Here is a 55,385-nt window from a genome sequence, read left to right as displayed (position 1 = left end):
TGCCGCCCGCAAATACGACGTTCCCGCCGACGAGCTCGCCGGCTTGAGGCAGCGCTTCGAGGAGGACGTGGCGGCCATCGACGCCGGCGAGGAGAGGCTCATCGGCCTGGAGGCCACCCTGAAGGAGGCCGACAAGGCTTATGTGGCGGCCGCCAGGACTCTGTCCGCCGGCCGCAAGAAGGCCGCCAAGGCTCTCGACGCCGCGGTCCAGGCCGAGCTGCCGCCCCTCAAGCTGGAGCGGGCGCGCTTCATCACCGAAATCACCGCCGACGAGGAGAGCCGCGACCCGAGCGGCTTCGAGCGCGTCGAGTTCTGGGCCCAGACCAACCCCGGCACCCGGGGCGGCCCGCTCATGAAGGTGGCGTCCGGCGGCGAGCTCTCCCGCTTCATGCTGGCCCTCAAGGTGGTGCTCGCCGACAAGGGCTCGGCGCCGACCCTCGTGTTCGACGAAATCGACACCGGCGTGGGCGGCGCGGTGGCGGACGCCATCGGCCAGCGCCTCGCGCGCCTGGCCCGGCGGGTTCAGGTGATGGCCGTCACCCACGCGCCGCAGGTGGCCGCCAGGGCCGAGAGCCACTTCCTCATCGCCAAGGAGGGCGTGCGCGGCGCCGAGGACCGGGTTGCGACCCGGGTCATCCCCCTCGACGAGGCGCCCCGGCGCGAGGAGATCGCCCGCATGCTGGCCGGCGCCACCATCACCGAAGAGGCGCGCGCCGCCGCCAAGCGCCTGCTGGAAGCGGCGGCGCATTAGGATCGCCGCCGTCTGGCCTGCTGCTCATTCAAGCGGACGGGCTCGGGACATCATGTCTCGCAGCCGACTTCGCATGCCAGCTTGTGCTCCGTCGTTCCGGCCTGGGGTACCACAAGGGGCTTTGCCGGGAGCGCCGCGAGGTCCCGGGGCGGATTGGCGGAATCGCCGCTTATCTCAAGTCCCGCGGGGGCCGACGAGGCCGAACAGGGCGCCTTGCGGATCGCCGGCGACGACGATGTGGACGCCGCCGGGCACCTCGGCCGGGCCGAAATGGATTGCGCCGCCGTTGCCGGTGACAACTTGCGCGGCATGGTCGATGTCCGCGACGCCGAAATAGAAGGTCCATGCGGCCGGCGGCCCGTCGGGCATCCGGTTCATCACCGCGCCGAGCATTCCGCCGTGGTGGTTGATGAACCGGTAGTCGCCCATCTCGCCCATCGGCATGGCGTCGCCCTGCTCCCAGCCGAACAGGCCGGTGTAGAAGACCAGGGCCGCCGCTTGGTCGCTGGTGGCAAGCTCGTTCCAGTGGCAGTGGCCGGTTTGCGCGGGCGAGAAGGAGGTGCTCGCCCCATCCATCGCGCCGCGCATCACGTAGAACGGCACCCCTTGCGGATCCGTGACCATGGCAAGACGGCCGACCCCGGGAATGTCCGTGGGCGGCATGTGTTGCGCGCCGCCCGCCCGGACGATCCTGGCCACGGCCGCATCCACATCGCGCACGCCGATATAGCCCAGCCAGCGCGGACGCATCCCTGCGCGCTCGGCATCCGGCGGGATCCGCATGAAGCCGGCAATGTCCGTGCCGCCGGTTCCGAAGAGCCCATAGCCCGGAACCGACCCTTCGGCGTCACGGGCCCGCCAGCCGACGACTGCGCCGTAGAAACGGGCGGCCGCGTCGGTGTCGGCGGTCATAAGCTCATACCAGATGAAATCGCCATGCTGGTTGGCCATGCGGCACCTCCTTGCGCGTTGCGCAGAACAGTGAACCCGGATGTCCGGGGCCGACGATGCACCGGAGCTGGTCCCACTTGCGCGAAATCAGCTCTCCTTGCTTTGCCGAAAGATGATCTAGACGTCGAGGATGGGCGCGAAGCCGCCGAAGATCATGCGCTTGCCGTCGAAGGGCATCTGCTCGCCCATGGCCTGCATGCGCGGATCGGCCATGATCTTCTGGTTGGCAGCGTCGCGCACCTCCTTGGATGGATACTCGATCCAGCTGAACACCACGACTTCACCGTCCTGCGCCTTCACGGCGCCCCTGAAGTCCGTGAGCTTGCCGTCCGGAACATCGTCGCCCCAGCACTCCACCATGCGGATCGCCCCGAACTCCATGAACAGGGGAGCGGCCTCGGCGGCATGCATGCGATAGACTTCCTTCTTGTCGGCCGGCACAGCCAGCACGAAACCGTCCACATAGGTCATCGAGCATCTCCCCTGGCCGGCCCGGAGGGCCCTGCCGTGTTCGTCTTGACAATTATGTTGATATCAACGTAAATGGGCCATGTCAATCGCCCGGAACGTTCCCTTCGAGACAACCCTTCAGGTGCGGGATACCTGCCTGTGCCTGCATACCCAGCGCGCCGCACGGGCGCTCGCGCGGCGCTTCGACGAGGCGCTGCGGCCCGTTGGGCTGACCTCCGGGCAGTTCTCGCTGCTGAACGCCCTCAACCGGCCCGAGCCGCCGTCGATCGGGGCGGTGGCGCAACTGCTCGCCATGGACCGGACGACGCTTACCGCAGCCTTGAAGCCCCTCGAGCGGGAGGGGCTCGTGGCCGTAGCGGCCGATCCCGGCGATCGGCGCAGCCGTCTTCTTCGCCTGACCGGCAGGGGCCAGGAGGTGCTGGCCTCCGCCGTGCCGATCTGGCGCGATCTTCATGCGGCCATCGAGGCCGGGCTGCCGGCGTCCGGGCCTGACAATCTGCGTGGCGCGCTGGCGGCTCTGTCGCAGCCTGCGCTTCGATAAGGCCCACCAGAGGACCGCCGCTGGGGCATCCCGGAACGGCCGGTGCCTCCGCCATTGCAGCCGCCGCTACAGGCAGGAATGACAGGGCTGCCGTCCTGCGGTGATCCATAAGCTTGGCAGGGGCGCCTTAGCACCGTGGCGGCTCCTTGAGGCGTGAATGGCCGCATAGGGTCCGGCTATGACGGGGCGGGTGTCATCCCCGGCGAGCGCAGCGAGGGAAGGGGATCCACTCCACGCTTGACGCTGATAGATTCCCTTCCCCTCCGCTTCGCTGCGGCCGGGAATGACACCGAGGGGAGCACCACAAGGCCAGCGCCACGCTGTCATCCCCGGCGAGCCGCAGGCGATGGAAGGGGATCCAGAACCGCTGACGCTGCAGAACAGGCACCTCCAATGGCGCCGGGTGGCTCCTGCCGCAAACGTTGGGGCGTCTCCCCGCCTGCACGGGATCGCCTGCGGTCGCGTTCTGCTTTTGTTCTTGACTTTATGCCTAACCTTGGCTATGGGTATGCGGGTCCGGTCTCACGAGGGACGCGCCCGAGGCGTCAGTTGTGGGGGCGGGATGCGGTTCTGGCCGCTGTGGGACAAGACGCTGGTTCCGCATGCCAGGGCTCTGAGTGGAGGCACGAGACGGCAGGCCTGTTCGGGCAGGCTGGCGTCGTCGATCTCCCAAGCCTCGCCGGCACCGGCGCACCCGGGGCTGCGCGACATGACGCGCCGCAAAGCTCTCTGAGGGTTTGTCCCTGATGGGCTGAAGCGCGAGGCTCAGGGTCGAAAAGCCGTGCGCGGGAGGCAGGGTGCTTCCCGTCCGGGCGGAACTCCCGTCCCGACCCGATCTTCGCCCGCTCCACCGGAGTGAAGCGAAGCAGCCTTGCCTCCCGCGCTTCCCTCGCCCCACGAGACAAGCCAGGACCAAGCCGAAAGCCCTTCGCGCCAAAAGCGCGAAGCTGCCGGAGCATGGCCGAGGAGCCCATAATACGGAATCCGGCGAGGCATCCGTAACTCTTCCCTGGAGACTCCCGACCGGAGCACTATGGTTCAAGCACCTCACACGCGATTCGATCATGCCCCCACACAGCACGTCCTCCCAGAAGCCCGTCGACCACCTGACGCCCGATGAGGCGCGTGCCGAGCACGATGCCCTCGGGGTCGAGATCGCGGAGCACGACAGGCGCTATTACGAAGAGGATGCGCCCACCGTCTCGGACGCGGAATACGACGCCCTGCGCAAGCGCTACGAGGCGCTGGAGGAGCAGTATCCCGCGTTGAAGACGCCCGAGAGCCTCACCCAGAAGGTGGGCTCCAAGGTGTCGGAAAGGTTCGGCAAGATCCGGCACCGGGCGCCGATGCTGTCGCTGGCCAACGGCTTTGCGGACGAGGAGGTGGAGGAGTTCGTCGAGCGCATTCGCCGCTTCCTCAACTGGGCCGCCGATGCGCCGCTCGCCTTTACGGCCGAGCCCAAGATCGACGGCCTGTCCTTGAGCCTGCGCTACGAGAACGGCAGGCTCGCTAACGCCGCCACACGCGGGGACGGCGCGGTCGGCGAGGACGTGACCAACAACGCCCGCACGGTTGGTGACATCCCCCATGCCCTGAAGGGCTCGGGCATTCCCGATGTGCTGGAGGTGCGCGGCGAGGTTTATCTCTCGCACGAGGATTTTGCCGCCATCAACGAGCGCCAGGCGGCGGCGGGCAAGCCGCTTTTCGCCAACCCGCGCAACGCGGCGGCCGGCAGCCTGCGCCAGCTCGATGCGGGCATCACCGCATCGCGGCCCCTTCGCTTCTTCGCCTATGCCTGGGGCGAGGTGAGCGCCATGCCGGCTGCGACGCAGCACGGCATGATGGATTGCTTCAGGAGCTTCGGCTTCACGGTCAATCCGCTCACCCGTCTGTGCACGAGCATCGCCGAGATGCTGGAGCATTACCACGCCATCGAGGCCGACCGGGCCAATCTCGGCTACGACATCGACGGGGTCGTCTACAAGGTCGATTCCTTGAGCCTGCAGCAGCGCCTCGGCTTCGTCTCGCGCTCGCCGCGCTGGGCGCTGGCGCACAAGTTCCCGGCGCAGCAGGCGATGACCGTGCTGGAGGACATCGAGATCAATGTGGGCCGCACGGGTTCGCTCAATCCGATCGCCCGCCTGAAGCCCGTCACCGTGGGCGGCGTCGTCGTATCCAACGCGACCCTGCACAACGAGGACTACATCAAGGGCATCGGCGGCAACGGCGAGAAGATCCGGGGCGGCGTCGATGTGCGCATCGGCGACACGGTGATCATCAACCGCGCCGGCGACGTGATCCCGAAGGTGCTCGACGTGGTGCTGGAGAAGCGCCCGGCCGAGGCAAAGCCTTACGCGTTTCCCACCGTATGCCCGGCCTGCGGCAGCCATGCGGTGCGCGAGGTCAATCCGCGCACCGGCAAGGAGGATGCGGTGCGCCGCTGCACCGGCGGCCTCATCTGCCCGGCGCAGGCCCGCGAGCGCCTGAAGCATTTCGTGTCGCGCAACGCCTTCGACATCGAGGGCATGGGCGAGCAGCGCATCGACGAGTTCTATGCCGAAGGCTTGGTTCAGCGTCCGCAAGACATCTTCACGCTCGAGGCGCGCAACGCGCGCAGCCTCAAGCGGCTCGAGAATCGGGAAGGGTGGGGCGAGACGAGCACCAAGAACCTGTTCGCCGCAATCCAGGCGCGCCGCTCCATCTCGCTGAACCGCTTCATCTTCGCCCTCGGCATCCCGCATATCGGCGAAACCTCCGCGCGGCTGCTGGCGCGCCACTTCGGCACCTTCGAGCACCTGCGGGAGACCGCCAAGGCCGCGGCCGATCCGGCATCGGAAGCCCATGCGGAGCTCACCGCCATCGGTGGCATCGGGCCCGTGGTGGCCGAGGCCGTGGTCGAGTTCTTCAAGGAGGGCCACAACGAAGAGATGCTCGATGCGCTCCTCGCCCAGGTGTCCATCGAGCCCATGGAGATGCCGGCTGCCGCGAGTTCCCCCGTCGCGGGCAAGACCGTGGTGTTCACCGGCTCCCTCGAGCAGATGACCCGGGAAGAGGCCAAAGCCATGGCCGAGCGGCTCGGCGCCAAGGTGGCGGGCTCCGTCTCAAAGAAGACGGACATCGTGGTGGCCGGCCCCGGCGCGGGCTCCAAACTCGCCAAGGCAGCCGAACTCGGGCTCCAGGTGATGGACGAGGACGGGTGGTTCGCCCTTGTCGGGCGGGGGTGAGACTCCTGTCCAAGACTTGGCAGGCGCGATATGGCATGGTGCGCCCATGACGGTGATCACCCCTGAGGTCTCGCTCGATCCTGCCCAGGTTGGAGCGGGCGACGTGACGCATTTCTGGCGGGTGCCGCGCTATCGCGGCCTCGACTGCCTGCGCGCGACCTTCCGCCGTCACGCCTATGCCCGCCACAGCCACGACACCTATGCCATCGCGGCGGTGCTGGCGGGCTGCGAGACGTTCTTCCACCGGGGCGAGCAGCATTATGTGCCGGCAGGCTGCGTGGCCGTCGTCTGCCCCGACGAGATCCACGACGGCGAGCCCTATGGCGGCGGATTCGAGTATCGCACCTTCTATCCGTCGTCCGAGCTGATGCAGGAGATTGCCGGGGATGTGGCCGGAAGGCCATTGTCCCGTCCGCCCTGGTTCCGGCATTCCGTCATCCGCGATCCCGAGCTTTTTCAGGCTCAGGTCAGGCTCCATGCCTGTCTCTGCCAGGAGGACAGCTTGGCCTCCGAGATGGAGCAGGACACCCGGCTCATCGACTTCCTGAGCCGTCTGATCGCCCGCTGGGCCGATCTCGATGCCCTGCCAAGTGTCCGCTACGGATCGAGGAGCATCCTGCAGGTGCGTGATTATCTCGACGCGCATATCGGCGAGGAGGCGGACCTCGCGGGCCTCGCCAGCCTGGCGGGCCTGTCGCGCAGCCATTTCATCCGCGCCTTTGCCAAGGAGACCGGGCTGACGCCTCATGCCTACCTTCTCGATCGCCGCTTCCGCGCCGCCACACGACTCCTGGGCCAGGGCGAGGCGCCGGGGGACGTGGCGGCGGCTTGCGGGTTCTTCGATCAAAGCCACCTCAACCGGGTGTTCAAGGCCCGCATGGGCGTGACGCCGGGCGCCTACCGCACGGCGTGAAACAGCACTTTCATCCAAGACCAAGGGCTGCTCCTGGTCCATAAGGCTGCGAAACGAGCACCGCCATGGATCAAGCAAACCCACTTCCCACCTATCGCCGCGAGATGCGCGCCGGCCTGCGCGACATCGCGCCCATCGTAGTCGCTGCCATTCCCATCGGCCTTCTCTTCGGTGCGGTCGCAGCCGCGAAGGGCATGTCCACGCTCGAAGTCATGCTGATGTCGGCTCTGGTCTTCGCCGGCGGAGCGCAGTTCGCAGCCATCGAGACGTGGATCCATCCCGCGCCCATCGCGACGCTGGCTTTTGCAACCTTGCTGATCAATGCGCGCCACGTGCTGATGGGAGCATCGCTCACGCCCAAGATCCGGATGTCGCGGGTCCAGACCTTCCTCGGCTTCTTCTTTCTGACCGACGAGGCCTGGGCCCTGTCGGAGCGCCGGGCCATGGAGCGGCCCGTCACGGGAGCTTATTGGTTCGTCATGGCCGTGGTGCTGTGGGCGAACTGGACCCTGTCCTCGACCTTGGGCGCCGTCCTCGGCTTATTCCTCGGTGACCCGGAGCGGATCGGTGCGGACTTTGCCTTCACGGCCCTGTTCATCGGCCTCGTGGCGGGCTTCGGCCGCAGCCGGGTGACGCTGGTGACGGTGGCCGTGAGCGCGGGGGTCGCGGCCCTCGTGCATCTCTTCATCGGGGCCCCCTGGCACGTGGCCTCGGGCGCGCTCGCCGGCATCGCCGCTGCCTATCTTGCCGCTCCCAAGGAGGCGCGCTCATGAGCCTCGACACCACAACCCTGCTCGCCATCCTGGCCATGGCCGTGGTGACCTACATCACGCGCATCGCGGGTCTCTTCGTGGCGGACCGGCTGGTGCTCACGGGCCGCGCGAAAGCCGCCTTCGATGCGATCCCGCCGGCGGTGCTCGTTTCCGTGATCGCCCCGACGGCTCTGACCACCGGATGGCCGGAGGCCATCGCGGCGGCCATCACGGCGGTTGCGGCGTTCAGGCTGCCGCTGCTCGGCACGGTCGCGGTTGGTGTGGCCTGCGTGGTGGTGCTGCGCAACCTGATCTGATCAGGCTTCTCCCTGCCGCTCCGGGCTGGGCTCCTGCGGGCCGCCCGGAACGACAGTGCGGGGCTAACCGATCATCCGCGTTGCTGCCTCGAGCCAGGCACGCGTTTCCGCATCCAGGCTCGGGCCGATCTTTTCGCGCACGGCCGCATGATACGCATTGAGCCATGCGATCTCGTCCGCAGTCATGATCGCAGGTTCCACCAGGCGCAGGTCGATGGGCGTGAAGGTGAGCGTCTCGAAGCCCAGCATCTCGCGGTCGCCGCCGGGAATCGTGCGGGGCTCCACGAGGATGAGGTTCTCGATGCGGATGCCGTAGGCGCCGGGCTTGTAGAAGCCGGGCTCGTTGGACAGCATCATGCCCGCCTCCAGCGGGGTGTGACCCGTCTTGGCGATGCGCTGCGGGCCTTCGTGCACGGACAGATAGCTGCCGATGCCATGGCCGGTGCCATGGTCGAAATCGAGCCCCGCCTCCCAGAGCGGCTTTCGGGCAAAGGCGTCGATCTGCGCACCTGTCGTGCCTTTCGGGAAGACGGCCTGGGCAATGGCGATATGGCCCTTCAGCACCCGGGTGAAGCGGTCCTTCATCTCCGCCGTCGGCTCTCCCACGATGACCGTGCGTGTGATGTCCGTGGTGCCGTCCTCGTACTGCGCCCCGGAATCGATCAGGAAGATCTGGTTGGGCTCAAGGGTGCGGTTGCTCGAACTCGTGACGCGGTAGTGAGGCAGGGCGGCATTCGGGCCTGCGCCCGAGATGCTGGGGAAGGAGATGTTCCTGAGCGCGCCCGTCTCGACCCGGAAGGCCTCCAGCGCCTCGACCACGTCGATCTCCGTCAGCTTGCCCGACGGAGCCTCGCGGTCGAGCCACGCCAGGAACCGGGCAACCGCCACGCCGTCGCGCAGGTGGGCGGCATGGGAGCCTGCAATCTCCGCCGGATTCTTCACGGCCTTCATCAGGGCGATCGGGTCGGCGCCCACATCCACCGTTGCGCCCGCGGCTTCGAGGCGACGGATCAGGGCAACGGCGCCGGTCGCGGCGTCGATGCGGATCTTGCCGCCAGCGCGCCCCAGGCTGTCGAGGGCACTCTGGAAGGTACCGATCGGAACGAAATCGGCGAGATCCCCAACGGCGTGTCCGGCCTCGTTCGTGACCTTCACAGGGTCGAAGAACAGGCTCGCGCGGCCCTCCCTCGGCAGAACCGCATAGCCGAGCGGCAGGGGTGTATGTCCCACGTCGCCGCCCCTCAGGTTGAACGCCCAGGCAAGATTATGCGGGTCCGAGATGACAAGAGCATCGATCTTGGCGTCCGCCATTCTCTTGCGGATGCGCTCCAGCTTGGCTGGCGCCGCCTCGCCGGCGTACTCGGACGGATGCGGCCGCACGGGGGCTTGCGGCGGGGCGGGGCGGTCGATCCAGATGACGTCGACGAGGTTGATGTCGACAGGGCAAAGTTTCCCGCCCGCCCGGCCCACGGCCTGCTCCAGGCGCTTCAAGCCGTCGCTCGTGAGGAGCCAAGGGTCGTAGGCGAGCGTGCCCCCCGCCGGGAGGTGTTCGGCAATCCACTCCTCGGGCGTGAAGTCGGCGAGCTGAACCGGGGTGATGACGGAGGTGTCCACCTGCTCGGCAGCCTGGACTGTGTAGCGTCCATCGACCACGAGAGCGGCCTCGTTGCGCAGAATGACCGCGGTGCCGGCCGAGCCCGTGAAGCCGGTGAGCCAAGCCAGGCGCTCGGCGCTCCTCGGCACATACTCTCCCTGGTGCTCGTCCGCTCGGGGCACAATGAAGCCGTCGAAGCCGCGGCGAGCCATCTCGGCGCGCAGCTTGGCGATATGGGCGGGACCTTGGGCGGGGGATGTCGTGTCGTCGAAGAATTGGAACTGAGCCATGCGAAGCAGCACCGGGATCGGGAATGGAGAGGGCGACACGCTAGGCCGGAGCGGCAGCGGCTGCAACCGTCGTGCTTTCAGGGGATGCGCTTACCTCTGGAGCACAATGCCCGGCAGCATGCACTCAATGCCTAAAGGTTAATCTTTGCTGATTGTGAATTGCAACGATCGCATGGCTCGCATGTGATCCTATGACTACTACTAAAGTCGGGAGGACCTTATATTCCTGACAGCAAGAACAGAGGAACGCTGAAGGGTCTCAGCGCCGATCTGTTGGAGATGAGATCATGACCACAGCCGTTTTTTCCTCCGCCTTCACCCGTGACGTTCAAGCACCGTCGCGGTTCTCCGTGATCGCCGTGCGTGTCATCAATGCTCTCATCGAGAGCCGCACCAAAACGGCTGAGCGGGAATTGCGCCGTCACGAAGCTCTTATGGCGGACCTCGGCCGCAGGCAGGATCATTCAGGCCTGTTTCACGAGCAGTCCAGCCTTCTGCCTTTTAAGATCTAACCATTCCATTCATAAGCGAGACATCACCATGATTATCATTGCCGCCATGAAGGCCGTTCGCGAGATCTGGGCCAATACCCTCAAGCTTCGCCGCGAGCTTGCCAAGCGCTACCCGGGCATCCTGGCCGAGTAACCTTGCAGACTGCGGGGCTGCGGACGAGCGCTGCCCCGCTTCAACACCAGCGCGGCCCAACCCTCCAGGTCGTAGCGGCGCTGGAGGTGCCAGCCCTGATACGCGTAAGCGGAGAGAACGCCCGGCACGTCGCGGTAGAGAAGCCCGGACAGAATGATCGTTCCATCGCTGCTTGCCACCCGCGCCAGGGCCGGGGACAGCATCCGCAGGGGCTTTGCCAGGATGTTGGCAAAGACCAGATCGAAGTGCCCAGGGCGGTTCGCATCCGCGTGGCGGATCCCTGGACCTACATAGAGCTTCATCCAAGCCCCGATCCCGTTGAGCCGGGCATTCTCCCGTGCCACGCGCACCGCTTCCGGATCGATATCGCCTGCAACAACGGGCCGCTTCAGGATCTTCGCCGCCGCAAAGGCCAGGATGCCCGTGCCGGTGCCCACATCGAGCACGTGGCGTGGCGTGCGCATCTTCAGTTCATCCACGAAAGCGAGCAGGCAGCCCTTGGTGGTGCCGTGATGGCCTGTGCCGAAGGCGAGGCCGGCCTCGATCTCGATCGGGAGATCGCTCGGCCGCCGCTGCTCACGGTCGTGGGAACCGTGAACGAAGATGCGCCCCGCCCGAACGGGCTTTAAGCCCTCCAGCGAAGCCTTCACCCAGTCCTTCTGCTCGATGGGGAGGAAAACGCCTTTATCCGCCTCCGCACCGACGAAGGGGCGCAGCAGGCTGCGGATCGCCGCCTCGTCCGGCGGATGCGCGAAATAGGCTTCCAGCATCCAGGGGCCGCCGTCCTCCGTCTCGAACGATGCGACCGCCGTCTCGGCGGGATCGAAGATCTCGCCGATCATGTCGGTCATGGCGCGCGCGGAGCGCTCGTCCGTGGTGATGCGGAACAGGTGAGTGGGGCGGTTGGGGTGCAGACCTTCAAGCATGCCGTCGCTTTAGAGCATCGGACCCGAAAGTGGAATGCACTTTTGAGAGCGTCCGGCCAAAGGCACGCTGCCGGCGCAGCACTCTCACGGTGGCTTGAAGCGCAAGGATGACGAAACGCGGGCTTGAGGGAAGCTTGGCGGGCAGGTGCGGTTTTATGGCAAAACCGTGGAACCTATGTGCCACCCTCCGGTTAAGGGCATGAAAATAGTCCGCCTCAGGGCTTGCTGCTCTTTGCCATGAAAGCCATAGGAGGGAACCATGGTAGACCATCCCGCGACGCCTCGAAATCTAGGCGATAAAGACGCGCCGCACATGTCTCCCGTCACTCCGGCCGAAGATGCGCGTACTATCATGCTGAACCGCATCTCCTGGGGCGCGGTGCTTGCCGGCGTGGTCACCGCTTTGGTGACCCAACTCATCCTCAACATGCTCGGCATCGGCATCGGCGTTGCAACGCTCGATCCGGCGACGGGAGACAACCCGCAGGCCTCGACCTTCTCCATTGCCGCAGGCATCTGGTGGACGCTCTCGGGCATTATCGCCTCCTTCGCAGGCGGCTATCTGGCCGGCCGGCTCTCGGGACGACCCAAGGAATCGACGGCGGGCTTCCACGGCCTGATCGCTTGGGCTGCAACGACCCTGGTCATCTTCTACCTGCTGACCTCGACGCTCGGGAGCCTCCTTGGCGGCGCCTACAACACGCTGTCCAGCGCCGTGGGCGGCCTTGGCCGCACGGCGGTGCAGACCGCAGCGCCCGCTCTGGCGCAAAACCCCGATCCGTTCTCGGCGATCGAGCAGCAGGTGCGCAGTGCAGCAGGCGGAACGGACCCCGCGCAACTGCGGGACACGGCCATCACGAGCCTGCGCGCCATGCTGACCGGCGACCAGGCGCAGGCCCAGCAGGCACGTGACCGCGCGACCGATGCTCTTGCCCGTGCACAGAACATCCCGCCGGAAGAAGCCCGCAACCGCATTACGCAGTACGAGCAGCAATATCGCCAGGCTGTGGATCAGGCGAAGCAGGCGGCCGACACTGCGGCCACGGGTGTCTCGACCGCTGCGCTTCTCGGCGCACTCGGTCTGATCCTCGGGGCGCTCGCCGGCTGGTTCGGCGGTCGCTCCGGTGCTGTCGATCCGACGATCACCTCGCGGCACCTCGCGGGCGAACGGCGCTGAACGACAACTGAAAAGAACCTGACGCCGGTCCTCAAGCCGGCGTCAGTTCCCTTGCGCCTTCTAGCACCTTGAGACGCTCTGCTTCCTTGAGCTTGTACTCGCGCTGCACATCCGTGATGTAGTCGCGCACGATGGGCGCGGCATCGCGCTTGCGCGCCAGCTGCATGTGGAACACAAGCTGGCTCCCGGTCGTGAACATGGTCTCCGCGCTGATCAGATAAAACTCGAACATCCTGCAGAAGCGCTCGTCGTACATGGCGGCGATCTTCTCGCGGTTTGCCTCGAAGCGCCGGTGCCAGTGATTGAGCGTCTTTGCATAGTGAAGGCGCAGGAACTCGAGATCCGTGACCCATAGCTGGTTCTGCTCGACCACCGGAAAAACCTCGGACAGGGCAGGGGAGTAGGCGCCGGGGAAGATGTATTTGCGCAGCCACGGGCTTGCGGTGCCGGGCGGGCTCATCTTGCCGATGGAGTGCAGCACCATGAGGCCGTCATCGTCGAGCAGTGCGTTGACCTTCGCAAAAAACTCGCCGTAATGATGCACGCCCACATGCTCGAACATGCCGACCGATACGATGCGGTCGAAGCGTTTCTCAACTTTGCGATAGTCGAGCAACTCGAAGCGTACGCGATGGGAGAGGCCCGCGCGCCGCGCCTTCTCGTTGGAGAGTTCGTGCTGCTCCTTGGAGAGCGTCACGCCCGTCACGTCCACCTCTTCCATTGCTGCGAGATAGAGTGCGAGATCGCCCCAGCCGCTGCCGATGTCGAGAACCTTCATGCCGGGCTTCAGCTGGAGCTTCGAGGCGATGAGACGAAGCTTGTTCTGCTGCGCCTCTTCCAGCGTGTCGTCATCGTCGGCGAAGTAGGCGCAGGAATACTGCATGCCCTTGTCGAGGAAGAGCTTGTAGAAGTCGTTTCCGAGATCGTAGTGGTGCGCCACGTTCTGCTGCGCCTTGCCGACAGGGTTCGCCTGCTGGAACCGCTTCACGCCGCGCGAGATGCGCTTCAACACGTTCTGCAGCGGGTAGTTGGCTAATGTCGAACGGTTCATCGAGAAGAGATTGAGGAAGTCCCGCAGGCCCGAACCGTCCTCGAAGCTCATGCGTCCGTCCATATAGGCTTCGCCTGCATGAAGCTCTGGATTGAGGAAGAGCTTGTGGTAGAGGGAACGGTCCGTAAGCCTCATGGTGACATTCGGCCCAGGCTTGTCCCCTCCGAACAGGTGCACGCCGCCCTCCGCATCGATCACCTTCAGGGTGCCGCTGCGCACGAATGACTTCAGCATGTGGGACAGAGGGAACATCAAAGCCTCGTCGAAGGATGTGGTTGCGGCGGATGGTTCCACAGTTGCAGGCAGGTGGCTAGAGGAAAAACCTGCAGATCAGAACTGATCTAAAGTACAGGAAATCCAGCCTAATTTGGGAACAACCAGGAGTCGCTCCGGTTGGAAGGCAGACTCTTGTGGGGCTGAGAGTCGCCACTCGATCCATCGAACAGGAGCAGCCGATGTTCTTCCGTCAGAAGCAGATGGCGTATCATGCCAAGCCCGAGAAACCCGATCCGAACTTCGCCAAGATGCTGCAGGAGCCCCTTGGCGGGCAATGGGGCGAGATCAGCGTGATGATGACCTATCTGTTCCAGGGCTGGAACTGCCGGGGTCCGCAGAAATACCGCGACATGCTCATGGATATCGGCACCGAGGAGATCGGCCATGTGGAGATGCTGGCCACCATGATCGCCAGGCTCCTTGAGACATCTCCGGTGGAAACCCAGGAGGATGCGGCCCAGAACTCCCTTGTCGGCGCCATCATGGGCGGCGCCCGCGTCGAGGACGCCATCATGGCCGGCATGAACCCTCAGCACGTGATCGTCGCCGGCTCCGGTTCCCGTCCGGTCGACAGCTCCGGCAATCTCTGGAATGCAGGCTTCATGACGGCAAGCGGCAATCTTCTCGCCGATTTCCGCTTCAATCTGACGGCGGAAAGCCAAGGCCGCCTGCAGGTCGCCCGCCTCTATAACCTGACGAACGACACCGGGGTGCGGGACATGCTGTCGTTCCTTATCGCACGCGACACCATGCACCAGAACCAGTGGCTGGCGGCCATTCGGGAACTGGAGGAGGACGGGCTCGAGATGACGCCCGTGCCGTCCAACTTCCCGCAGGAACTCGAGAAGAGCGAGGTCGCCTATCAGTTCCTCAATCACTCCGAAGGCACGGAGAGTCAGCAGGGACGCTGGGCCCAGGGGCCTGCGCCGGACGGCAAGGGAACGTTCACTTACGTGGATCGCCCGCCGGCCTACACGGAAGACGAGGGCCTGCTCAACCCGGTCGACCCGCGGATGTACGGCACGCCGCCGGCACCGGTCCCGCCTGCTGCTGCGGAATAAACTTTACTTGGAGCTGTACTGCGTCATGCCCGGCCTCAGCGCCGGGCATCTACGTTCTCCGGCCTTATCCCATCGCCTTGACGAAGCTGTCCAGCACCATCTTGCGCCCGGCCTTGTCGAACTCGACCGTGAGCTTGTTGCCGTCCACCGCCTCGATGGTGCCGGGGCCGAACTTGGTGTGCAGGACGCGCCCGCCGACCGCAAACCCCGATCCGCCGCTGGATTTCGCCACCAGCTCGCCTTCGATCAGCACCGGACCGCGCCGGTCGCCGGAGCGGCGGGCGGAATAGCCCCCATCGTCGGTGCTGGCGCGGTGCGCCTGGGCGCGCTGCCAGCCGGGGGTTTGGTAGGAGGAGCCGCTGAAGGGCTGCATCCGGTCGAAGCGCGAGCCGCCGTAGGAGAAGTTGGCGGGAGCCTCCAGGATCTCCACGTTCGTTTCCGGCAGATCGTCCACGAAGCGGCTCGGGACGGTCGAGTTCCATAGACCGTGGATGCGCCGGTTGGACGCGAAAAAGATCTTGGCCCGGCGCCGGGCGCGGGTGAGGCCCACATGGGCAAGCCGGCGCTCCTCCTCCAGGCCCGCGCGCCCGCTCTCGTCAAGCGCCCGCTGGTTCGGGAAGAGGCCTTCCTCCCAGCCGGGCAGGAACACCGTGTCGAACTCGAGGCCCTTGGCGGCGTGGAGCGTCATCAGGCTCACGCGCTCGGTTGTATCGGACTCGTTGGCCTCCATGACGAGGGACACGTGCTCCAGGAAGCTTTGCAGGTCCGGGAACTCCTCCATGGAGCGCACGAGCTCCTTGAGGTTTTCCAGGCGTCCAGCCGCATCCGCCGACTTGTCCTTCTGCCACATGTCCGTGTAGCCGGATTCCTCCAGCACGGTCTGGGCGACCTCCGACTGCGATAGGGTCTCGGAGAGCTTGGCCCAGCGGCCGAAGGAGATGAGGAGATCGCGGAGCGTAGCCCTGGGCTTGGGCTTCAGCTCGTCCGTCTCGACGATGAAGCGGGCCGCCTCCACGAGCGGCACACGGGCCGCGCGGGCATGGTTGTGCAGCACCTGGATCGTGGCATCGCCCAAGCCGCGCTTCGGTACGTTGACGATGCGCTCGAAGGCCAGATCATCGGCGGGCTGGTTCACGACGCGAAGATAGGCCAGGGCATCGCGGATTTCGGCTCGCTCGTAGAAGCGCGGGCCGCCGATGACCCGATAGGGGACGCCGAGCGTCACGAGCCGGTCTTCGATCTCGCGCATCTGTGCCGAGATGCGGACCAGGATCGCGATCTCGGAGAGCGGGTGCTTCTTAGCGTGAAGCGCCTCGATCTCCTCGCCGATGAGCCGGGCCTCGTCCTCGGAGTCCCAGGCCCCGGTGATGGACACCTTCTCGCCCGGCTCGTCTTCGGTGCGCAGGGTCTTGCCCAGGCGGCCCTGGTTCTTGGCGATCAGGCCTGAGGCGGCCGACAGGATGTGGCCCGTCGAGCGGTAGTTACGCTCCAGCCGGATCACGGTCGCGCCGGGAAAATCGTGCTCGAAGCGCAGGATGTTGTCGACCTCGGCCCCGCGCCAGCCATAGATCGACTGGTCGTCGTCGCCGACGCAGCACAGGTTCTTGCGCGCCTGGGCGAGGAGCCGCAGCCAGAGATACTGGGCGACGTTGGTGTCCTGGTATTCGTCCACGAGCATGTAGCGGAAGCGGTTCTGGTACTGCTCCAGAATGTCCGGGTGCTCGCGCCACAGGCGAAGGCATTCGAGCAGGAGATCGCCGAAATCGACGGCGTTCAGGGTCTTGAGGCGATCCTGGTAGGCCCGGTAGAGCCGCCCGCCTTTCCCGTTGGCGAAGGCACCGGCCTCTCCGGCCGCAACCTGGTCGGGGCCGAGGCCTCGGTTCTTCCAGCCGTCGATATGGCCTGCAAGCTGGCGAGCCGGCCAGCGCTTCTCGTCGATGCCTTCGGCCTCGATCACCTGCTTCATCAGGCGAAGCTGGTCGTCCGTGCCCAGAATCGTGAAGTCGGAGCGCAGGCCCACCAGCTCCGCATGGCGGCGCAGAACCTTGGTGCCGATGGAGTGGAAGGTCCCGAGCCACTGCATGCCCTCGGCCACGGGGCCGATGACGGAGGTGATGCGCTCGCGCATCTCCCGCGCGGCCTTGTTGGTGAAGGTCACGGCCAGGATCTGGGACGGGTAGGCCTTGCCGGTGGCGATCAGGTGGGCGATCCGGGTGGTCAGAACCCGGGTCTTGCCGGTCCCGGCGCCTGCCAGCACGAGAACGGGACCCTCGGTGGCCTCGACGGCAGCGCGCTGCTCTGGATTCAGGCCATTCAGGTAAGGCGATTGCGGCGCAACCGCCGCGCGGGCGCGGGCGCTCAAGGAGCCGGATGCCGGCTCATGGGCAAGGCTGTCCTGCGGATCGGGTCTTTGTTCGGATTGATTCATCGGCGGGACCATGGATCAAAAGGCGAACGGCGTCGAGCCCGTAATGCCTGTCGATCCTGCCGCAGGCCTCAACTTCCGGGGCCATACAGCGTTGTCCCGGAAGGCCTCGATGGCCATATGGGCATAAGGGGCCCAAATAGGATTGTCTCATGCGTTTCATGGTGGCGATTGCCGTCGTCTCGAGCCTTCTCCTGCCGCTCGCCGGTCCTGCCGACGCCCAGACGCGCCTGCCCCGCACGAGCCCTGCGGAAAGGCAGACGAAGGAGATCAACCGGCGGATCCAGCAGGAGCAGCGGCTCCTGAACCTTGAGCAGCAGATCCAGAACGAAAACAATCATCTGCGGCGCAGGATCGACCGGCAACGGCTGTTCTCCAACCCGTCGCCGTCTGTGCGGGTCGGACGGTGCCCTCCAGGGGCGATCCGGTGCTAGTGCCGGGTGCCGGAGGCCGATAGGGCCTCTTGGATTTCGGCCTTGGGCGGAATGCCGATGACGCGGCCCAGGTTCTGCGGCTTGGTCAGGCGGGCATGGGTTGTCTTCATCACCGCGAGGTTGGCCGCGATATCCTCCGGGAAGGGGCAGACCTTCCGGGTTTCCATGTCCACATGGAGGGACAGCCCTTCCATGGTGGCAGCGACCCATCCCTCTCCGGCATGGCGGATTTCCATGTAGTAGTGGATGCGCTTCTCGTCATGGTCGACGAGCTGGAGCGTGACGCGCACCCGGTCGTGCATCCTCAGCTCGCGCTGGTAGAGGGTGTGGATCTCCGCCGCGAAGAAGGACGCCTTGCGGCTTTCGAGATAATCCTGGCCGAGGCCCACAAGGCTGAAGCCCTCCTCCACCGCCCGGTCGAAGAGGACATGATAGTAGGCCATGTTCATGTGGCCGTTGTAGTCGATCCAAGCGGGTTCGACCCGCATCGTGGAGGACACGAAGGGCGCGAAGAAAAAACGGGAGTCCGCTTCTCCATGGTCAATGCGGTCCCTCACCACCGTTCAGAGGATCGTTCGTCGGCAGCGGGAACGTTAGCACGTTCGTGGCGGCTGCGCAGGAGGGGTGCGACATCTTTCTCATCCGGAGTGTTGCGTTTGCAACGGTTCTGGTAGCTATGAACGAAGCGAGCATCACAATTGGATCTGAAGCCTTCATGAATGCGCCCCATGTTCCCGTCCGTCAGAAGGTGACGGACGCTTCCATTGCCTCCCTGCTGTCCGAACTGACCGGAGTCTTCGGCGATCGGGTCGTGACCTCGGCCGCCGTTCGCGAGCAGCATGGGCATTCCCTGACCTGGGTGAAGAACCAGCCGCCGGACATCGTGGTCTATCCCCGGACGACGGAGGAGGTGTCGACCCTTGTCAAACTCTGTGCCGCACACGGGGTTCCTGTCATTCCCTACGGCACTGGCACATCACTGGAAGGACATATCAATGCGCCCTTCGGCGGGGTTTCAGTTGACCTAAGCCTGATGAAGCGCATCGTCGCGGTGCATGACGAGGACCTGGACTGCGTGGTCGAGGCTGGCGTGACCCGCAAGGAGCTGAACGAGCATCTGCGGGACAAGGGATTGTTCTTTCCCATCGATCCGGGCGCCGACGCCTCCATCGGCGGCATGGTCGCCACCCGGGCCTCCGGCACCAACGCGGTGCGCTATGGGACCATGAAGGACGTGGTGCTGGCGCTCACCGCCGTGCTCCCCAGCGGCGAGATCGTGAGGACGGCAAGCCGCGCCAAGAAGAGCTCGGCAGGCTACGATCTCACCCGCCTCCTCATCGGCTCGGAGGGGACGCTGGGCGTCGTCACCGAGATCACCCTGAAGCTCCACGGCATCCCGGAGGCGATCTCGGCCGGCATCTGCCCATTCCCGTCCGTGAAGGCCGCCTGCGATGCGGTGATCATGACGATCCAGTCCGGCATCCCGGTGGCCCGCATCGAGCTGCTCGACGAGGTGCAGGTGAGGGCGGTCAACCTGCATTCCAAGCTCACCCTGCCGGAGAGTCCCCTGCTGCTGCTGGAGTTCCACGGCTCCGAGGCCGGCGTGCAGGAGCAGGCCGAGCGCTTCGGCGACATCGCGGCCGAGTTCAGCGGCGGACCGTTCGACTGGGCGACGAAGCCCGAGGAGCGCTCCCGCCTCTGGCAGGCCCGGCACGACGCCTACTGGGCCGCCAAGGGCCTGCGGCCCGGAGCGCAATCGGTAGCGACCGATGTGTGCGTGCCGATCTCGCGCTTGGCCGAATGCGTCGACGCCACGAAGCAGGACATCCTGGAAACCGGGCTCATCGCTCCCATCGTCGGCCATGTGGGCGACGGCAACTTCCATGTGCAGCCCCTGGTGAACACGGACGATCCGGCGGAGATCGCGGCCTGCGAGGCGTTCGTCGACCGGCTGGTGCGGCGGGCGGTGGCCATGGAGGGCACCTGCACGGGCGAGCATGGGGTCGGCCAGAAGAAGATGAAGTACCTGGAACTCGAGCATGGGCCGGCCGCCCTCGGCCTCATGCGCGCCTTGAAACAGGCCATCGACCCGCACAACATCATGAATCCAGGCAAGATCGTTGCGCTTTGACAGTGGAACACCTTGAACAGCGCTCCCGGTTCCTGTCTTCATGCGGTAAGGACCACTGACTGTAACGGAGAAAAGGCCGCCTCTTGCGCGATATCCTGACGATCATCGCATCCATCGTGATCCTGATCCTGGCCGTTGCCGTCGCGGCGCCCCCGTTCATCGACTGGGAGGCCCATCGCGACTCCATCGACGGGATGATCTCGCGCGCATCCGGCACGGAAGCCGCGACGGAGGGCGAGATCGGCATCCGCCTGCTGCCTTCTCCGAGGATCGTTCTCGGACGGCTGAGGCTGGGCGGCAAGACGCCGGATTCGCCGGTAATGACGGCTGACGGCGTCTGGGCGGAGGTGGACTTGACGCCGCTGCTGCGGGGCGAGGTCCGGTTCACGGAAACGCGGGTGGGCCGGGCCGACATCCGCGTTCCGGTGGCCGGCGACGGCGAGTGGCGGCTGCCGCCGGAACTCGTGTCCGGCAGCGGGCGCGCCCGCGAATGGGCCATCGAGAGCCTCAGCGTCGCGCAGCTTCTCGTGACTACCCAGAGCGCCAGCACGGGCCGCACCAACCAGGCCTTTGCCGAGAACGTTCAGATCGAAGGCCAGAAGCTGATCGGCCCCTGGCGGGTGGAGGGGACGACCTCGGGCGTTCCCTTCCGGCTGGTCACCGGGGAGCTGGCCGAGGACAAAAGCGTCCAGGTCAAGCTCTCGGGCGGCGGCGACATCTATCCCCGCTTCGATCTGGACGCCCGGCTCGGGCTGAGCGAAGGAGCCGGCGAAGGGGCCACGCCGAATGTTTCCGGCAAGGCCAAGATCCTGTTCGGTCCTCCGGCGCAGCTGGCCGCTGCAGGCATCCCGATCCCTGTTACGGTGGAGACCGAGTTCAAGACGGTGCCTGGCGCCGTCGAGCTCAACCCGGTCAGCGTGGAGGCGGGCGAGGGCGGCGCGAGCCTTCGCATGACCGGAGGGGGCAGGATCGGGCTCAACGACCCACGAATCTCGCTGCGCCTCGAAGGGCGCAGGCTCGATGCGGACAGCTTCATCCTGTCCGGCAACGGGCAGGATTTCAAAAGCCGCCTGCAGCAATGGTCCCTTCCGCTGATCCGGGTGCCCATCGATCTCGACCTCAAGATCGACAGCATCGGCCTGGGCCAGGAGGATCTGACCAACGCCAACCTGCGCCTGTCCCTCGATACGGGCCGGGCCCGGCTGGACCGGATCGAGTTCATGGCGCCCGGGGAAACGCGGGTGGCTCTCGAGGGCCAGCTCGGCCTGACCACCCAGGGCGGCATCAACGGCAAGGTGGCGCTCGCCTCCAACGCGTCCGACCGCCTGGCGCGCTACCTGGCCCGCATCGGCCTCAATTCCCCCCTGCTGCGGGTGCTCGACGGACGTCCGGTCGAGGCCTCCTCGGACATCGCGTTCTCGAACCCCGTGCTGTCCTTCAACCGGCTGCGCCTGAAGACGGGCGAGTCGACGCTCACCGGAAACGTCCGCTACACGGCGCCGGAGGCCAACGAGCGCGGCAAGCTTGAGGCGCAGGTCGGGCTCCAGAGCCTGAACCTCAACGATCTGCCTCAGCTCTCCAGCGTCTTCCAGGCCACCGAGAACCTCGATGTGGGCTTTATCCTCGATGCGCGGGGCGTCAGCGCTGGCAAGAGCCCGGCCACGGGCCGGATCTCCGCCCGCATCCTGTCGGACGGGCCGGCTCTGCTGGTCGAAACCCTCGACATCGTGGACCTTGCAGGGGCCAATGCCCGGGTGCGGGGGCGCATCGCTCCCGACGGCTCGGGCCAGATCACCGGCAAGGTGACGGCGCAGCGCGCCGATCCGCTGGTCGAGCTGTTGGGAAGCGTCTGGATCGGCGGCATTTCCAAGCTCGTGCCGCATTTCGTGCGCGAGGGCGCCCTCGATGTGGATGTCACCACGGAGCGGGTGGCGCCGGCTCCCGGCTCGAACGAGCTGCGGCTGCGGACGACCGCGAGGGGCCGCGTGGCGGGCGGGCCGTTCGATGGCCAGGTCGAATCCGTGGACGGGCGCACCGAGAGCCTGACCCTGGGTCTCTCCGCCGACAATACGGGGCGTTGGGTCAATCGGCCGAACATGGCCGGCTTGAACAGGCCGTCCAGGATCGACCTGCGGGGAACCCGCATCGGAACGGGCCTGTTCAACGTCACCCTGACGGGAGACATCGCCGGCGTTCAGGTCGCAACCAGGCGGCCCTTCGCCCTGAGCGAGAACGACGATGTGGTGGATAGCGGCGAGGCCGAAATAACCACCCCCGACATCACGCCCTTCCTGCTCCTCCTGGGAGACGGCGCGGGCGTCGCTCCCCCCGTTCCGGTGACCGGGCGTGTGACCTTGGGTCGGGAGCGCGGCGCGACCCTGCTCGACATCAGCGGCAGGGTCTCCGGCAACAACGTGCAGGCGCGCCTCGTTGCGGCCTCCCGGTCGGAGATCAGCGGCGAGGTTTCGCTCGAGCGGCTGTCCCTGCCATGGCTCGTGGCGGCGCTTGCCCTCAACGTGCCCGAGGGTCCCACGGCGACGGCGATCTGGTCCACGGCCCGCTTCGGCCAAAGCGGCCGCCTCGTCACCGGCGGGCAGGTGACCTTCCGGGCCGGCACCCTCGATTTCGGGCGCGGGCTCCAAGCCAGCCGGGCATCCTTCCTGGTGGGGGCACAGTCGGACGGCATCTCCATTCGCAATCTCGAGGCGACGGTCGGATCCGGGCGGGTGACGGGCTCGACGACGATCACACGCCAGGGGGCGCTCGCCACCATCGTGGGAGAGGGCGCCCTGGAGCGGGTGCCCCTGTGGGCCCTGACTGGGGCGACGCCCTTCGAGGCCGTCCTCTCAGGCCCGCTCAGGTTCGGTGCCGCGGGTGCGAGCCTCTCCGAGCTGGTGGCCAATCTCGGCGGCGCGGGCGATTGGCAGGTTACGAACCTGCGCGCTCCCGCGGCCGATCCCGCGGTCTTCGAGCGGGCGCTCAAGCGGGCGCTCGCGGAAACGGAGCCCCTGGCCGAGGGCAAGGCCGAAGCCGTCATCGGAACGGAGCTCGGGCGTTCGTCCTTCGCGTCCTCGCCGGTCAAGACGTCGGCGGCGCTCGTGGGCGGTCTCCTGCGATTGTCGCCCTTCGTGGCGGAAAGCGGCCCGGCCGTGTGGCAGGGCGCGGTCACCTACGATCTGAAGACCCTGAAGTTCGACGCCCGGGGAGCGCTGACGGCCAAGGCTTCACCGGCCGAATGGGTTGGGGCCCCGCCGTCCATCGGCCTGAACTGGAGCGGCTCCCTGACGGCTCCCGTTCGCGAGATCGATGCCGGTCCGTTCCGCAACGGGCTTGCGGCCATCGTGCTCAAGCGGGAGCTGGAAAAGATCGAGGCCTTCGAGCGGGCCGCAGCCGAGCGCCAGCGCCAGATCGATGCCCAGCGCGAGGCCGAGCGGCAGCGGGCCAAGGCCGCCGAGGAAGAGGCGCTCCGCCAGGCCAAGGCGCGGGCGGAGGCAGAGCGCGCCCGTCGGGACGCGGAACGGCTCCAGTCGGAGCAGCTGAGGCAGCCCGAGGAGACCGAAGCCGAGCCGACCCCCTCGCAAACCTCCATGCCGCCCCTCACGCCGCCGGTTCAGATCGGTCCGCCGCCATCGGTCTATGGGGCTCCTCCGACACGCTGAGCCATCAGGTTCGGACAAGCCGGGGGCTGCACTAACGATTGCGCACGTCGGCGAGCACGAAGACCCGGATGGCCGAGGACAGGTTCTGCTCGCCCCGCTCCGCGTCGATGCGCCCGATCAGGGCTTGAACGGACAGCTTTTCCCGCTCGGCGATCTCCCGCAGAACCTCCCAGAAGGGCTCCTCGAGGGAGATGCTCGTCCGGTGGCCGGCAATGGAGACGGAGCGCTTGACGATCTCGAAGCCCATCTCAAGGGGTCTCGTCGGGATCGCGCTTGTGCGAGTCGAGATGGCTTTCGGCCTTGTCGCGCTCGGCTTGGGTGAGCTTCTTCTCGGCCTTGCTGCGCCCGAAGCTCACGCGGTTTTCGGCGGCGCGGGCCTCTTTCTCGGCCCGCGCCTTCTGCTTGCGCGCCTGGCGCAGATTGATGATCTCGGCCATGGCGCAACCCTACCGGATCAGCCCGGCGACAGCATGGTCTCGGGGCGGACGACGGCGTCGAAGTCCTCCGGGGACACGCCGGCCTTGACGGCCTCTTCCTTCAAGGTCGTGCCGTTCTTGTGCGCGGACTTCGCGATGGCGGCCGCCTTGTCGTAGCCGATGGTCGGGGCGAGCGCCGTCACGAGCATCAGGGAGCGCTCCATCAGTTCCCGCAGGCGGTCGTGGTTGGGCTCGATGCCGACGACCGCATTGTCGGTGAAGCTGACGGCGCCGTCGGCAAGAAGGCGGATCGACTGCAGCACCGCGTTCACGATCACCGGCTTGAACACGTTGAGCTCGAAATGGCCCTGGCTGCCCGCGAAGGTGACGGTGGTCTGGTTGCCGGCAACCTGGGCGCACAGCATCGTCATGGCCTCGGCCTGGGTCGGGTTGACCTTGCCGGGCATGATGGACGAGCCGGGCTCGTTCTCGGGCAGGGAAATCTCGCCGATGCCGGAGCGGGGGCCCGAGCCCATGAGGCGGATGTCGTTGGCGATCTTGAACAGGCCCGCCGCGAGGCTTGCGAGCGCCCCATGGGTGAAGACGAGCGCATCGTTGGACGCAAGCGCCTCGAACTTGTTGGCCGCCGAGGTGAAGGGCAGGGCGGTGAGCTCCATCACCTTCGCGGCGAAGCGGTCGGCGAATTCCGGATGGGCGTTGAGGCCCGTGCCCACGGCGGTGCCGCCCTGGGCCAGCGCGTAGATGCCCGGCAGGGTGGCTTCGATGCGGGCGATGCCGAGGCGCACCTGGGCGGCATAGCCGGAGAACTCCTGGCCAAGGGTGACCGGGGTCGCATCCTGAAGATGCGTGCGGCCGATCTTCACGATGTCCTTGAAGGCTTCGGTCTTGTCGTCGAGGGCCTTGAGCAGGTGCTTGAGGGCCGGAAGGAGCCGGTCGTGGATCTCGCGGGCCACCGCGATGTGCATGGCGGTCGGGAAGGCGTCGTTCGAGGACTGGCCCATGTTCACGTGGTCGTTGGGGTGAACCGGCTTCTTGCTGCCGCGTTCTCCCCCCAGCCGCTCGATGGCGAGGTTCGACAGGACCTCGTTCATGTTCATGTTGGACTGGGTGCCCGAACCCGTCTGGTACACCACGAGCGGGAACTCGTCGTCGTACTTGCCCTGCACCACATCGGCGGCGGCAGACGCGATGGCGTCGGCCAGGCGCGGCTCCAGCTTGCCGAGATCCTTGTTCACGAGGGCGGCGGACTGCTTCACGATGGCCAGGGCGTGCACGAGGGGCAGCGGCATCCGGTCCGTCCCGATGCGGAAGTTCTGGATCGAGCGCTGGGTCTGGGCGCCCCAGAGCTTGTCGGCGGGAACGTCGATGGGGCCGAAGGTATCTGTTTCGATGCGGGTTGAGGGCGACATCCTGACCTCTTTCGATGGAGTTGGGTGTTCTTATCTCAAACTATGGCGCTCGCAACAGCGAAGGCGCATGGAGGCTTCGTAAAATCACATGAGCGACACCGTTGAAGCGCCTCTGTTCCGCCCGCCTCATCCTCGGCCGCGCACCGAGCCCCTCGGGATGGTGGCCTTCCTGCGCGCCGCGCGCGAAAACCCTCTCGCCACCTGGATGGAGGCGCATTTCGAGGAGCCGATCGTCACCGGCGAGGGAGCCCTGGGGCGCATGACCGTGGTGAACGACCCGGCCGTCGTTCGCCACATCCTCCTGGACAATGCCGCCAACTACCGCAAGGACGACCTGCAGATCCGGATCCTGGCGCCGGGCCTGGGAAGAGGCCTCGTCACGGCGGAAGGCGACGAATGGCGGCTCCAGCGCCGGACCATCGCGCCCCTGTTCACCCCGCGCACCGTGGGCGGCTTCTTCCCGGCCATGGTCGAGGCGGCGGAGCGCCTCGTGCGGCGCTGGCAGCGGCGCCGGGACGGGCGCGTGGTCGATGCCTCCCTCGACATGACCCGGGTGACCCTCGACGTGCTGGAGCGAACGATCTTCACGCAGGGCGTGCCGCGGGATCCGGATGCGCTGGGCCGGGCGATCACCCGCTATTTCAACTCCATAGGCCGGGTCGATCCCCTCGACATCTTCGGCTTCCCGGACTGGGTGCCGCGCATCGGGCGCCTGCGGGCAAGGCCCTCGATCCAGTTCTTCGAGGAGACCGTGAACGAACTGATCAATGCCAGGAAGGCGCTCCTCGCCCAGGGCGCGCCCGCGCCGCGCGACCTGCTGACCCTGCTCCTGGAGGCGGCCGACCCCGAGACCGGCAAGGGCCTGAGCGACATCGAGGTGCGCACCAACATCATCACCTTCATTGGGGCCGGGCACGAAACGACGGCCAACGCCCTGTCCTGGTCGCTCTACCTGATCTCGCAGGACGAGAGGATACGGGCCAAGGTGGAGCGGGAGGTGGACGAGGTGCTGGGCGAAGGGCCCCTGGAGCCCCATCACCTGGAGCGGCTCGTCTATACGCGGGCCGTGATCGACGAGGCGGTCCGCCTTTATCCGCCAGCACCCTACATGAGCCGCACGGCCATCGCCGACGATGCGATCGGCAGCGTGGAGATTCCGGCAGGTTCGATGGTGGTGATCGCGCCCTACGTTCTCCACCGCCACCGGACGCTCTGGGACCAGCCGGATGCCTTCCGGCCCGAGCGCTTCCTGACCGAGGAGCGGGGGCGGATCGACCGCTTCGCCTATCTGCCGTTCGGGGCCGGGCCCCGGGTGTGCATCGGCGCGAGCTTTTCGCTGCAGGAGGCCGTGATCGTGCTTGCCAGCATTGTCAGACACATGCGGCTCGACCTCGTGCAGGGGCACGAGGTGGTGCCCGTGCAGAGGATCACCTTGCGGCCGGGGGGCGGCCTGCCGATGCATGTGACGCAGCGCGCGCGAACCAGCGCATCGGCCGCCTGAACGACGGGAGGCCTAGTTCTTCTTGCGGAAGGCGTCGAGGCTGACGACCTCGGCGGTGCCGGACGCTTCGGCCTCGGCTTGCGGCTCCGCCGGGAGTGCGGACGGCTCGGACCTCGGGGCCAGAGCCTTCTCCGGAAGCGCCTTCTTCTCTGCCACGGGCAGGGCCTTGCGGGGCTGCTTCAGCTCGACCGGCTCGGAGCCCCGGATCGGATGCGGAGACGGCGGGGCCTCGGCGGTCTCGTCCTCCTCCTCGTCCTCTTCCTGGCTGTCGAATTTGAGGCCGAATTGAACGGAGGGGTCGAAGAAGCCGGTCAGCGCATCGAAGGGAATGAGCAGCCGCTCCGGGATGCCGGAGAAGGACAGGCCCACCTCGAAGGTGTGCTCGGTGACGTTGAGGTCCCAGAACTGGTGCTGGAGAACGATCGTCATCTCCTGCGGATACTTGTCGCGCAGGCGGTTCGACAGGCGAACGCCGGGAAAGTCCGTCTGGAAGGAGATGTAGAAATGGTGCTCGCCCGGAAGTCCATCCTTGGCATCGATCAACACCTTGCGCACCACGCTTTTCAGCGCGTCCTGCACAAGAAGATCGTAGCGGATCAGGTCTTTACCGGCCATATGGGAGCCCTTGTGAACACGAACGAGAAGGCTTGCGTCGCCGGGCGCCTCCGAACCCCGCCTGACGGCGTGAACCGCCAGGACTTTCGAACCGGCGTCAGGAGCCGCTGACGCGGCTACCGCAACCGGAGCATAGTTGTCGTTGGCAACGACTGAACCGGCCCGATGTCGGCGGAACCATGCCGAGCGAAAGTCTACCCTTTAGGCCCTCGTCGATCTTGCTTTCGCCCCTGCCGAAACCCAGGTCGAGACCGGATTCTGGTGGATGCGCCGGGTACCGCCCCCGGGTCAGATGGGTTTATTCCAGTAGCCGTTTATCGCCATAGCCGGCCTTGCGACCGACCCCTCCAATATAGGCGGAGCTGAGCGATTTTGAAAGAGCGGGAACGGCCGGGGTAATCACGAAATGTAATCCGCCGGGACAGGAGCGCGCCGTTTTGCAGCCACGCTTCGCTTCCCTCTCCGGGGTTAACCGATCCACACAAAACCGCGCCGGTCCGACTCGGCGGAACCAGGCGGCTGCCCTATGATGAAGGCGAGGAGCTTCTCATGCAGGTCTATCTCGATCTCATCCGCCGCATCATGGACGAGGGCGTCCGCAAGGACGACCGGACCGGAACCGGGACGATTTCCGTCTTCGGCCACCAGATGCGCTTCGATCTCAGCCAGGGCTTCCCGCTGGTCACCACGAAGAAGCTGCACCTGAAATCGATCGTCCACGAGCTGCTCTGGTTCCTGAACGGCGATACCAACATCCGCTACCTCAAGGAGAACGGCGTTTCGATCTGGGACGAGTGGGCGGACGAGAACGGCGACCTCGGTCCCGTCTACGGCAAGCAGTGGCGTTCCTGGGCCAAGCCCGACGGCGGCACGGTGGACCAGATCCGCTGGGTCGTCGACGAGATCCGCCGCAATCCCGACAGCCGCCGCCTGATCGTCTCCGCCTGGAACCCGGCGGACCTCGACAGGATGGCGCTCGCTCCCTGCCACTGCCTGTTCCAGTTCTACGTGGCGGAGGGGCGGCTCTCCTGCCAGCTCTACCAGCGTTCGGCAGACGTGTTCCTGGGCGTTCCGTTCAACATCGCGTCCTATGCGCTTCTCACCCACATGATGGCCCAGGCCACCGGCCTGCAGCCGGGCGATTTCGTGCACTCCTTCGGGGATGCGCACCTGTACCTCAACCATCTGGAGCAGGCGCGCCTCCAGCTCTCGCGGGAGCCGAGGCCGCTGCCCAGGCTGCGTCTCAACCCGTCCGTGCGCTCGCTCTTCGACTTCACCTTCGACGACATCGCCATCGAGGACTACGATCCCCATCCGGCCATCAAGGCTCCCGTCGCGGTCTGAGGCGATGAACAGGCGCGAAGCCATCGAGAGCGCCGTCCGCATCCTGGCCCCGCGCATCCCGCGCCACGAATTCGAGGCCGTGACGGAGCACGCGCTCAGCAGCCGGGGCCTCCACGCGGCCTCGCCCGAGACGGCGGCCTGGCTGTCCCTCACGGCCTATATCCGGCACAGGCTCACGGATTACGACAGCCTCCTGGATGAAGGCTACGACGTGGAAAGCGCCCGGTTCTTCGTGCTGGACGACATGAACGCCACCCTGGAGCAATGGGGCTCGCCCCGGCGGGTGGTGGAGGAGGAGTAGCCTCTAGGCTGCTCGTTCAAGAGGCTCTTCCCAAGGCGGCAAACAGGAAGTAGATATAGGTTATAGAATATTATATCAATTATTGAAATCACGGTAATGCCCGCACACCGCCATCTGCAAACCACCGGCTCCAGCTCAAACCGGATCGACATGGTCTTCATGGGAGACGGCTACACCGCCTCGGAGATCGACACGACCTATTCGTCGCAGGTCCAGGGCTTCATTGAGTACATGTTCAACGGGAGCATCTTAAGTGAACCCTTTGGGCGCTACCGTAACTTCTTCAACATCCATTCCATCGATGTTGTCTCCAACGAATCCGGCGCGGACGACCCGGCCAGCGGAACTGAAAGGGATACGGCTCTGGACGCTGCCTACAGTGGTCGTGCGCTGGGTGTGGACCTCGACAAGGCGGACCAGATCGCGGAAAGCGTGCTGCCTTACGGCGTCACGTCGGAGATGCGCTACATCCTTGTGAACAGCGCAGCTTATGGGGGCGCAGGCTACGATTCCGGCATCTACTCAGCCGGAAATGCGCAAGCGTATGAAATCGCGCTCCACGAGATCGGGCATGCCTTTGCCGATCTGGGAGATGAATACGATTACGGCATACCAGGCCCGTACTCGGGCGATGAGCCACACTACGTCAATGTGACGGCGGACCCCACTGGGGCCAAATGGTCGCGCTGGCTCGGCTATGACCAGCCCGGCATCGGCGTGATCGGAGCCTATGAAGGCGCCTACTATCGGGCTGAGGACGTCTATCGCCCCTCGCTCAACTCGAAGATGAAGAGCTTGGAGCAGCCCTTCGTTGCGGTCTCCCGGGAGCAATTCATTCTCAAGTTCTATGAGTTCGTCGATCCGCTGGACGGATATACCTATACCGCCCCCTGGTTCACCCATCGCAATCTAGCCGACTTCTATGTCGATACGATCGACCCTGCGATCATCCTGGTCGATTGGACCGTGGACGGGGTGACCGCCGTCAATGCGGGCGAAACGTTTCGCATCACCAAGGATCATTACGGCTTCGGCGAGCATACGATCCAGGCTCGCGCCTATGATCCGACGGATTGGGTTCGTGGTGACCGCAGCGCTCTCGAGCAAACTGTCACGTGGACGGTCATGAACGATCATCTTCTCACCGGCGGTCGAGCTGACGATGCTCTCACCGGCAATGAGAAGGCAAACGAGATCCAGGGCAGGGGCGGTCGCGATACCATCAATGGCGGGGCAGGCGCTGACACTATGATCGGCGGCACGGGCAATGATCTTTATGTCGTTGACGATGCAGGCGATGTGATCAGCGAGCTGGCAGGCGAAGGCACCGATACGGTCAGCACATCGCTGTCCTACTCCATTGCAACGAGTGCCGCTCTCGAGAACATCGTGCTTACAGGTGCGGCGGCCAATGCCACCGGAAACGGCGGCAACAACGCCCTGACCGGCAATGCCTTCGCCAATGTCCTGGACGGCGGTGCGGACGCAGACCAGATGGAGGGCGGGGCCGGTAGCGACTGGTACTATGTTGACAATACAGGCGATACGGTGATGGAAACCGCCTCAGGCGGCACGGAGGATCGGGTCTACACCTCCGTCAGCTACAGCTTGGCCGCCCATGTCGAGCAACTCTATGCCTCCGGCTCCGCTGCGATCACCCTGACCGGCAACACGCTTGCCAACACCATCATCGGCAATGCCGGCACCAACAAGCTCAACGGCGGCCTGGGCAACGATCAGCTCAACGGCGGCCTGGGCAAGGACGTGTTCGTGTTCGACACCAAAGCGAACAAAACCACGAACGTGGACAAGATCCTCGACTTCTCATCCGACAGCTTCTGGCTGGAGAACAAGGTCTTCACCAAGCTGGGGGCGGGCACCGCCTCCAAGCCGAAGAAGTTCAAGTCCGACATGTTCGTGCAGAACAACAAGGCGAAGGATGCCGAGGATCGGATCGTCTACGACAAGAAGACCGGCAACCTCTACTACGATCAGGACGGCACCGGTTCCAAGGCGCAGGTGAAGATCGCAACGATCGCCAACAAGGCCGTCCTCAAGCACCAGGATTTCTTCGTCATCTGAGCTGAGGTGGAGCAGGGCGTGCCGCCAAATCACCCTCGCACGCCCTCGCTCAACAAACGTGGATTGTGCCCGGAGGGTGGTTGGCGGGGAACCGGCGTTGCCTTAGACAAGGGGAATGAGCGTCTCGATCCGCAAAGCCGAAAAATCCGACGCAGCCCTGATCTTCGGGTTCATCCGACAACTCGCCGAGTACGAGCGGCTGGCCCATGAGGTCGATGCCTCCGAGGCCGATATCGCAAGGGCTCTCTTTTGCGACAATCCCCGCGTTTTCGCCGATATCGCCGAATGGGAGGGAAGGCCTGCGGGCTTTGCCCTGTGGTTCTATAATTTTTCCACCTTTCGCGGGCGGCACGGGATCTATCTGGAGGATCTCTTCGTAGCACCGGAGTTCCGCTCCAAGGGCATCGGCAAGGCTCTGCTGAGGCATCTGGCGCGGCGCTGCGTGTCCGAAGGCTTGGCCCGCCTCGAATGGTGGGTGCTCGACTGGAACGAGCCCGCCCTGCGGGTCTACCGGTCAATCGGCGCCGCCCCCATGGAGGAGTGGACGGTGCAGCGCATGACCGGGGACGCCTTGAGACAACTGGCGGAGGAGCCATGACCCTGCCCCTGATTCTCGTCGTCGCCGTTGCGGAAAACGGGGTCATCGGACGAGACAACCAGCTTCTCTGGCGCCTCAAAACAGATCTCGGGCGTTTTCGCAGGCTCACCATGGGCCGGCCGATGATCATGGGTCGCAAGACGTTCCAATCCATCGGCAAGCCCCTGCCGGGGCGGGAAACGGTCGTGCTGACCCGTGATCCGGGCTTTGCCGCCGAGGGCGTGCACGTCGCCCACAGCTGGGAGGAGGCGGTTGCCAAGGGATCGGAGCTGGCCGCCAGGATGGGAACGGATGCCGTCGCGGTCGCAGGCGGTGCCGAGATCTATGCCCGCGCCCTGCCGCACGTTCAGACTATCTTCCTCACCGAGGTTCACGCCGCACCGGAGGGGGACGCGGTTTTCCCGGCTTTCGACCGGTCACAGTTTCGCGAGATCCGGCGGGAGGATCATCCGAAGGGCCCCGACGACGAGCATCCGTTTACCTTTATTGATCTCGAAAGGCGCCCTTGACCTTCGCCCAGGTTGACGAAAGCTGTTTCAATCCCCAATTCGCAGGCTTGACAGGCGGAAGAGGCAACACCCACAACCGTCTCGATTTCTTATCGGCCGTTTCGGCCGGCCTTCTTAAAGTGAGGAAAGGCGTCCTATGCCTTGGAGTAACCAAAGCGGCGGCGGTGGCCCCTGGGGGCAACGTGGCGGATCGGGAGGCGGCAAAAGCCCTTGGGGCTCCGGCGGCCCGCAGGGCAACGGAACGCCCCCGGATCTGGAAGACATCCTGCGCCGCAGCCAGGACCGTCTGAAGGACTTCATTCCCGGCGGCTCCATGGGCGGGCGGGGCCTGATCATCCTGGTCCTCGGCGTGCTGGCGGTCTGGCTTCTGACGGGCTTCTACACGGTCCGGCCCAACGAGGTCGGCATCAACATGATCTTCGGGGAATATACCCGGACGACCGGCGAAGGCCTGCGCTACAACCTTCCTTACCCGATCGGCCGCGTCATGAAGCCCAACGTCACCGCCCAGCAGCGGGTCGAGGTGGGCTACCGTTCCACCCCCACGGGGCAGGGGCGGGCTCGCGACGTGATCGAGGAGAGCCTCATGCTCACCGCCGACGAGAACATCGTCGACATCGATTTCGATGCGGTCTGGCAGATCAACCCGGCGCGTCCCCAGGATTACGTGTTCAACCTGCAGAACCCCGACGGCACCATCAAGTCGGTGGCGGAAAGCGCCATGCGCGAAACCATCGGCCGCCGCAACATCCAGGCGATCCTGACCACCGAGCAGGCCAGCGTCGCGCAGGAAGTGCGCCAGATCATGCAGGAGGCGCTCGATGCCTACGGGGCCGGCGTGCTGATCAACGTGGTTCAGCTCCAGGCCGTGCGCCCGCCTTCCGAGGTCCAGCAGGCCTTCTTCGACGTGAACGCCGCCCAGCAGGACGCGGTGCGCGTCCAGAACGAGGCCGGAGCCTTCGCCAGCCGCGTCGTGCCCGAAGCCCGAGGCGAGGCCGCCCGCATCGTGCAGCAGGCCGAAGCCTATCGGGAGCAGTCCGTGGCGGACGCGTCCGGTCAGGCCGCCCGCTTCCGGCAGGTCTACGAGGAGTACCGCAAGGCACCCGACGTGAGCCGCGAGCGCATCTTCCTCGAGACCATGGAGCGGGTTTACGGCGGGGTCGAGAAGATCATCGTCGACCAGAACGGACAGGGTGTCGTGCCCTTCCTGCCCCTCAACCAGACGCCGCCGCGCCCGCAGGCGCAGGGCAATGCCGCAAACCCGCAGGGAGCCACGCGATGAACAGTTCCACGTTTCGCACGGGCTTTCTGATCGCTCTGGCTCTGGTGGCGATCGTTCTCTACAGCTCGATCTTCATCGTGCAGCAGACGCAGTATGCCCTGGTGCTGCGCTTCGGCGCGGTGCAGTCCGCCATCTCCGAGCCGGGCTTGAAGTTCAAGGTTCCGCTGATCGACAACGTCACCTACTTCGAAAAGCGGGTGCTCGATCTCGACCTGCCCGTTCAGACCCTGCTCTCCGCAGACCGGCAGAACCTGGAGGTCGACGCCTTCACCCGTTACCGGATCGTCGATCCGCTGCGGTTCTATCAGGCGGTCGGCAACATCGCGCTCGCCAATCAGCGCCTGCAGAGCTTCACCAACTCGGCCATGCGCAACACCCTGGCCAGCGCCTCCCGCGATGCCATCGTGCGCACCGAGCGTGCGGCTCTGATGAACCGCATTCAGGAGGATGTGAACCGGCAGGCGGCGAGCCTCGGCATCGAGATGATCGACGTGCGTCTCACCCGCGTCGATCTGCCCGCAGCCAACAGCCAGGCCGTCTACCAGCGCATGCGCACCGAGCGTGAACGCGAGGCGGCGGACCTGCGCGCCAACGGCCAGCAGCAGGCGCAGACCATCCGCGCCCGCGCCGAGCGCGAGGCGACGATCATCCGTGCCGAGGCGAACCGGACGGCAGAGGAGCTGCGCGGTCAGGGCGATGCGGACCGGAACCGCATTCTGGCCGAGGCCTTCGGCCAGGATCCGGAGTTCTTCTCCTTCTACCGGTCCATGCAGGCCTATGAGACCGGCTTGCGCGCGGGGGATACGCGCCTTGTCCTGAGCCCGGACTCCGACTTCTTCCGCTATTTCAACGATCCCACCGGTCAGCGGAATCGCGGAGGTGCCCCTGCTCCAGCCCCGGCGCAGCCTGCTCCCGCGCCGGCCCAGCCGGCGCCAGCGCAATAATAAGCTCAGATGTTCGACTTGATTGCAGCCCTCGGCCTCGCTCTCGCGGTCGAGGGCATTTTATTTGCAGCCTTCCCGGATGGGATGCGCCGGGCCATGTATGAGGCGGCCCATAGCCCGAGCGATCAGATGAGGATCGTCGGCATCGTGTCGGCGATCGTCGGGCTGGGGATCATTTGGCTGGTTCGCCAGTTTGGCTAGGTCCGAGGCTTAAACCTTCGCAAGGCTCAAGCCTCCGCCGGGATGCGCGCTTGAATGATCGGGCCGAGCACCAATCTATACCCGTAGTCTCCGAGAGAGGGTTTTCGATGAACAATGCCACGAACGCGCTGGCGCCTTCAAAGACGGTGCTGCCTCAGCGCCCCTTGCGCCGGCTGGCCGTATCCTGCTTCGCGATCCTGACGATTGTTGCAACAGCCATTCCGCTGCCGGTCCACGCCCGGTCGGCCCCCGAATCCTTCGCCGACCTGGCCGAGGAAGTGACCGGCGCCGTGGTCAACATCTCGGCCTCCACGACCGTCGAGGCCCGCAACCGGACCCTTCCTCAGCTGCCTCCCGGCACGCCGTTCGAGGACCTGTTCGAGGAGTTCTTCAACCGCCGCGGCCAGCAGGGCCCGGGGGGCGGGGGCGGCGGCGAAAACGCCCCGTCGCGTCCGCGCAGCTCGAACTCGCTGGGCTCCGGCTTCGTCATCGATCCGTCGGGGATCGTGGTGACGAACAACCACGTGATCGGCGACGCCAACGACATCAGCGTGATCTTTTCGGACGGCAGCCGCCTCAAGGCCGAGATCATCGGCAAGGATTCCAAGGTGGACCTGGCCGTTCTGAAGGTGAAGTCCGACAAGCCCCTCAAGTCGGTGCGGTTCGGCGACTCCGAGACCATCCGTCCCGGCGACTGGGTGATGGCGATCGGCAACCCCTTCGGCCTCGGCGGCACGGTTACGGCCGGCATCGTGTCGGCCCGCGGCCGCAACATCGAGTCGGGACCGTATGACAACTACATCCAGACCGACGCCTCCATCAACAAGGGCAACTCGGGCGGCCCGCTGTTCAACATGAACGGCGAGGTCATCGGCATCAACACGGCCATCCTGTCGCCCACGGGCGGCTCGGTGGGCATCGGCTTCGCGGTTCCCGCCTCCACCGCCGTGCCGATCATCGATCAGCTGCGCGAGTTCGGCGAGACCCGCCGCGGCTGGCTCGGCGTGCGCATCCAGAATGTGGACGACCCCACCGCGGAGGCCCTGAACCTCGGCTCGGCGCGCGGCGCACTGATCGCCGGCATCGACGACAAGGGCCCGGCCCGTCCGGCCGGTCTCGAGGTGGGCGACGTGATCGTTCGCTTCGACGGCAAGGAGGTCAAGGATTCCCGCGACCTGCCCCGGATCGTGGCGTCCACCCCCGTGGGCAAGGCCGTCGACGTGACGATCGTTCGCAAGGGCCAGGAGATGGTCAAGCAGGTGACCCTGGGCCGGCTCGAGGACACCGAGAAGCAGGCGAGCCTGCAGCAGCCCTCGACCGAACCGCAGACCGCAACCCGTCAGGCGCTCGGCCTCAACATGTCAGGCATGACGGAGGAGCTGCGTCGCCGCTTCAGCCTGAAGGACGACCTGAAGGGCGTGGTGATCACCCGCGTCGATCCGAATTCGGCGGCCTCCGACAAGCGGATCCAGGCCGGTGAGGTGATCGTCGAGGTCAACCAGGAGCCGGTCGCGAATCCGGCCGACGTGACCAAGAAGATCGACGACCTGAAGACGCAAGGCCGCAAGTCGGCGCTGCTCCTCGTGGCCAACCCGCAGGGCGAGGTTCGCTTCGTGGCCTTGTCGATCGAGTAAGGCCATCCGCACTCCGTGGGAAAGGCGGCCCCGAGGGCCGCCTTTTTCGTTTCCGGGGGATGCGTCTGTTCTGAATAAAGAACGTTTTGGTTGACATGGCGGTATGTTGTGCGCCATGTCGGGGCAGGATTTTGGCCCCTTGCGTCGGCCTTCTCTGGCGATGCGCCTCTTCAATCAGAGCCCATGAACCAGCACGTTTTTCCCGTTCCTTCCGCCCTGAAGTCCACTGCGCACGTGGATGCGCAGAGCTACCGGGAGCTTTACCGTCGCTCCCTGGAAGCCCCGGAGGCTTTCTGGCGCGAGCAGGCGCAGATCCTGGACTGGATGAAGCCTTTCACGACGGTGAAGAACACGCATTACTCGCCCGAGGACGTGACCATCGAGTGGTTTGCCGACGGCACGCTGAACGCTTCCTTCAACTGCCTGGACCGCCATGCGCGCGCCCGTGGCGACGAGGCCGCGATCCTCTGGGAGGGCGACACGCCCGGCGACACGCGGCGCGTGACCTGGAGCGACCTCCAGCAGGAGGTTTCCCGCTTGGCGAACGCCCTTCGGGCACTGGGTGTCAAAAAGGGCGATTTCGTCAGCGTCTACCTGCCTGTCGTTCCAGAGGCGGTCGCCGCCATGCTGGCCTGCGCCCGGCTCGGCGCCGTGCATTCCGTGGTGTTCAGCGGGTTCTCGGCGGAGGCCCTGGCGGGGCGGATCGAGGACTGCCGTTCGCGGGTGCTCATCACCGCCGATGAAGGCATGCGGGCCGGCAAGCATGTTTCCCTGAAGAGGAATGCGGATGCGGCCCTCGAGGGGCTTCCCTTCGTCGAGCATGTGCTGGTGGTGCGCCGCACCGGGCGGGACGTGCCCATGACGCCTGGGCGCGACCGCTGGTACGACGAGGCGCTCGCCGAGGCATCGGCCGAGTGCCCTCCGGTCGCCGTGGGCGCCGAGGATCCCCTGTTCGTGCTCTACACCTCCGGCTCGACCGGCAAGCCCAAGGGCATGCTCCACACCACGGGCGGCTATCTCGTCCATGCGGCCGCAAGCTTCAAGGCGATGTTCGACTACCGCCCCGGCGACATCCACTTCTGCACGGCGGATGTGGGCTGGGTGACGGCGCATACCTACCTGATCTACGGCCCTCTCGCGAACGGCGCGACCATCGTGCTGTTCGAGGGCGTTCCCTCCTGGCCCGATGCCTCCCGCTGGTGGCAGATCATCGAAGTCTACAAGGTCAACATCTTCTACACCGCGCCGACCGCCATCCGCTCCCTGATGCGCGAGGGCGAGGCTCCCGTGCGCAGGCACGACCTGTCCTCTTTGCGCATCATGGGCTCCGTGGGCGAGCCGATCAATCCGGAAGCCTGGCTCTGGTACCATGAGGTCGTTGGCAAAGGCCGCTGCCCCATCGTCGACACCTACTGGCAGACGGAGACCGGAGCCGTTCTCCTGTGCCCGTTGCCCGGAGCGATGGATCTGAAGCCGGGCTCGGCCGCGAAGCCCTTTTTCGGTGTTCAGCCTGCTCTGCTGAACGGCGAAGGGACCGTGGTCGAAGGCGAAGGAAGCGGCAATCTCTGCTTCGCCGATTCCTGGCCGGGGCAGGCGCGCACCATCCTGGGCGACCGCGAGCGCTTCCTGAAAACCTACTTCGGCGCCTTCCCGGGCTTCTACTTCACCGGCGACGGGGCGCGGCGGGATGCTGACGGCTATTACTGGATCACCGGCCGCCTGGACGACGTCATCAACGTCTCCGGCCACCGGCTCGGCACCGTGGAGGTCGAGGCGGCGCTGGCTTCGCATCCCTCGGTCGCGGAAGCCGCCGTGGTGGGCATGCCGCATGAGATCAAAGGGCAGGGGATTTTTGCGTTCGTGACCCTGAAGGAAGGCATCCCCGAGAGCGACGCGCTCCGGCGCGAGCTCATGCAGATCGTGCGCACCCGCATCGGGCCCATCGCCACGCCGGACCGGATCGAGTGGGCGCCGCAACTGCCCAAGAACCGCTCGGGCAAGATCCTGCGCCGGATCCTGACCCGCATCGCTGCCGGCGACTTCGAGAACCACGGGGACACGTCGACCGTGGCGGATCCCGCCGTCGTGGCCGAGATCGTCAGGCGCGTTCAGGCAGGGGCTTAAGCCTCGACGATGCTCTCGGCCCGGTAACCCTGCGCGTATAGCAGCGCCGACAGGTCCGCGTGGTCGATCCGCGCATGAGCCGCGGCGGCGACAGTGGGCTTCGCCCGGAAGGCGACCCCAAGTCCGGCCTCGCCCAGCATGGCGAGGTCGTTGGCGCCATCGCCTACGGCCATGGTGTCGTGCGGGGCGAGGCCGCAGCGCTCGCGCAGTTCGACAAGGGTCGCAAGCTTCGCCTCGCGGCCCAGGATCGGCTCCTCGACCGAGCCCGCGAGCTTATCGCCACTGACGATCAGGCGGTTGGAGCGATCCTCGTGGAAGCCGATCTTCGCGCCGATGGGGCCGGTGAACAGGGTGAATCCACCGGACACGAGACACGTATAGGCGCCGTTGGCGCGCATGGTCCGGACCAGAGCCCGGCCGCCCGGCGTCAGGGTGATGCGCTTCTCGATGATCTCGTCGACCACGCCGACCGGCAGGTTCTTCAAAAGTGCCACCCGCTCCCGCAGGGCAGGCTCGAAGGCGATCTCGCCGCGCATGGCGCGTTCGGTGATCTCGGAGACTTCAGCCTTCAGCCCGACGTAATCCGCCAATTCATCGATGCATTCCTGCCCGATCATGGTGGAGTCCATGTCCGCCAGGAACAGGCGCTTGCGCCGATGCTCCAGGGGTTGCACCACGATATCGATGGGCTGCCCCTCCAGAGCCTGACGGAGGGTTGCTTCCCCTGCTTCGGCCTCGGCCGAGGCGGGCAGGATCAGGTCGGCTGCAATTCCCCTTGCCAGAACCGAGCGTTCCGTCTCATGTCCGAGCGCCTGGGCCGCCATAGCGATGACCTCATCCGTCACGGCCGGCCGGGACGGGTTGGCGATCAGGGTCGCAACGAGAGAATTCTGGGAAGACGCCATTGGGGAGACCTGGCTGTGAGTGGGTTTAGGATCGGCGCGGTTCTCATCGCAGGGCCGACCGCTTCAGGCAAGTCCGCATTGGGCATCCGGCTGGCGCAGGCCCTGAACGGCGTGGTGATCAATGCCGATTCCATGCAGGTCTACCGGGATCTGCGCGTGATCACGGCGCGACCCACCATGGAGGAGGAGGCTGAAGCCCCGCACCGGCTCTACGGCCACGTGGATGCGGCCGTGAATTTCTCCGTCGGCCGGTATGTGGCCGATGCGGTTGCGGTCCTGCGGGAGATCCAAGGAACGCGGCTGCCGATCTTCGTGGGCGGGACCGGGCTATACTTCAAAGCGCTGACCGAGGGCCTGTCCGACATGCCCCCTGTCCCGGAGGAGGTGCGCGAGAGCGTGCGCCGTGAAAGCGAGGGGCTCGAAACCCCCGATCTTCACCGCCTGCTGTCCGAGCGCGACCCGGACACGGCCCGCACCCTGCGGCCCTCGGATCGCCTGCGCGTTCAGCGCGCCCTGGAGATTTTCGCCGCGACCGGCCAGCCCCTCGTTTCCTTCCACGGCGCCCGGCAGCCCGGCCCCCTGGCCGACGCCCCGGTCATCAAGCTCTTCCTCGCGCCGGATCGCGAGGAGCTGCGCGGGCGCATCGACCGGCGGTTCCTGGCCATGATGGATCGGGGTGCCCTCGACGAGGTAAGGGCATTGGGCGAGCGCAGCCTCGATCCCATGCTGCCGGCCATGCGGGCCCACGGCGTTCCGGGGCTGCTGGCGTACCTGCGCGGCGAGATCTCCCTCGACGAGGCCATCGCCAAGGGGCAGGGGGATACGAGACGCTACGCCAAACGCCAGTTCACCTGGTTCCGCCATCAGCTGCCGGACTGGCAGTGGGTCGAGCCGGAGAGGGGTTTCGAGGCCGCGATGGCTCGGCTCTAGGGCGTGGGCGAAGTGGCTCCGGGTCACCGCCCGAACATACGGCAAGCCAAGAACCGGCTTTAACTCCCCGTCAGCGGAAGCAGCTCTAGTGCCCCGAGACGCCCGTGAACATCTGGTAGAACGTGATGAAGATCTCGAACACGATCAGCAGCACGATGATCAGTTCGAGGCGCAGCGACCGCTCGGTGTCGATGATGTCGGTCAGGGCCTGGGCCGTGTCGCCCAGCACCTCAAGCTTGCGGTGGAGCGCCGTGGCGCGCTCCTTCAATTCGTACTCGTCCTCGAGGCGGGCATAGAGGCGCTCCAGGTCCGGGCGGTCCCAGAGCACGTCCGGCTTCTCCTCCACGGCCACGCCGCCCGACATGCGCTGGCGGACCAGAAGAGCTTGGCCCACCTGCTTGAGGATCCGGCGGCGGTCCCGGGGGCGGCGGCCCTTTTCGGCCAGGTGCTGGACCGAGGGCTCGACGAGCTCGAAGGCGGCCGTCGCCTCCCGCTCGTCCCGGGCCAGGGTCGCGCTCTTGGACAGGGCGTCCGCGATCACGATCAGCCGTTCGGTGGAGAGCTTCTTGATATAGATCGGCCCGCCCGGCGGGATCTGGTCGTCCCTTTCGGGCGAGATCTCGATGATCGCGGTTTCCTCCTCATGGCGGGCGAACTCGCCTGAGATGCGCTGGCGCAGGCCGCGGATGACATCGTCCTCCTCAAGGGGCGTCAGGCCGACCAGGACGGCCACGCCGTAGCGGAAGAGGGCCACGAAGCCGTCCTGCCCGACCCGGAAGGCGAGGGGGGTGGTGGACAGAACGTCGCTGCGCTCCAATCCTGCCACGTCGAGACGGTCGCCCAGCAGGAGGGCGCGGGCCGTCAGGCGAAGGTTCTGAACCGGCGCGCCGGTCGAGGAGAGGGTATCGGGCATGGTCATACGACTAAAATAGGGGGCCAAATGCAAAAGCTAAGCCGCATTTCGCCAAATCGATCCCGCTTGACCGGGTGAAATGTATCAGCTAGCGTCTGCGCAACTTTTGAACCGAGACGTGCCCAAATGCGCAAGCTTATTCTCGTAGTACGAACGCCATCGACGGAGCGGGATTGACCCGCAGGTCCGGCGATGGCGCACAGGCCCCCTCAGGGGCCTTTTTTATTGCCTGAATTCCAAGCCCTAGAATTCCAAGCCCAAAATTCCTAGCCCAAGAATTCCTAGCCACAGAGACGCAAGTAAAAGACCCGACGGAGCGAGTGACATGAGCGAGACCATGACCGGAGCCGAAATGGTGATCCGAGCCCTGCACGACCAGGGAGTCGAGCATATCTTCGGCTATCCTGGCGGCGCGGTGCTCCCCATTTACGATGCGATCTTCCACCAGGATAAGGTCCAGCACATTCTCGTCCGGCACGAGCAGGGGGCCGTTCACGCGGCCGAGGGCTATGCCCGCTCCTCCGGCAAGCCCGGCGTGGTGCTGGTGACCTCAGGCCCCGGAGCGACCAACGCGATCACCGGCCTGGCCGATGCCATGATGGATTCGATCCCGCTCGTCTGCATCACCGGGCAGGTGCCGACCCATCTCATCGGCTCCGACGCCTTCCAGGAATGCGACACGGTCGGCATCACCCGCCACTGCACCAAGCACAACTACCTGGTCAAATCCATCGAGGACCTGCCGCGCGTCCTGCACGAGGCCTTCTACGTGGCGCAGAACGGACGCCCCGGCCCGGTGGTGGTGGACCTGCCGAAGGACATCCAGTTCAAGACCGGCACCTATGTGCGGCCCCTGAGCAATCAGCACAAGACCTATCGCCCGACCGTGAAGGGCGACATGGATCATATCCGCGCCGCCATCGAGCTGATGGCGAACGCCAAGCGCCCGGTGTTCTACACCGGCGGCGGCGTCATCAATTCCGGGGTCCACGCCTCGACGCTTCTGCGCGAGCTCGTGCACCTCACCGGCTTCCCGATCACCTCGACCCTCATGGGCCTCGGCGCCTATCCCGCATCGGACAAGCAGTTTCTCGGGATGCTCGGCATGCACGGCACCTACGAGGCCAATCTGGCGATGCATGAATGCGACGTGATGATCAACATCGGCGCGCGCTTCGACGACCGCATCACCGGCCGGCTCGACGCCTTCTCGCCCTTCTCGAAACGCATCCATGTGGACATCGATCCCTCCTCGATCAACAAGACCGTGAAGGTCGACATCCCGATCGTCGGCGATTGCGCTCACGTGCTGGAGGACATGGTGCGCCTGTGGCGGCAGAGCGCGCAGCAATCCGACAAGGTGGCGCTCCAGGACTGGTGGGGCAAGATCGAAGGCTGGCGCTCCCGCAACTGCCTCGGCTACCGCAACTCCGCCGAAACCATCAAGCCGCAATACGCGCTGCAGCGCCTCTACGAGCTCACCAAGGATCGCGAGACCTACATCTCGACGGAGGTGGGCCAGCACCAGATGTGGGCGGCCCAGTACTTCAAGTTCGAGGAGCCGAACCGCTGGATGACGTCCGGCGGACACGGCACCATGGGCTACGGCCTTCCTGCCGCCGTCGGCGCGCAGCTGGCGCATCCCAACGCGCTGGTGATCGACATCGCGGGCGAGGCCTCGATCCAGATGATGCTGCAGGAGATGTCGACCGCCCTGCAGTACAACCTGCCGATCAAGGTGTTCATCCTGAACAACGAGTACATGGGCATGGTGCGCCAGTGGCAGGAGCTGCTGCACGGCGGGCGCTACTCGCAGAGCTATTCGGAGTCCCTGCCCGATTTCGTGAAGCTGGCGGAGGCCTATGGCGGCGTCGGCATCCGCTGCGACAAGCCCGGCGAGCTCGATGCGAAGATCCTCGAGATGATCAACGTGAACCGCCCGGTGATCTTCGACTGCCTTGTCGACAAGCAGGAGAACTGCTTCCCGATGATCCCTTCGGGGAAAGCGCATAACGAGATGTTGCTCAACGATTATCTCGGCGAGACGGGAGCCGATATCAGCTCCGTCATCGACGAGAAGGGCAAGATGCTGGTTTGATGGGGAAAGTGTCTAGCCATGCCAACTCTCGTCATCGCCAATAAGACCTATTCCTCCTGGTCGCTGCGCCCCTGGCTGCTGATGAAGCAGCTCGGGGTGGCCTTCGACGAGATCACCATTCCGCTCGACCAGCCGGACACCAGGGAGAAGGTGCTCAAGCACTCGCCGGCCGGCAAGGTGCCGATCCTGATCGACGGCGACGTGACCGTGTGGGAGAGCATCAGTATCATGGAATATGTGGGCGAGGCCTACGGTGCCCCCATATGGCCTGAGGATCGCAAGGCGCGCGCCATGGCCCGCTCGGTGGCGGCGGAGATGCATGCGGGGTTTCAGGCCCTGCGTTCCGCGTGCCCCATGAATCTCGGCAAGAAGTACGCGCAGCGGGACAGGGGCGAGGCGGTTGCCCGCGACGTCGCCCGCTTCAGCGGCATCGTGCGCGACGCGCGTGGGCTCTTTGGGGCCGGCGGCCCATTCCTCTTAGGCGCGTTCTCGGCGGCGGACGCCATGTATGCGCCGCTCGCGACGCGCCTCGACACCTATTCTGTTCCCCTCGACGCCACGACGCGCAGCTATGTCGATGCCATACTCTCGCTGCCCGCCTTCCAGGAGTGGCGCTCCGCTGCCATGAAGGAAGCGTGGATCGTCGAGGCCGACGAGGTCGACGAGGAGCCGATCGAGAATTACCGCACAGCGGCCTGAGACCAGAGAAGTCGGAAAGTTCAACACCATGCTGCAGATGAAAACCCACTATCCCGATGCAACCCGGGTCGAGCCCTCCCACCGGCACACCCTTGCCATCATTGTCGACAACGAGCCGGGCGTTCTCGCCCGCATCGCAGGCCTGTTCTCGGGCCGCGGCTACAATATCGAGAGCCTCACCGTCACCGAGACCGAGCACGAGGCGCATATCTCGCGCATCACCATCGTGACGACGGGCACCGACAGCATCATCCAGCAGATCAAAAGCCAACTCGAGCGCCTCGTGCCGGTGCACCGCGTGGTGGACCTCACCCTCACGGGCGAAGCCGTCGAGCGCGAGCTGTGCCTCGTGAAGGTGGTGGGCAAGGGCGATCACCGGGTCGAGGCCATGCGCCTCGCCTCGGCCTTCGGCGCCCGCACGCTGGACGCGACGCTGACCTCCTTCGTGTACGAGCTCACCGGCACGACGGACGAGGTCGAGCGCTTCATCAAGCTGATGACGGCCGTTGGGCTTGTCGAAGTCTCCCGCACCGGCGTTGCTGCCATGGCGCGCGGCGCGGAGGGGATGGGGGGCCTTAGCCCCTGAAGCTGTCCTGCGCCAGAAACGCCTCCTCGTCCGGTGTCGTCTCGCGGCCCAGGATGGCGTTGCGGTGGGGGAAGCGGCCGAAGCGGGCAATGATGTCGTGGTGGTGGCGCGCGTACTTGACCGAGTCCTCCTCGCCGAGAGCCTCGTTCAAGGTCACCGAGCGCTCCTGATCCGGCAAGGATTCGGAGTGCATGAAGGGCAGGTAGAAGAACCGGCGGAACTGAGGTTCGACCTTGTGGTCGAAGCCCCGCTCGATGGCGCGGTCGGCCGCCATGAGGGCCACGGGATCGGTTTTGTAGGTCTCGCGCCGTCCCCGGAACATGTTGCGGGGGAACTGGTCGAGAAGAAGAATGACGGCGAGCGCGCCCTCCGGGGTGAGCTCCCACTCGTTGAGGTCGCCCCGGGCTGCGGCCTCATAGGTGGGCATGAACCGGTCACGGCAGTCTTGGTCGAAGGTCTCGTCCTTCGAGAACCACTTCTCCGGTCCGGCTTCGCGCCAGAAACTGATGACTTCGTCGGGAGTGGCGAGGCGCTGCATGCGGCTTCCTCCTTTTTCGGTGAAGGGACAGGAATACCAATCTAGAGCGTTGGAGAGCCGTTTGAACTCTCCAGGCTCGGATCGTTTGTCCGCAAGGGGCAGCCGGTGCCTTGCGTCCAGCGCAGGCGAGGGCCGCAGTTTTGCTACAAACACCACCTTGTCAGCGCAGTTTTATTCGCTAAAAGCGGCGCCGGACAAAACAAATGTTGCGCGGGCTCCGATGGGCCGGTGCGGCGTCAACGAAGGCCGGGGGAATGCCCCCTTTGAGATGAGGGACTTGAGGACCATGCGTGTCTATTACGATCGCGACGCAGATATCAATCTGATCAAGGGCAAGAAGGTCGCCATCGTCGGCTATGGCAGCCAGGGCCATGCCCATACGCTGAACCTGCGCGATTCCGGCGTGAAGGACATCGTGGTGGCGCTCCGCAAGGGCTCGCCGTCCGCGGCCAAGGCCGAGAAGGCCGGCATCAAGGTCATGGAAGTGGCCGAGGCCGCCAAGTGGGCCGACGTGGTCATGATGCTGACCCCCGACGAGCTGCAGGCCGATATCTACCGCAACGACCTTCAGGACAACATGAAGCAGGGCGCGGCGCTGCTCTTCGCCCACGGCCTCAACGTCCACTTCAACCTCATCGAGCCCCGCAAGGACCTCGACGTGCTCATGGTCGCCCCCAAGGGTCCCGGCCACACGGTGCGCTCCGAGTACCAGCGCGGCGGCGGCGTGCCGACGCTCATCGCGATCCACCAAGACGCCACGGGCAACGCCCACGACATCGCGCTCTCCTATGCCTCCGCCAACGGCGGCGGCCGGGCCGGCATCATCGAGACCAGCTTCAAGGAAGAGTGCGAAACCGATCTTTTCGGCGAGCAGGTTGTGCTCTGCGGCGGTCTCGTCGAGCTCATCAAGGCCGGCTTCGAGACCCTGACCGAGGCGGGCTACGCCCCCGAGATGGCCTATTTCGAGTGCCTCCACGAGGTTAAGCTGATCGTCGACCTCATCTACGAGGGCGGCATCGCCAACATGAACTACTCGATCTCCAACACCGCCGAGTACGGTGAGTACGTCACCGGCCCGCGCATCATTACGCCCGAGACCAAGGCCGAGATGAAGCGCGTCCTGGAGGACATCCAGTCCGGTAAGTTCACCCGCGACTGGATGCTCGAGAACAAGGTCAACCAGACCTCCTTCAAGGCGACTCGCGCCCGCAACGCTGCGCACCCCATCGAGGATGTCGGCTCGCGCCTGCGCGACATGATGCCGTGGATCAAGGAAAAGGCCCTGGTCGACAAGAGCCGGAACTAAGCTTCAGGGGCGGCACGGGCCCGGGCCGCATCCGTCTTGATGGACGGGTGCGGCAGATTCGCGCTGCCCCATAGGATTTTAGGCAGGCCAGGCGTAACGGTTTGTCAGGCGAGCCGATTGTAGATAGTGGGTTCCCATACAAAAATGTGCGGAATGCCATGAGCGCAGCGGGCCTGATCGAAGACGTGCCGGAATTCAGCATGCCTCTCTGGGCAGGGCTGGATCCGGTGGCGCGGCTGGAGCTCCAGGCGGAACTCCAGCGGGTCGTGCTTCCAGGGGGCGAGATCCTTTTCCGGGAAGGCGACCCGGCGGATGCGCTCTACATGCTCGTCTCCGGAGCGCTCGGCGTCTCGGTTCAGGGCGACCATGGGGAACAGCGGCGGATCGCCCGCATCACCCCGCCCGAGACCATCGGCGAGATGGCCCTCATCTCCAACACGCCCCGCTCGGCCACGGTTACGGCCCTTCGCGACTCCGTTCTTCTGAAGCTGACCCGCTCCGCCTTCGAGGGCCTCGCAGCGCGCTGGCCTTCGGTCATGCTCTATCTGTCGAAGCTCCTCGCCGACCGGCTGCGCGCCACGACCCGCAGCCAGCCCGTCACCTTCACCCCGGCAACCTTCGCCATCGTTCCGGTCACGCAAGGGGTGGCGGTCGCGGATTTCGCGCATGCTTTCCTTGAGGAGATGCGGCGCAGCCATGGACCGGGCGTCGCCATGATCGACGCCATGCCGGCGCATGAGAACGAGAGCTGGCTCTACCGCCTCGAAGCGAGCCGGGAGCGCGTCATCTACATGGCGTCCGAGCCCTCGGGGTCCTGGACGGAGCGCTGCATCCGCCATGCCGACCACGTCATGCTGGTGGCCCGGCCCGGTGAGCCGCTGGCCTGCGAGGCGGAGGCGCTCACGGGCGCCGCGTCGTCCTGGCGCCGCCACGATCTCGTTCTGCTTCAAAAGCCGGACGCCGCCCGCCCGGCGCCCGCTCACCCGTCGCTCAATCGGCTGCGGGTCGATCAGCGCCTTCAGGTCCGGCAGAACAACCTGCCCGATCTCCAGCGGCTCATTCGCACCTCGAGCGGGCGGGCCGTCGGGCTGGTCCTTGCCGGAGGAGGCGCCCGCGGGTTCGCCCATCTCGGCGCCATCCAGGCCTTGCACGAGCATGGCTTTCCGGTCGATCTCGTCGGCGGAACCAGCATCGGCGCCGTGATGGCGGCAACCTGCGCCATCCAGATCGGGCTCGACGAGGCGAAGGCCCTCATGACCGAGGCTTTCGTCAGAAACCCGCCCCTGAACGACTACACCTTGCCCCTGATTGCGTTGGTGCGCGGCCGCAAGGTCGATGCGCGCCTGATGGAGCACTTCGGCAACTGCAACATCGAGGATCTCTGGCTGCCGTTCTTCTGTGTCTCGTCCAACCTGACCACCGGCACCGCCCATGTGCATCGTCAGGGGACCCTGTGGCGGGCCCTGCGGGCCAGCCTCGCCATTCCCGGCCTGCTCCCGCCCGTGGTGGAGCCGGATGGCGTGCTCGTGGACGGGGCCATGATGAACAACATGCCGGCGGACGTGATGGCCGATCTGCAGAGAGGGCCGGTGCTCGGCATCGACGTGGCGCGGGACGTGGCCTTCCGCAGCCCGGGCGACGAGGAGAAGAAAGCGCCCTGGCTGCGCCGGATCCTCGGCTTGCCGGCCAATGCGCCCGACATCGTGAGCCTGCTCTATCGCTCGGCGACGGTTTCCAGCGATGCCCAGACCTTGAAGGCGCGCGCTCATGCGGCCCTGGTCATCCATCCACCGCTGGCCGAGGTCCCGTTGCGGGGCTGGGAGCAGTTCGAGAAGGTTGTGGCGATCGGCTACGACCATACCCGCCGACAGATTGAGGCGGGCGCGCTCAATGCTTTCAAGGTTCGCTGAGGAGGCCGAAGATCCCTAGAGCCTATGCCACGCCATGGCCGCGGCGGCCACAAGGGAGCAGAGCGCAATGCTCAACGATCCCGAGCGCTGCCTCCAGAACCAGAACACGGCATAGCAGCAGCAAAGGGTGACGAGGAGCCCCCAGGCGTCCTGGGCCAAATGGTTGATCTTCGTCATCCCCAGCAGCGACTTGCCCGCCTTCCAGCTGTCCATCATCCACAGGGCCGAGAAGGCGAGGCTGGCGAACGCCCAAACGAGGGGCCACAATGCGGCCGGCAGCCCGACCGTGAGCGGGTCCGCCGTCCCGTTATGGGGAGATGCTGATCCGCCGTCCTCATAGAAGACGGACGAATGACCGGAGCCATGTTCCATGAATGCGCTTCCGCAATGTTATATCTTCGCTTAACATCGCGGAAGGCGGTTGCAACCTCTGGGAATGGAGGGGAGCGGCGAGCCTGAGGGCTCAGCCGCCCATCTCTCACTGCCGGTTGCTCTTCGTGTTCTGGGCCTTGTTGTTGTCCTGCTTGCCGGCATCGAGGCTCTTTTTCGTCGTGCCGCCAGAGCCGCGGGAGAGATGGTCGAGGTGCTTCTTGCTCTCGGCGGAGTTGTCGCCGTTCATCTTGCCTTTGCCCATGGGGGACCTCCGTTGTCGATGGGGGTTAATGACCCCTAAGGACCCGAGGTTCCCGGGTGCGGTGCCCTACCACAGGAGATAGTGCGCCAGCCCCGCGCCGGGCGCGAGGATCACGAAGGCCCAAACGGAGGCGGAGGCAAGGTTCGCTGCCTGAAACAGGACATTCGGCATCAGGAAGATGCCGGCGATCAGGGCGATGACGGCGCGAATCGGGCCGAAGAAGCGCCCCATGAACACCGCCCAGGGGCCGAAGCGCTGGAAGAAGTCCTCTCCCCGGGTGACGAGCTGCGGGTTGCGCGACAACGGCCAGACCTCATAGGCCGTCTTCTTGTACCTGCGCCCGATTTCATAGGAGATCCAATTGCCGAGAACCGCGCCGCAGACGGCCCCGATCCAAGCCTGCCAGAACGGGATCTCCGCCGCCGCAAGCACGAAGCCCACGGCGATCAGGATCGTCATCGTGGGCAGCAGCAGGGAAACGAAGGCAAGCGACTCGGCAAAGGTCATCAGCCCGAGCACGAAGGGGGCATAGGCCTGGTGCGACTGCACGAATTCCAAGACGCTGTTCTTGAGAAAACCGATGTCCATCAAATCGATCCGGAGCAATCAAGTGAGGGTGCATACCGCCATTCCGCCTGGGATCAAGTACGAACAAGCGGTCCTTGTGATGAATGAGATCACATCACGCGATTTGAAGCGGGGCGAATGTTGCGCTAACGGGAGATGAAAGGGGCTCTACGCGATGAACATCCTCTCGATCCAGTCTCATGTTGCCTATGGTCATGTGGGTAACGCCTCAGCGGTCTTCCCGATGCAGCGACTTGGCGTCGAGGTATGGCCCATTCATACCGTGCAGTTCTCGAACCATACCGGCTACGGCTCCTGGAAGGGGCGCGTCTTCGACGGCCCCGCCATCGAGGATCTGGTGGAGGGCATCGCCGAGCGCGGCGTGCTCGGCCGGTGCGACGGGGTGCTTTCCGGCTATATGGGCTCGGCCGATATCGGTACGGCGATTCTCTCCGCCGTGGCCCGGGTGCGGGCGCTCAATCCCGGAGTCCTGTACTGCTGCGATCCGGTGATCGGCGATGTGGGGCGCGGCGTTTTCGTGCGTCCCGGCGTCCCGGAATTCATGCGCGATCAGGCTATTCCGGCAGCCGACATCATCACTCCGAACCAGTTCGAACTGGACTACCTGTCCGGCATGGCGACGGCAACGCTGGACGATGTGAAGAAGGCGATCTCGATCGTGCACGGAATGGGCCCCAAGGTCATTCTCGTCACCTCGGTCGAGACGCAGGCGACGCCCGGCGACAGCGTGGACCTGATCGCCGGCGAAGGTGGACGCTTCTGGCGGGTGCGCACCCCAAAGCTGTCTCTCAGCGTCAACGGGGCAGGGGACGCCATCGCGGCGCTCTTCTTCGTTCACTATGCGCGTTCGCGCTCGGCCCCGACGGCTCTTGCGGAGGCATCGGCCTCCGTCTACGGCTTGCTCAAGCGCACCGAAGAAGCAGGCTCTCGCGAGATCCTGACCATTGCGGCGCAGGACGAATTCGTCTCCCCCACCTATCGCTTCGACGCCGAGGAGGTTTGATCCGCATGGCCCGCCGCTTTGTTACCCTCGATGTCTTCACCGCCGAGCGGTTCACCGGAAATCCCCTTGCCGTCGTGCTGGATGCGGAGGGCCTCGACACGGCCGGGATGCAGCGGATCGCCAAGGAGTTTAACCTCTCCGAGACGGTCTTCGTGTTCCCCCCGTCCGAGCCGCGTCAGCGCGCCGATATCCGCATCTTCACGCCCGGACGCGAGCTGCCCTTCGCGGGCCATCCCACGGTCGGAACGGCCGTTCTTCTGGCCATCCTCGACAGGGACAGACAGCCGGGTGCCGCGGCCTTCGGCCTGAGGGAGCAGGTCGGCATCGTGCCCTGTGCCGTCGAGGTGCGGGACGGGATGAGCGGTTCGGCCCGCTTCCGCCTGCCGCGCCTGCCGTTCACCTGGGGCGAGGGCAAGGATACGGCCGCCTGTGCCTGGGCGCTGGGCCTCGATCCCACGGAGATCGGCTTCGACCGCCATGTTCCAAGCCGCCATTCGGCCGGCGTCGCGTACGATCTCGTGCCGGTCGCTTCCCTTGAGGCGCTGGCAAGGTCCAAGCCGCAGGGGGAGGCCTTCGATAAGGCCTTCGGCGACAGCGACCACCCGGCGCCTTATGTTTATGCCCGCATGCCCCAGGCCGACGGATTGCGGTTCAGGGCCCGGATGTTCGGCTTGGGCATGGGCATCGCGGAAGACCCGGCCACCGGCTCGGCCGCGGCCGCCTTCGCGGGCGCGCTCATGCAATGCGAACCCCTCGGGGATGGCGAGCACGATATCGTCATCGAGCAAGGTGTCGAGATGGGACGCCCGAGCGAGATCGCCCTGCAGATGGTCATCAAGAACGGAGAGCTGGTCTCCGCCGAGATCGGCGGGAGCGCGGTCATGATGAGCCGTGGCGAGCTTCTTTCATGAACCGTGGGGTTCAGATTCATCGCGTTAGCCGGGTCGAAGCCTGCTGCCGTCCGAAGGATTGGACGTGGCCCCGGCAAAACCGTGCATTCATCGAGGAGAACTGGGCGCGCCGCACGGCAGGCAAGCCGCAGATGTTCAACGGACGGGTGCTGCTGCTCCAGGACGTGACCTTTGGGGAAGACATCTGCCGCAACACCTATTTCGAGGTCGACTACGCCGATTTCGTCGCCTGGATCGACAAGGGCTACCCGGATCCCGACATCGCCAACGGTTTCGCCATGGGGGCGCTGCGCGGCTCGGACGGCGCCTATATCTGCGGGGTCATGGGAGCCGGGACCACCAATGCGGGCCGCATCTATTTTCCTGCCGGAACGCCGGACCTGTCCGATCTCCGGCCCGACGGCACCGTCGATCTGGCGACCAGCCTCACCCGTGAGCTTGCCGAGGAAACAGGTCTGTCGGAGGATGATTACCGCGTGGACGACGAGTGGATCATCGTCCAGCGCTGGCCGACCATCGCGCTCCTGCGGACGGTGACCCTTCCGGTGACGGCGGAGGAGGGCGCAGCGCAGATCCGCGCCAACATCGCCGCCCAGGAGGAGCCCGAACTGCAGGATGTGCGGATCATCCGGGGCGCGCAGGATATCGACCAGGCTACGATGCCGCTGTTCCTGCAGTCGTTCTTCGGCTGGGCCTTCGATCAGAGATAGCCGTGACGGGCCTTCGTGGCATTGAGCATGCGCACGGCCTCCGCATCGCGCCCGGCAGCGCAGGCGGCCTCCGCCTGGCCGATCTCCCGATCCACGCGGCCATAGACGGATTGGTTCACATGCCCCATGGCCAGATCGTTGCTCATCACGGCGCGGTAGCGGTCGACCTCGCCCTTGCAGCCCAAGCCTTCCGGCATGCGGAAGCCCGAGGGCGTGACGCCGGCTCCGGCCGGGGCGGGAGCTGAGGCGGTCTGATTGCAGGCCGCAAGCGGCAGGGCCACAAACCCGGTCAGGCACAGGGCGCGGAACGCAGTCTTCATCGGGGTACCTCCTGTATGGACTTCGTTGTTGGCGCATAACGGCCAAGCTTCATCCGATCTAGGGCAGTTTGCCGATAGACCAGTCCTGCCGGTGCCCTGATCACATCCGATACGATCGTCGTGCTTTCGCTTTTCGTTTGTTTCACCGGCTTGCCATGCAATCGGAGCGCCGTTACAAACAAACCGGTTGTTCGCGGCAGGGCCGCGACCCAGGAGGATTCGGGCGGCGATGATCATCGGCTTCCCCAGCGCATGGATGAACGGCCCCGCTCCGGCGGCCGCTCGCGCGCGCCTTCTCGGTCTCCTTCTCCTTAGCTGCCCCTGAGGGTCGGCTGGGCGTCGTCGCCTGGGCTCTCAGGGGTTCTGAATAAAGCAGGAACAACCTTGAGCGCCGAGGACCAATCCCGAGGCCTCGCCCCCTCCGAGAAGGACTAAAAAATGACCGCTTCCGTATCCGGCGCCGCTAAGGACCGCGTTCTGATCTTCGACACCACCCTGCGCGACGGCGAGCAATGCCCCGGCGCCACCATGACCCTGGAGGAGAAGCTCGATGTTGCGGAGCTGCTCGACACCATGGGGGTCGACATCATCGAGGCGGGCTTCCCCATCGCATCCAACGGCGACTTCGAGGCCGTTTCCCTCATCGCAAGCCGCGTGAAGCGGGCGACCGTCGCGGGTCTCGCCCGCGCCATCTCGGCCGACATCGCCCGCGCCGGCGAGGCTGTCCGCGGTGCGGCGCGCCCCCGCATCCACACCTTCGTGTCCACCTCGCCGATCCATCTGGCGCACCAGATGCGCAAGTCGGAAGAGGAAGTGCTGGAGATCATCACCGCCACGGTGACCCAGGCGCGCAATCTGGTCGAGGATATCGAGTGGTCCGCCATGGACGCCACCCGCACCCCCATCGACTATCTGTGCCGCTGCGTGGAGGCCGCCATCAAGGCCGGCGCCACTACCATCAACCTGCCCGACACCGTGGGCTACGCCACGCCGGACGAGTACCGCGCCATGTTCCGGGCCGTGCGCGAGCGTGTGCCGAATGCGGACAAGGCGATCTTCTCCGCCCATTGCCACAACGATCTGGGGCTTGCCGTCGCCAATTCGCTGGCGGCGCTGGAGGGCGGCGCCCGGCAGATCGAGTGCACCCTCAACGGCATCGGCGAGCGGGCCGGCAACGCGGCCCTGGAAGAAATCGTCATGGCGATCCGCACCCGTGGCGACATCCTGCCCTACGAGACCGGCGTCGAGACCACGATGCTGATGCGCGCCTCGAAGCTCGCGTCCGCCGCCACCTCGTTCCCGGTGCAGTACAACAAGGCCATCGTCGGCCGGAACGCCTTCGCCCACGAGAGCGGCATCCACCAGGACGGAATGCTCAAGAACGCCCAGACCTACGAGATCATGACGCCGGAGAGCGTCGGCGTCTCCAAGACGTCGCTGGTGATGGGCAAGCATTCGGGCCGCGCCGCTTTCCGCAACAAGCTGGAGGAGCTGGGCTACAGCCTCTCAGACAACCAGTTCCAGGATGCCTTCGAGCGGTTCAAGGAGCTCGCCGACCGCAAGAAGCACGTCTACGACGAGGATATCGAGGCTCTGGTCGATCAGAACATCGCCACCGCCCATGACCGCATCAGGCTGGTCTCGCTCTCCATCGTCGCCGGAACCCGCGGGCCGCAGCGCGCCACCATGAAGCTCCAAGTCGACGACAAGGTCGTCATCGAGGAGCAGGAGGGCAACGGTCCGGTGGACGCCACCTTCAACGCCATCAAGGCCCTCGTACCCCATGATGCGGTGCTGGAGCTCTATCAGGTTCACGCCGTCACCGAGGGCACGGACGCGCAGGCCGAGGTTTCGGTACGCCTGTCCGCCGACGACCGCAGCGTGACCTCCCGCGCCGCCGATCCGGACACCCTGGTGGCCTCGGCCCAGGCCTATCTCGGCGCCCTCAACAAGCTCCTGAGCCGGGGCGCACGCCTTCACGCCCAGCACGCGGCGGAGTAGGCTACGCTTTCCTCGAGGCGTCATTCCGGGCCATCCCGGCAATGACGCCTGCCGCGGCTCGATGGGATCAAGCTTCGAATATGCGCTGCTCCCGGCGTCGTAGGTTCGAAGCTTGGCGCTCTTGAAGGGGCTGGTTCGCAGGAGGGCGCCCATCTATCCCCATGCGCCAGACGAAATCTGCAGCTTAGAGCCGAAAACCTGACCGGGTGGGCTAGACAGGGGGCAAGGGGTTTGTTAAACGCACGGCCTCTTCAGCGGACATCGCGCCGCTGAATTCGCTTCGGCGACGGGTGATTAGCTCAGTTGGTAGAGCAGCTGACTCTTAATCAGCGGGTCGTAGGTTCGAGCCCTACATCACCCACCAAGCACTGCAAGGTTTTCGATCGACCTTGGTGCTTCATTTCGACGAGCTGTCGAGACAGGTTTCTGAAAAGTCCTCCGCCTTGTTCGATCAAGTGCGTATCGGCTCAGGTCCCCCTCCAACGACTGCGAACTCTGCCGGTGGCCGAGCAGGATCGACTGCATTCTACGTAGAACTACTAGGCTAATCTTTTAGGCTTAATTAGTTTTTGGAATATCAACTACCTGACAGATAGCTCGATTATTGCAGGTCCGTGCCTCTGGCCCGGTCGTGGAGGCTTTGATGTTAGGTCTTTTGTCGCGTGCCGATGCCAATGCGGAAGCTAATACCAAGTCCCTGAAGGTCTGACTCGTTCGTGATTTCCCGGGCTGGAGTGGGTGTGATTCAGTTTGGTGAACCAGG

At 65.6% G+C, this 55,385-nt stretch carries 51 protein-coding genes, 1 tRNA gene and 1 other RNA gene (1 of these 53 running past the window's edge); 34 read left to right on the top strand and 19 right to left on the bottom strand.

The window, feature by feature from the left end:
- Positions 1 to 751, top strand: the 3' portion of a protein-coding gene (gene recN, locus JKG68_RS04170; protein WP_202056109.1) for a DNA repair protein RecN. 926 nt of this gene lie to the left of the window's left edge; the window shows 751 of its 1,677 coding nt (coding positions 927–1,677); its start codon lies beyond the left edge, outside the window; it ends in the stop codon at positions 749 to 751.
- A gap of 174 nt (positions 752 to 925) precedes the next feature.
- Here recN and JKG68_RS04165 read toward each other — a convergent pair whose 3' ends face one another.
- Positions 926 to 1,702 carry a VOC family protein gene (locus tag JKG68_RS04165; RefSeq protein WP_202056107.1) on the bottom strand — a complete coding sequence of 259 codons (777 nt, stop codon included), beginning with the start codon at positions 1,700 to 1,702 and terminating at the stop codon, positions 926 to 928.
- Positions 1,703 to 1,819: 117 nt separating this feature from the next.
- On the bottom strand, positions 1,820 to 2,173 hold the full coding sequence (locus JKG68_RS04160; RefSeq protein WP_202056105.1) for a DUF1428 domain-containing protein: 354 nt from the start codon (positions 2,171 to 2,173) through the stop codon (positions 1,820 to 1,822).
- A gap of 79 nt (positions 2,174 to 2,252) precedes the next feature.
- On the opposite strand from JKG68_RS04160, the gene JKG68_RS04155 reads away from it, so the two are divergent.
- From JKG68_RS04155 to JKG68_RS04135, 5 genes are all read left to right on the top strand, one after another.
- Positions 2,253 to 2,714 carry a MarR family winged helix-turn-helix transcriptional regulator gene (locus tag JKG68_RS04155; RefSeq protein ID WP_202056099.1) on the top strand — a complete coding sequence of 154 codons (462 nt, stop codon included), beginning with the start codon at positions 2,253 to 2,255 and terminating at the stop codon, positions 2,712 to 2,714.
- A 1,064-nt stretch (positions 2,715 to 3,778) separates the two neighbouring features.
- Entirely contained in the window at positions 3,779 to 5,938 is a 2,160-nt protein-coding gene (gene ligA / locus JKG68_RS04150) for an NAD-dependent DNA ligase LigA (protein WP_202056094.1), read from the top strand.
- Between the two features lie 46 nt (positions 5,939 to 5,984).
- Positions 5,985 to 6,851: an AraC family transcriptional regulator gene (locus JKG68_RS04145; protein ID WP_202056093.1), complete on the top strand. Its 867-nt coding sequence runs from the start codon at positions 5,985 to 5,987 to the stop codon at positions 6,849 to 6,851.
- Between the two features lie 65 nt (positions 6,852 to 6,916).
- On the top strand, positions 6,917 to 7,624 hold the full coding sequence (locus JKG68_RS04140; RefSeq protein WP_202056092.1) for an AzlC family ABC transporter permease: 708 nt from the start codon (positions 6,917 to 6,919) through the stop codon (positions 7,622 to 7,624).
- Positions 7,621 to 7,920 (top strand): branched-chain amino acid transport AzlD family protein, encoded by a 300-nt coding sequence (locus JKG68_RS04135; RefSeq protein ID WP_202056090.1) that lies wholly within the window; start codon positions 7,621 to 7,623, stop codon positions 7,918 to 7,920. Before JKG68_RS04140 ends, JKG68_RS04135 begins: the two co-directional genes overlap by 4 nt.
- Positions 7,921 to 7,983: 63 nt before the next feature.
- On the opposite strand, the gene JKG68_RS04130 is transcribed toward JKG68_RS04135, so the two are convergent.
- Positions 7,984 to 9,804, bottom strand: coding sequence for an aminopeptidase P family protein (locus JKG68_RS04130; protein ID WP_202056088.1), 1,821 nt, complete (start codon positions 9,802 to 9,804; stop codon positions 7,984 to 7,986).
- A 287-nt stretch (positions 9,805 to 10,091) separates the two neighbouring features.
- Here JKG68_RS04130 and JKG68_RS04125 point away from each other — a divergent pair, with 287 nt between their 5' ends.
- Complete coding sequence (locus JKG68_RS04125) at positions 10,092 to 10,316, top strand: hypothetical protein (protein ID WP_202056086.1); 225 nt, start codon at positions 10,092 to 10,094, stop codon at positions 10,314 to 10,316.
- A gap of 108 nt (positions 10,317 to 10,424) precedes the next feature.
- Here the strand turns inward: JKG68_RS04125 and JKG68_RS04120 are convergent, their stop codons facing one another.
- On the bottom strand, positions 10,425 to 11,375 hold the full coding sequence (locus tag JKG68_RS04120; protein WP_202056084.1) for a 50S ribosomal protein L11 methyltransferase: 951 nt from the start codon (positions 11,373 to 11,375) through the stop codon (positions 10,425 to 10,427).
- Positions 11,376 to 11,634: 259 nt separating this feature from the next.
- On the opposite strand from JKG68_RS04120, the gene JKG68_RS04115 reads away from it, so the two are divergent.
- Positions 11,635 to 12,552, top strand: coding sequence for a PhnA-like protein (locus tag JKG68_RS04115; protein ID WP_202056082.1), 918 nt, complete (start codon positions 11,635 to 11,637; stop codon positions 12,550 to 12,552).
- A gap of 31 nt (positions 12,553 to 12,583) precedes the next feature.
- Here JKG68_RS04115 and JKG68_RS04110 read toward each other — a convergent pair whose 3' ends face one another.
- On the bottom strand, positions 12,584 to 13,855 hold the full coding sequence (locus JKG68_RS04110; RefSeq protein ID WP_202056080.1) for an SAM-dependent methyltransferase: 1,272 nt from the start codon (positions 13,853 to 13,855) through the stop codon (positions 12,584 to 12,586).
- 203 nt (positions 13,856 to 14,058) lie between these two features.
- Here JKG68_RS04110 and JKG68_RS04105 point away from each other — a divergent pair, with 203 nt between their 5' ends.
- The gene (locus JKG68_RS04105; protein ID WP_202056078.1) at positions 14,059 to 14,940 is read left to right on the top strand and encodes a manganese catalase; all 882 of its coding nucleotides are present in this window, start codon (positions 14,059 to 14,061) and stop codon (positions 14,938 to 14,940) included.
- Between the two features lie 64 nt (positions 14,941 to 15,004).
- Here JKG68_RS04105 and JKG68_RS04100 read toward each other — a convergent pair whose 3' ends face one another.
- Positions 15,005 to 17,368, bottom strand: coding sequence for an ATP-dependent helicase (locus JKG68_RS04100; RefSeq protein ID WP_202056076.1), 2,364 nt, complete (start codon positions 17,366 to 17,368; stop codon positions 15,005 to 15,007).
- A 149-nt stretch (positions 17,369 to 17,517) separates the two neighbouring features.
- Between JKG68_RS04100 and JKG68_RS04095 the strand changes: the two genes are divergently transcribed.
- Entirely contained in the window at positions 17,518 to 17,799 is a 282-nt protein-coding gene (locus JKG68_RS04095; protein ID WP_202056074.1) for a hypothetical protein, read from the top strand.
- Here the strand turns inward: JKG68_RS04095 and JKG68_RS04090 are convergent.
- The gene (locus JKG68_RS04090) at positions 17,796 to 18,356 is read right to left on the bottom strand and encodes a thioesterase family protein (protein WP_312890728.1); all 561 of its coding nucleotides are present in this window, start codon (positions 18,354 to 18,356) and stop codon (positions 17,796 to 17,798) included. The genes JKG68_RS04095 and JKG68_RS04090 overlap by 4 nt on opposite strands.
- Before the next feature lie 158 nt (positions 18,357 to 18,514).
- Between JKG68_RS04090 and JKG68_RS04085 the strand changes: the two genes are divergently transcribed.
- Positions 18,515 to 19,930, top strand: coding sequence for an FAD-binding oxidoreductase (locus tag JKG68_RS04085; RefSeq protein ID WP_202056073.1), 1,416 nt, complete (start codon positions 18,515 to 18,517; stop codon positions 19,928 to 19,930).
- A gap of 83 nt (positions 19,931 to 20,013) precedes the next feature.
- The gene (locus JKG68_RS04080) at positions 20,014 to 23,589 is read left to right on the top strand and encodes an AsmA family protein (RefSeq protein ID WP_202056072.1); all 3,576 of its coding nucleotides are present in this window, start codon (positions 20,014 to 20,016) and stop codon (positions 23,587 to 23,589) included.
- A gap of 31 nt (positions 23,590 to 23,620) precedes the next feature.
- Here JKG68_RS04080 and JKG68_RS04075 read toward each other — a convergent pair whose 3' ends face one another.
- The 3 genes from JKG68_RS04075 to fumC are packed head-to-tail and all read right to left on the bottom strand — an operon-like array spanning position 23,621 to position 25,435.
- On the bottom strand, positions 23,621 to 23,836 hold the full coding sequence (locus JKG68_RS04075; protein ID WP_202056071.1) for a ribbon-helix-helix domain-containing protein: 216 nt from the start codon (positions 23,834 to 23,836) through the stop codon (positions 23,621 to 23,623).
- Between the two features lies 1 nt (position 23,837).
- Positions 23,838 to 24,026 (bottom strand): DUF4169 family protein, encoded by a 189-nt coding sequence (locus JKG68_RS04070; RefSeq protein WP_202056070.1) that lies wholly within the window; start codon positions 24,024 to 24,026, stop codon positions 23,838 to 23,840.
- A gap of 17 nt (positions 24,027 to 24,043) precedes the next feature.
- On the bottom strand, positions 24,044 to 25,435 hold the full coding sequence (gene fumC, locus JKG68_RS04065; protein WP_202056069.1) for a class II fumarate hydratase: 1,392 nt from the start codon (positions 25,433 to 25,435) through the stop codon (positions 24,044 to 24,046).
- A gap of 88 nt (positions 25,436 to 25,523) precedes the next feature.
- Between fumC and JKG68_RS04060 the strand changes: the two genes are divergently transcribed.
- Positions 25,524 to 26,936 carry a cytochrome P450 gene (locus JKG68_RS04060; RefSeq protein WP_202056068.1) on the top strand — a complete coding sequence of 471 codons (1,413 nt, stop codon included), beginning with the start codon at positions 25,524 to 25,526 and terminating at the stop codon, positions 26,934 to 26,936.
- A 12-nt stretch (positions 26,937 to 26,948) separates the two neighbouring features.
- Here JKG68_RS04060 and JKG68_RS04055 read toward each other — a convergent pair whose 3' ends face one another.
- On the bottom strand, positions 26,949 to 27,551 hold the full coding sequence (locus JKG68_RS04055; RefSeq protein WP_202056066.1) for an SspB family protein: 603 nt from the start codon (positions 27,549 to 27,551) through the stop codon (positions 26,949 to 26,951).
- 23 nt (positions 27,552 to 27,574) lie between these two features.
- Positions 27,575 to 27,933, bottom strand: a transfer-messenger RNA (tmRNA) gene (gene ssrA / locus JKG68_RS04050).
- Between the two features lie 167 nt (positions 27,934 to 28,100).
- Here ssrA and JKG68_RS04045 point away from each other — a divergent pair.
- The 10 genes from JKG68_RS04045 (at position 28,101) to acs (ending at position 38,570) form a co-directional block, all read left to right on the top strand.
- Positions 28,101 to 28,895, top strand: a complete 795-nt coding sequence (locus tag JKG68_RS04045) for a thymidylate synthase (protein ID WP_202056065.1) — start codon at positions 28,101 to 28,103, stop codon at positions 28,893 to 28,895.
- Between the two features lie 4 nt (positions 28,896 to 28,899).
- Positions 28,900 to 29,196: a DUF2293 domain-containing protein gene (locus JKG68_RS04040; protein WP_202056064.1), complete on the top strand. Its 297-nt coding sequence runs from the start codon at positions 28,900 to 28,902 to the stop codon at positions 29,194 to 29,196.
- A gap of 96 nt (positions 29,197 to 29,292) precedes the next feature.
- Positions 29,293 to 31,278 carry a M64 family metallopeptidase gene (locus tag JKG68_RS04035; protein ID WP_202056063.1) on the top strand — a complete coding sequence of 662 codons (1,986 nt, stop codon included), beginning with the start codon at positions 29,293 to 29,295 and terminating at the stop codon, positions 31,276 to 31,278.
- A 115-nt stretch (positions 31,279 to 31,393) separates the two neighbouring features.
- Positions 31,394 to 31,876: a GNAT family N-acetyltransferase gene (locus tag JKG68_RS04030; RefSeq protein WP_202056062.1), complete on the top strand. Its 483-nt coding sequence runs from the start codon at positions 31,394 to 31,396 to the stop codon at positions 31,874 to 31,876.
- Entirely contained in the window at positions 31,873 to 32,385 is a 513-nt protein-coding gene (locus tag JKG68_RS04025) for a dihydrofolate reductase (RefSeq protein ID WP_202056061.1), read from the top strand. The genes JKG68_RS04030 and JKG68_RS04025 overlap by 4 nt, the downstream gene beginning before the upstream one ends.
- 136 nt (positions 32,386 to 32,521) lie before the next feature.
- Positions 32,522 to 33,667 carry an FtsH protease activity modulator HflK gene (gene hflK, locus JKG68_RS04020; protein ID WP_202056060.1) on the top strand — a complete coding sequence of 382 codons (1,146 nt, stop codon included), beginning with the start codon at positions 32,522 to 32,524 and terminating at the stop codon, positions 33,665 to 33,667.
- Positions 33,664 to 34,611, top strand: a complete 948-nt coding sequence (hflC, locus tag JKG68_RS04015; protein WP_202056058.1) for a protease modulator HflC — start codon at positions 33,664 to 33,666, stop codon at positions 34,609 to 34,611. The genes hflK and hflC overlap by 4 nt, the downstream gene beginning before the upstream one ends.
- A gap of 9 nt (positions 34,612 to 34,620) precedes the next feature.
- Entirely contained in the window at positions 34,621 to 34,812 is a 192-nt protein-coding gene (locus tag JKG68_RS04010; protein ID WP_202056056.1) for a DUF2065 domain-containing protein, read from the top strand.
- A gap of 107 nt (positions 34,813 to 34,919) precedes the next feature.
- Positions 34,920 to 36,446, top strand: coding sequence for a DegQ family serine endoprotease (locus JKG68_RS04005; protein ID WP_202056054.1), 1,527 nt, complete (start codon positions 34,920 to 34,922; stop codon positions 36,444 to 36,446).
- A gap of 183 nt (positions 36,447 to 36,629) precedes the next feature.
- On the top strand, positions 36,630 to 38,570 hold the full coding sequence (gene acs, locus JKG68_RS04000; protein WP_202056053.1) for an acetate--CoA ligase: 1,941 nt from the start codon (positions 36,630 to 36,632) through the stop codon (positions 38,568 to 38,570).
- Here acs and serB read toward each other — a convergent pair.
- Positions 38,567 to 39,475 carry a phosphoserine phosphatase SerB gene (serB, locus tag JKG68_RS03995; protein WP_202056052.1) on the bottom strand — a complete coding sequence of 303 codons (909 nt, stop codon included), beginning with the start codon at positions 39,473 to 39,475 and terminating at the stop codon, positions 38,567 to 38,569. The two genes, acs and serB, sit on opposite strands and share 4 nt — an antisense overlap.
- A 15-nt stretch (positions 39,476 to 39,490) precedes the next feature.
- Here serB and miaA point away from each other — a divergent pair, with 15 nt between their 5' ends.
- Positions 39,491 to 40,405 (top strand): tRNA (adenosine(37)-N6)-dimethylallyltransferase MiaA, encoded by a 915-nt coding sequence (gene miaA / locus JKG68_RS03990; protein ID WP_312890727.1) that lies wholly within the window; start codon positions 39,491 to 39,493, stop codon positions 40,403 to 40,405.
- Between the two features lie 85 nt (positions 40,406 to 40,490).
- On the opposite strand, the gene JKG68_RS03985 is transcribed toward miaA, so the two are convergent.
- The gene (locus tag JKG68_RS03985) at positions 40,491 to 41,318 is read right to left on the bottom strand and encodes an RMD1 family protein (protein WP_202056050.1); all 828 of its coding nucleotides are present in this window, start codon (positions 41,316 to 41,318) and stop codon (positions 40,491 to 40,493) included.
- Between the two features lie 325 nt (positions 41,319 to 41,643).
- On the opposite strand from JKG68_RS03985, the gene JKG68_RS03980 reads away from it, so the two are divergent.
- From JKG68_RS03980 to ilvN, 3 genes are read left to right on the top strand one after another with little or no spacing between them, the layout of a single operon-like run.
- Positions 41,644 to 43,416 carry an acetolactate synthase 3 large subunit gene (locus tag JKG68_RS03980; RefSeq protein ID WP_202056049.1) on the top strand — a complete coding sequence of 591 codons (1,773 nt, stop codon included), beginning with the start codon at positions 41,644 to 41,646 and terminating at the stop codon, positions 43,414 to 43,416.
- Positions 43,417 to 43,434: 18 nt separating this feature from the next.
- Positions 43,435 to 44,115 carry a glutathione S-transferase family protein gene (locus tag JKG68_RS03975; protein ID WP_202056047.1) on the top strand — a complete coding sequence of 227 codons (681 nt, stop codon included), beginning with the start codon at positions 43,435 to 43,437 and terminating at the stop codon, positions 44,113 to 44,115.
- A 28-nt stretch (positions 44,116 to 44,143) separates the two neighbouring features.
- Complete coding sequence (gene ilvN / locus JKG68_RS03970) at positions 44,144 to 44,701, top strand: acetolactate synthase small subunit (RefSeq protein ID WP_202056045.1); 558 nt, start codon at positions 44,144 to 44,146, stop codon at positions 44,699 to 44,701.
- Here ilvN and JKG68_RS03965 read toward each other — a convergent pair.
- Positions 44,691 to 45,239, bottom strand: a complete 549-nt coding sequence (locus JKG68_RS03965; RefSeq protein ID WP_202056035.1) for a DUF924 family protein — start codon at positions 45,237 to 45,239, stop codon at positions 44,691 to 44,693. The genes ilvN and JKG68_RS03965 overlap by 11 nt on opposite strands.
- A 286-nt stretch (positions 45,240 to 45,525) precedes the next feature.
- On the opposite strand from JKG68_RS03965, the gene ilvC reads away from it, so the two are divergent.
- Positions 45,526 to 46,545: a ketol-acid reductoisomerase gene (ilvC, locus tag JKG68_RS03960; RefSeq protein ID WP_202056034.1), complete on the top strand. Its 1,020-nt coding sequence runs from the start codon at positions 45,526 to 45,528 to the stop codon at positions 46,543 to 46,545.
- 158 nt (positions 46,546 to 46,703) lie between these two features.
- Positions 46,704 to 48,455, top strand: coding sequence for a patatin-like phospholipase family protein (locus tag JKG68_RS03955; protein WP_246515073.1), 1,752 nt, complete (start codon positions 46,704 to 46,706; stop codon positions 48,453 to 48,455).
- 15 nt (positions 48,456 to 48,470) lie between these two features.
- Here JKG68_RS03955 and JKG68_RS03950 read toward each other — a convergent pair whose 3' ends face one another.
- The 3 genes from JKG68_RS03950 to JKG68_RS03940 all read right to left on the bottom strand — a co-directional run bounded on the left by JKG68_RS03950 (position 48,471) and on the right by JKG68_RS03940 (position 49,677).
- On the bottom strand, positions 48,471 to 48,827 hold the full coding sequence (locus JKG68_RS03950; RefSeq protein ID WP_202056033.1) for a hypothetical protein: 357 nt from the start codon (positions 48,825 to 48,827) through the stop codon (positions 48,471 to 48,473).
- Positions 48,828 to 48,933: 106 nt separating this feature from the next.
- Positions 48,934 to 49,089 carry a hypothetical protein gene (locus JKG68_RS03945; RefSeq protein ID WP_202056032.1) on the bottom strand — a complete coding sequence of 52 codons (156 nt, stop codon included), beginning with the start codon at positions 49,087 to 49,089 and terminating at the stop codon, positions 48,934 to 48,936.
- A gap of 66 nt (positions 49,090 to 49,155) precedes the next feature.
- Positions 49,156 to 49,677 carry a DedA family protein gene (locus JKG68_RS03940; protein ID WP_202056030.1) on the bottom strand — a complete coding sequence of 174 codons (522 nt, stop codon included), beginning with the start codon at positions 49,675 to 49,677 and terminating at the stop codon, positions 49,156 to 49,158.
- A gap of 154 nt (positions 49,678 to 49,831) precedes the next feature.
- Between JKG68_RS03940 and pdxY the strand changes: the two genes are divergently transcribed.
- Genes pdxY through JKG68_RS03925 form a run of 3 tightly spaced genes read left to right on the top strand, consistent with a single transcriptional unit; the run spans position 49,832 to position 52,301 of the window.
- The gene (pdxY, locus tag JKG68_RS03935) at positions 49,832 to 50,680 is read left to right on the top strand and encodes a pyridoxal kinase PdxY (RefSeq protein WP_202056029.1); all 849 of its coding nucleotides are present in this window, start codon (positions 49,832 to 49,834) and stop codon (positions 50,678 to 50,680) included.
- Between the two features lie 5 nt (positions 50,681 to 50,685).
- Positions 50,686 to 51,591, top strand: coding sequence for a PhzF family protein (locus JKG68_RS03930; RefSeq protein ID WP_202056028.1), 906 nt, complete (start codon positions 50,686 to 50,688; stop codon positions 51,589 to 51,591).
- On the top strand, positions 51,588 to 52,301 hold the full coding sequence (locus JKG68_RS03925) for an NUDIX hydrolase (protein WP_202056027.1): 714 nt from the start codon (positions 51,588 to 51,590) through the stop codon (positions 52,299 to 52,301). Before JKG68_RS03930 ends, JKG68_RS03925 begins: the two co-directional genes overlap by 4 nt.
- Here the strand turns inward: JKG68_RS03925 and JKG68_RS03920 are convergent.
- The gene (locus tag JKG68_RS03920; protein WP_202056026.1) at positions 52,292 to 52,621 is read right to left on the bottom strand and encodes a hypothetical protein; all 330 of its coding nucleotides are present in this window, start codon (positions 52,619 to 52,621) and stop codon (positions 52,292 to 52,294) included. The two genes, JKG68_RS03925 and JKG68_RS03920, sit on opposite strands and share 10 nt — an antisense overlap.
- Before the next feature lie 438 nt (positions 52,622 to 53,059).
- Between JKG68_RS03920 and JKG68_RS03915 the strand changes: the two genes are divergently transcribed.
- Positions 53,060 to 54,622, top strand: a complete 1,563-nt coding sequence (locus JKG68_RS03915; RefSeq protein ID WP_202056025.1) for a 2-isopropylmalate synthase — start codon at positions 53,060 to 53,062, stop codon at positions 54,620 to 54,622.
- A gap of 288 nt (positions 54,623 to 54,910) precedes the next feature.
- Positions 54,911 to 54,986 (top strand) — tRNA-Lys (locus JKG68_RS03910).
- Positions 54,987 to 55,385: the final 399 nt, after the last annotated feature.

This window comes from Microvirga aerilata (genome assembly GCF_016743775.1).
GTDB lineage: Bacteria > Pseudomonadota > Alphaproteobacteria > Rhizobiales > Beijerinckiaceae > Microvirga > Microvirga aerilata.
The sequence above is the reverse complement of the archived record's forward strand: the minus strand, read 5'-3'. Positions and strand labels throughout refer to the sequence as shown.

What these genes read in the sequence shown, in the direction of transcription:
- JKG68_RS04165 (WP_202056107.1), bottom strand. Translation starts at nt 1,702, where the DNA reads ATGGCCAACCAGCATGGCGATTTCATCTGGTATGAGCTTATGACCGCC.
- JKG68_RS04160 (WP_202056105.1), bottom strand. Translation starts at nt 2,173, where the DNA reads ATGACCTATGTGGACGGTTTCGTGCTGGCTGTGCCGGCCGACAAGAAG.
- JKG68_RS04155 (WP_202056099.1), top strand. Translation starts at nt 2,253, where the DNA reads ATGTCAATCGCCCGGAACGTTCCCTTCGAGACAACCCTTCAGGTGCGG.
- ligA (WP_202056094.1), top strand. Translation starts at nt 3,779, where the DNA reads ATGCCCCCACACAGCACGTCCTCCCAGAAGCCCGTCGACCACCTGACG.
- JKG68_RS04145 (WP_202056093.1), top strand. Translation starts at nt 5,985, where the DNA reads ATGACGGTGATCACCCCTGAGGTCTCGCTCGATCCTGCCCAGGTTGGA.
- JKG68_RS04140 (WP_202056092.1), top strand. Translation starts at nt 6,917, where the DNA reads ATGGATCAAGCAAACCCACTTCCCACCTATCGCCGCGAGATGCGCGCC.
- JKG68_RS04135 (WP_202056090.1), top strand. Translation starts at nt 7,621, where the DNA reads ATGAGCCTCGACACCACAACCCTGCTCGCCATCCTGGCCATGGCCGTG.
- JKG68_RS04130 (WP_202056088.1), bottom strand. Translation starts at nt 9,804, where the DNA reads ATGGCTCAGTTCCAATTCTTCGACGACACGACATCCCCCGCCCAAGGT.
- JKG68_RS04125 (WP_202056086.1), top strand. Translation starts at nt 10,092, where the DNA reads ATGACCACAGCCGTTTTTTCCTCCGCCTTCACCCGTGACGTTCAAGCA.
- JKG68_RS04120 (WP_202056084.1), bottom strand. Translation starts at nt 11,375, where the DNA reads ATGCTTGAAGGTCTGCACCCCAACCGCCCCACTCACCTGTTCCGCATC.
- JKG68_RS04115 (WP_202056082.1), top strand. Translation starts at nt 11,635, where the DNA reads ATGGTAGACCATCCCGCGACGCCTCGAAATCTAGGCGATAAAGACGCG.
- JKG68_RS04110 (WP_202056080.1), bottom strand. Translation starts at nt 13,855, where the DNA reads ATGTTCCCTCTGTCCCACATGCTGAAGTCATTCGTGCGCAGCGGCACC.
- JKG68_RS04105 (WP_202056078.1), top strand. Translation starts at nt 14,059, where the DNA reads ATGTTCTTCCGTCAGAAGCAGATGGCGTATCATGCCAAGCCCGAGAAA.
- JKG68_RS04100 (WP_202056076.1), bottom strand. Translation starts at nt 17,368, where the DNA reads ATGAATCAATCCGAACAAAGACCCGATCCGCAGGACAGCCTTGCCCAT.
- JKG68_RS04095 (WP_202056074.1), top strand. Translation starts at nt 17,518, where the DNA reads ATGCGTTTCATGGTGGCGATTGCCGTCGTCTCGAGCCTTCTCCTGCCG.
- JKG68_RS04085 (WP_202056073.1), top strand. Translation starts at nt 18,515, where the DNA reads ATGAATGCGCCCCATGTTCCCGTCCGTCAGAAGGTGACGGACGCTTCC.
- JKG68_RS04075 (WP_202056071.1), bottom strand. Translation starts at nt 23,836, where the DNA reads ATGGGCTTCGAGATCGTCAAGCGCTCCGTCTCCATTGCCGGCCACCGG.
- JKG68_RS04070 (WP_202056070.1), bottom strand. Translation starts at nt 24,026, where the DNA reads ATGGCCGAGATCATCAATCTGCGCCAGGCGCGCAAGCAGAAGGCGCGG.
- fumC (WP_202056069.1), bottom strand. Translation starts at nt 25,435, where the DNA reads ATGTCGCCCTCAACCCGCATCGAAACAGATACCTTCGGCCCCATCGAC.
- JKG68_RS04060 (WP_202056068.1), top strand. Translation starts at nt 25,524, where the DNA reads ATGAGCGACACCGTTGAAGCGCCTCTGTTCCGCCCGCCTCATCCTCGG.
- JKG68_RS04055 (WP_202056066.1), bottom strand. Translation starts at nt 27,551, where the DNA reads ATGGCCGGTAAAGACCTGATCCGCTACGATCTTCTTGTGCAGGACGCG.
- JKG68_RS04045 (WP_202056065.1), top strand. Translation starts at nt 28,101, where the DNA reads ATGCAGGTCTATCTCGATCTCATCCGCCGCATCATGGACGAGGGCGTC.
- JKG68_RS04040 (WP_202056064.1), top strand. Translation starts at nt 28,900, where the DNA reads ATGAACAGGCGCGAAGCCATCGAGAGCGCCGTCCGCATCCTGGCCCCG.
- JKG68_RS04035 (WP_202056063.1), top strand. Translation starts at nt 29,293, where the DNA reads ATGCCCGCACACCGCCATCTGCAAACCACCGGCTCCAGCTCAAACCGG.
- JKG68_RS04030 (WP_202056062.1), top strand. Translation starts at nt 31,394, where the DNA reads ATGAGCGTCTCGATCCGCAAAGCCGAAAAATCCGACGCAGCCCTGATC.
- JKG68_RS04025 (WP_202056061.1), top strand. Translation starts at nt 31,873, where the DNA reads ATGACCCTGCCCCTGATTCTCGTCGTCGCCGTTGCGGAAAACGGGGTC.
- hflK (WP_202056060.1), top strand. Translation starts at nt 32,522, where the DNA reads ATGCCTTGGAGTAACCAAAGCGGCGGCGGTGGCCCCTGGGGGCAACGT.
- hflC (WP_202056058.1), top strand. Translation starts at nt 33,664, where the DNA reads ATGAACAGTTCCACGTTTCGCACGGGCTTTCTGATCGCTCTGGCTCTG.
- JKG68_RS04010 (WP_202056056.1), top strand. Translation starts at nt 34,621, where the DNA reads ATGTTCGACTTGATTGCAGCCCTCGGCCTCGCTCTCGCGGTCGAGGGC.
- JKG68_RS04005 (WP_202056054.1), top strand. Translation starts at nt 34,920, where the DNA reads ATGAACAATGCCACGAACGCGCTGGCGCCTTCAAAGACGGTGCTGCCT.
- acs (WP_202056053.1), top strand. Translation starts at nt 36,630, where the DNA reads ATGAACCAGCACGTTTTTCCCGTTCCTTCCGCCCTGAAGTCCACTGCG.
- serB (WP_202056052.1), bottom strand. Translation starts at nt 39,475, where the DNA reads ATGGCGTCTTCCCAGAATTCTCTCGTTGCGACCCTGATCGCCAACCCG.
- JKG68_RS03985 (WP_202056050.1), bottom strand. Translation starts at nt 41,318, where the DNA reads ATGCCCGATACCCTCTCCTCGACCGGCGCGCCGGTTCAGAACCTTCGC.
- JKG68_RS03980 (WP_202056049.1), top strand. Translation starts at nt 41,644, where the DNA reads ATGAGCGAGACCATGACCGGAGCCGAAATGGTGATCCGAGCCCTGCAC.
- JKG68_RS03975 (WP_202056047.1), top strand. Translation starts at nt 43,435, where the DNA reads ATGCCAACTCTCGTCATCGCCAATAAGACCTATTCCTCCTGGTCGCTG.
- ilvN (WP_202056045.1), top strand. Translation starts at nt 44,144, where the DNA reads ATGCTGCAGATGAAAACCCACTATCCCGATGCAACCCGGGTCGAGCCC.
- JKG68_RS03965 (WP_202056035.1), bottom strand. Translation starts at nt 45,239, where the DNA reads ATGCAGCGCCTCGCCACTCCCGACGAAGTCATCAGTTTCTGGCGCGAA.
- ilvC (WP_202056034.1), top strand. Translation starts at nt 45,526, where the DNA reads ATGCGTGTCTATTACGATCGCGACGCAGATATCAATCTGATCAAGGGC.
- JKG68_RS03955 (WP_246515073.1), top strand. Translation starts at nt 46,704, where the DNA reads ATGAGCGCAGCGGGCCTGATCGAAGACGTGCCGGAATTCAGCATGCCT.
- JKG68_RS03950 (WP_202056033.1), bottom strand. Translation starts at nt 48,827, where the DNA reads ATGGAACATGGCTCCGGTCATTCGTCCGTCTTCTATGAGGACGGCGGA.
- JKG68_RS03945 (WP_202056032.1), bottom strand. Translation starts at nt 49,089, where the DNA reads ATGGGCAAAGGCAAGATGAACGGCGACAACTCCGCCGAGAGCAAGAAG.
- JKG68_RS03940 (WP_202056030.1), bottom strand. Translation starts at nt 49,677, where the DNA reads ATGGACATCGGTTTTCTCAAGAACAGCGTCTTGGAATTCGTGCAGTCG.
- pdxY (WP_202056029.1), top strand. Translation starts at nt 49,832, where the DNA reads ATGAACATCCTCTCGATCCAGTCTCATGTTGCCTATGGTCATGTGGGT.
- JKG68_RS03930 (WP_202056028.1), top strand. Translation starts at nt 50,686, where the DNA reads ATGGCCCGCCGCTTTGTTACCCTCGATGTCTTCACCGCCGAGCGGTTC.
- JKG68_RS03925 (WP_202056027.1), top strand. Translation starts at nt 51,588, where the DNA reads ATGAACCGTGGGGTTCAGATTCATCGCGTTAGCCGGGTCGAAGCCTGC.
- JKG68_RS03920 (WP_202056026.1), bottom strand. Translation starts at nt 52,621, where the DNA reads ATGAAGACTGCGTTCCGCGCCCTGTGCCTGACCGGGTTTGTGGCCCTG.
- JKG68_RS03915 (WP_202056025.1), top strand. Translation starts at nt 53,060, where the DNA reads ATGACCGCTTCCGTATCCGGCGCCGCTAAGGACCGCGTTCTGATCTTC.